Here is a 54225-nt window from a genome sequence, read left to right as displayed (position 1 = left end):
TAAAAGCGATTTCCGCTTTGTCTGCTTTATCATCATCGGGACGATTCCGGCAGGGGCCCTCGGCTTTTTGCTGAGCGACTACATCGCGGAAAACGTCAGCATGACGACCATCGCGATCATGCTGTTCGTCACGGGGATCGCCCTGTGGCTGATCCGCAACATGAAGGGCACCAAAGGCGAAAGCGACCTCACGGCAAAAGACGCCATCCTCGTCGGCCTGGGGCAGGCTGTTGCGCTGACACCGGGCATCAGCCGCTCCGGCGCGACGATCATCTCGGCAATCGCCGTCGGCATGAAACAGGAAACCGCACTCCGGTTCTCGTTCATGCTTTACATTCCGGTTAGCCTCGGCGGCCTGGTGCTGGGCGTGGGGGATTTCATGGATGAACCGAACAAAGCGGACCTGATGATCCCTTATCTCGCCGCATTTGTCGCCACCCTGTTCATGACCTACTTTGCATTGAAATGGTTCATGGGCGTCATGAAAAGCGGGAAGCTCGTCTACTTTACATACTACTGCTTTATCGCCGGGATTCTGCTGCTGATCTTTTTCTAAAGGAAAACCAAAAGGAAGTCTCTTCGAGCGGCCTGTTCTCAGGCGTTTTGGAGGGACTTCCTTTTTTAGAGGTCGCATGTCGACAATCACAATGAAAGTCCATGAAATTGCCGCGAAAGTACACCAAAGTATAACGAAAGTCCATTAAACCTTGGTGAAAGTACACTACTGATTCGAGTGGCCAACCTCATTAGAATCTGTTTATTAATAGAAGGAAATCGATGAATTGGAAAGGGCTTCACCGGCCGGAAGTCGAATTGGTAACCAGGTAAGGACCGGCTTGGACAGGAGGGACAGCGTTGAGTATTGAGTTCGAAGTGGAGCGGGATTTCCGTGTGCCGAAGGAGCGGCTGTATGACGCGCTGCTTGATCTGGAGGCCGCGGAGCATTGGATGCAGGGACTTGTCGGGATCGAGCGGCAGGACACCGGGCAGATGCGGGAAGGCAGCACCTGGATCGAGACGAGGAAGATGTACGGGTCAAAGGCATCCGAGCATTTCGAAGTCGTGGAACTCGTGCCCAATGAGAAGATCGTGATCAGGGTCGACGGGACAAAAGGCACGACCGGGAAGGGAGAGTACCTGTTCACGTATCGGATTGCCGGGGCAGGCGACCAGTCCCACGTCCATCTGCAAGGCGAGATCGGAGGGCTCACCGGCCTGACGAAGCTGTTCGGTAAGATGATGGCCGGCCCATTCAAGAAAGCCACCGCCAAAGACCTGGATGCATTAAAGGATTATCTGGAATCCAACAACGGATAGGAAGGGGAATGAAGATGGGGAAAGTCGTTCACTTTGAGATTCACGTAGAGGATATGGAGCAGGCAAAGAAATTCTACGGGGATGTATTCGGCTGGACATTCGAGGACTGGAGCGAATACGCCGGCATGCCGTACTTCGGGGCCATAACCGGCAGCAAGGAAGAACACGGCATCGACGGCGCCCTCATGCAGCGCCAGAGCCCGCCGCCGTCCGCAGGCCAGCCGCTCAACGGATTCGCCTGCACGATGGGCGTCGAAGACTACGACGCCACAGAGGAGAAGAACCTTGCAAGCGGCGGCACCGTCGCCCTCCCGAAATACGCCCTTCCCGGCATGGCCTGGCAAGGCTACTACAACGATTCGGAAGGGAACCTCTTTGGGATTCATCAGACTGATGAGAATGCAAAGTAAGACAGAGCTAAACCGCCGGAAAGTCCGGCGGTTTTTATGTTGGCACTCTTTTTAGCAGAGGGGACAAGGCCTTTTTTCGGTCTCGGTCACGAAAACCCTCTATAATGGAAGAAAGGCACCAAATGATGTGAGGAGGAACCAAACATGCCCATCCACAACAAACTTGTACGTGACCGGATTCCGGAAATCATTAAATTGGCAGGCAAGGAACCAAAAACACGGATTCTGAACGACGACGAATACATGCAGGAACTCAGAAAGAAAATCGGCGAAGAATACGAAGAATACCTCGCAGCAGAGAACGCAGTCGCGGCCGTCGAGGAGCTCGCAGATATGCTCGAACTTATCTACGCAACCGCCGCCGCACACGGCGCTACCCCTCACCAACTGGACATGATCCGTGAGGAAAAGGCGAAGAAGCGGGGCGTGTTTGATGAGAAGATCTATCTGATCGAGGTAGTTGATGACTAAGCTGCAACTCATCACGTCCGAGCTTATCCGGCATCTAGAAAAACTGTCGGGTGATGCGGAGGAGATCCACTGGATGACCGCCTTCACGATGAAGTCGGGTGTCCGGAAGGTGTTGCCGTTTCTGAAAGCGGCTTCAAATCGTGGTTCTTCAATTAAGCTTCTGACGGGTGATTATCTGTACATCTCCCAGCCGGAAGCATTGGAGCTCTTGCTCAAGGAGCTTCCTGAGGCCGAGATTAGGTTATGGAAGAGCGGCGGAGCCAGCTTTCATCCGAAGGCGTACCTGTTCCGGGGGAGAGAGGATAATCATCACCTCATCGTCGGCTCATCGAATCTGTCGAAGTCGGCACTGACTTCAGGAGTCGAGTGGAATCTGCTGGCCCCTTCAAAAGCGGATAACCAGGTGTTCGAAGAGGCGGAAGATCAGTTTCTGAAGTTGTTTTACCATGAGTCGACAATCTCGCTAAACCCTGAGACTCTCGCGGAGTATAAGGAGAATCATCGGGAAGCCAATCGCCAACGGCCATTCAGTATGGCCTGGTCAGCGGAAGAAGAGACCGAGATGATGCTTGGGCCGGGTGAAGCCCAGGAAATTGCGGAAAGCGGCGTTGACTATGAAACGAAACCTGCCTCCGCCGAACCGCTGCAGCCCCGTCCCGCCCAGCAGATGGCTCTGGATGCGCTAGAAACGACGATGGAAGAGGAGTATGATCGGGCGATGGTCGTACTCGCGACTGGGCTTGGTAAGACGTACCTTGCCGCATTCTTTGCCAGGAAGTTCAAGAGGGTACTTTTCATCGCTCACAGAGAAGAGATTCTCCGGCAGGCACAGCAATCCTTTCTGCATGTTCATCAGGACAAAACTAGCGGTTTCTTTAATGCTGCCGAAAAAGAAACGGAAGCGGACTTTGTCTTCGCTTCCGTCTATACGCTCGGCAGCCGCCATAACATGGAGCGGTTCAAGCCGGATAACTTCGATTTGATTGTCGTCGATGAGTTTCATCATGCCGCGGCGCCTACATATGAGCGTGTAATCGAGTACTTCCAACCGAAGTTCCTGCTTGGCATCACTGCCACACCGGACCGGATGGACAACAAGGACGTTTATGCCATCTGCGACGGGAATGTCGCTATCTCGATTCATTTCCTGGAGGCGATTGAGCGCGGCTGGCTTTCGCCGTTCCGGTATTATGGCGTCTATGACGACACCGACTACTCGCAGATTACCTGGCGGGGAACCCGTTATGACGAAGAGGAATTGCTCGCGCTACAGCTCAGGGAAGACTTTGCGCAAAAGATCTTCCAAGGATATATGGAGCACAGGCAGACCCGTACTATCGTGTTCTGCTCATCTGTCCGCCAGGCCACTTTCATGAACGACTATTTCCGCAGACAGGGAATTCGTTCGATGGTGCTGCACGGTCAGACGCCTGCAGAAGAGCGACGGAAAGCCACCGACCGCCTTGAATTAGGTGAACTGGAAGCCATCTTCACTGTTGACCTGTTTAATGAAGGCGTTGACATTCCAAAAGTCGATACGCTTCTCTTCATCCGCCCTACCGAATCACTTACAGTCTACACACAGCAGATCGGCCGCGGGCTTCGGCTGGCAGACGGGAAGTCCCACTGCGTCATCATCGACTTTATCGGCAACTACCGGAACGCGGATGTGAAGCTCGCGGTCTTTGATGAAACAGGAGAGTACGGAGAAAAGCGTGGCCGCTTTGCAGAACCGGCCGTGCCGGAAGTTTGTGAGTTCAATCTTGACCTTCAGGTTATCAATCTGCTTAAGGAGATGGCACGAAAACGCGTGCCCCGGAGGGATGCGCTCATCGCAGCCTACTTTGATCTGAAACGGGAGCTAGGCAGGCGACCGGAATACCTGGAATTTCACCTGCAGGCAGATGCCGACTCTAAGGCAGTTAAGCAGGAATTCGGAAGCTACTTTGGCATGCTGACGTATGCCGGAGAACTGAGCGAGGAAGAAATGCAGGTCTGGGAGAGGTATAAGGACTGGTTTATCGAAGTCGAGAAGACAGAGATGAATAAAAGCTATAAGATGGTCGTTCTATTATACATGCTTTCAAGAGGTCCAAAGCATTGGACATATCCCGTAGCACCTGAAGAGGTTGCGCCGTTCTTCCATCGGTATCTTACTGAAAAGGAATACCGGAAAAAGGTTGACCTCGACAGCAAAAAAGGTCAGGGTCTAATTGAGTATAATGAGAGTAGAATATCAATACTTATTGCGGAAATGCCGATGACAATGTGGAGCGGGAGTGAGAAGGCAGATATGGTGATTTTCGAAGAGAATCGCTTCTCGATTCAACTCCCTCAGCCTTCCGGAGAACAAGTTGCTCTCCTCTATGACTGGACTGAACAGACAGCGAATTTTCGGTTACATGAGCATTTTGAGCGAAAGATGAAGAAAAGAAAAGCGGGCGTCCAGTAACATGGATGCCCGCTTTTAATCGATTTCCGGCCGTATTCCCCAAGCATCCACAATGCTGGAGTAGAAAAATAGTGGGTTCTTAGAGTTGGGATGATAAGTGGAGTTCTGAAACAACGTTTCCCTGATCTCGTTTGAGGTGTCCTTGCCGGGCACGTAGAGCCTCGGGTAGTCGAGCATCAGGTGCTGCCTGATCTCCTCTACTGTGGCAAGGCCTCCCCGATGCTTGAGGATTTCGATCAAGATGCGGAGCGGCAGTTCGTCGGGCCAGATACTCCAGAGGCCTGAGCCGATTCCTTTGGGTGCATAGAACAGGTCATAGCTATCCCATCTGAACGTGCCCCTGAAGATCTCGCAGTCGCTTGAATGGCGATAGATAATGTTGCGGATGATGGCTTCCTCATCCTGATAGTGCCGGATGGCCGGTTCGTGGTTGCGGACGTATGTATAGATATCGTCCAGATGGCAGATGGGTCCGTGTGCTTTAATGGCATCCTGGATGGCAGTCAGGATGGCTTGCTGGTTGGACTGGATGGACATTGTTATACCTCCTTCCCTTTGAAGAACTTCTTCGCGGTCTTCTTATGTACATCATATCTGAAGTATCGGAATTTTTCCTGGACAGGTTTTGTTGGCGTCTTCGGGCAGAAGATGCTTGGCCGACCCAAAGCGTTCTGGTTAGAAGAGAATAAATGGAACGTTTCTATCGCCGCCCCCGTAAAGATAGAGAGTTATTGAAGGGGGATTTTGTGATGATTCATATTGTCTTCGGCGAATCTGCCGCCGGTGCGCTCCGACATGCATTCAGAAAGACAGACGACGAAGTCATCGGCTTTCCGGGGGATTTGTCGGTGGGACCGATCGACGGCATCGACAGGCCTGCGGGCATTGCCCGGCGGTTTGATTGGGAACGGGAAACGTTCCATGAAATGTTTCGCGGACCGGACGGCAGTGAAGCCGTGTTTCGGAATGCGGTGGAGCGGCTGGCGGGTCTTCCTGACGGGGAGCGGGTGACGGTCTGGACATGCGAGAATGCAACCGAACAGATCGGCCTCAGACTGGCCTGTTATTTGTTGAGAGGCCGGGAGGTGGACGTGCAGACGGTCAATACCCATCGGGCGATGCTCGAGGCTCCCGGTGTGCCCGGCGTGACAGTCGATATCCGTCATTCGGGTGAGCTGTCCACTGAGCAGCTGCGTTCATTCTATAAGACGCATTGCGAAGCTTTGCCGGAGGCGCGACGGCATTTGCTTGCCGAGGAGGGGGAAGCCCTTCTCAAAACACCCGGCCTGGTGCGCTCGTGGCAGGATGGCTCCATCGTCCATGCTCCCGAATCGCGGGATGATGCATTCATCCTTTCCTGTGTGGAACGGGGACTGGACCAGTCAGACGGGGAGTGGGTGCTGGCCATCCGGGTCGTCGGCGAGGCGATGGGGCATGCAATCCAGACGGTCAGCGACGGATGGTTCGAGGCGCGGATCCGGGCCCTTGTCCGGAGCGGCCGGCTGGAAGCTGCAGGGAATCTGAGGTCGATCAGGATGTACAAGGTGCGGCTGGCGGGACGGCAACCGCAATCCGATCAAGCGGTTCTTAGATGAGGGACCGTTTTTCGTATTGCGCGTTCTCTCGTACGGCGGCAGCCGCTCTCTACCGCGGAGTCTCAAGTGCCGGGCATCCCTCAGTTAACACGTCCTCGTCACCGATTAGTTGGTAATAGTAGGTCCGCTCCGGCTTGCCTTCTTCCTTCATCGAACCATTGGCCCCGAACCGGATCTTTTCCTGTGGAAGTTCCTGCATGGTGTTTCCGGCTTGATCCACATAAAATGCCCTGGATCGGTATGAACCTGAGTGTTCTTCGCTCACCCAGCCGAAGTCCATCGGGGAGGACGTATCGATGATTCCGTCTTCGGGGACGTGATAGACGATTTCATTGTCTTCGATTTTCAGGGGTGGGGCGCCTTCGACCTCATAGTTGACCAGGACGCATCCTTCGAAGCCCATCGGCAGAAGATAGGTCTGGTCGGCGCCTTTTTGGCTGGAGACTAGGAATAGGAAGAAAAGCCCGGCAACCAATATGACCGATGCCGAGATGCCTGCCCAGCGTGTGAAGCGTCCGGTTTGATCATGCCAAAGGCCAATGAAAAGAACATAGACGAGGAACGCCAGTCCTGCCGTCGCTACCGAATAAAAACCGAATCTGAAGAAAGACATCATGAAATAACCGAGAAGCAGCGTCACGGCGCTTCCTGATAGAAACGGCAGCACTCCGGTTTGCAGATACTTGCGAACGAACTTACGGGCAGCAAACCCGATTCCGGCGCTGACGAGCACTGAAAAGGCGACGACATACAGAATGGATAAGTACAAGGACACCCACACTCCTGTTCCGCATCAGTTTGTTTGTTGGATGTAACTGTAAACGTCCGGACGCGGCGGCAGGTTCCCTGTAGGCTTTGGGAATCTGTGCGTACAATAAAAAACTGCCTCAGACCAGCTTCCGCCGAAATCTGAGACAGTCCGTTCTTACGTCCGATTCCAAAACCTCATCGTCCCAATTGCCTCCACAAACTCTTCTCCGAAGTTCGGGTTATTCGCCGCGAAGACGACGCCGGCGAGGTTGTTTTGCTGGGTGGCCTGGACGAAGTGGTTCGCGCCCGAGGCGACGCCGATCGGCTTGAAATGGGTGTAGGCAACGCGGACGAATTCGACGATGTCACGGTCGAATTTCTGCTGGTTTTTGGCGGTGCCGCCGACGACGTAGACGGAGTCGACGAGGTACGGGCTGTACGTGATGAAGGTTTCGTCGACCTTGAGTGTCGAGCCGTCGGATGCCTGGACCGGGTTGAGGGTGTCGGAGATGATGGCGACAAAGACGCCGTTTTCCTTCAGAGTCGCCAAGGTCCGGCCGACTTCTTGGCTGTCGTAGCCATCGCCGATCAGGACGCCGACTTTCTGGGTGGCCGCGTATTTCGGCGTGCTGTACTGGCTCAGCGAGTTGTAGCGTTCCTCGGCGGGCACCTGGGAGTTGTTCGAGCGCCGGACGCCGATGTTGTCGGCGACGACGGCGGCCATGCCTTCGTCGACCTTGGCGAGGATGTCGACGTTCTGTTCGCGCACGGAGACGTTCCTGCACCGGCCGAGCTGGTAGCTGAGTCCCTCGATCGTGTGCTGCTTCTCGATCGGGGTGAGGGAGTTCCAGAAGATCCTCGGCTGTGAGAACCAGTCATTGAACGACTCGCTCCGGGCCCGGATCTTGTGGCCCTCGACGTACTGAGGATAGTACTCGTAGCCGCCTTCCTCGACCGGGACGGTGTACGGGGTGTTGTCGGCGAGAGAATTCTGGTGGTAGTTCACCTGATCCGTGTCGATCCGGTAGCGCATGTAGCCGCGCCGGGTGTTGTTCGTGAACGGGCAGAGCGGGCGGTTGATCGGGAGGTCCTGGAAGTTGTTGCTGCCGAGCCGGTGGTACTGGGTGTCCTGGTAGGCCATGAGGCGGCCCTGGAGGACCGGGTCGTTCGAGAAGTCGATGCCCGGTACGACGTTGCCCGGGTTGAAGGCGACCTGCTCGGACTCGGCGTGCTCGTTCGAGATGTTGCGGTTCAGCGTCATCTTGCCGATCAGCTTGACCGGAACAATCTCCTCCGGCCAGAACTTCGCCGGGTCGAGTACGTCGAAGTCGAAGTTGAACTCGTCTTCCATCGAGATCAGCTGGACGCCGAGCTCATATTCCGGATAGTAGCCCTTGTCGATCGCTTCGCGGAGGTCGCGGCGGTGGAAGTCCGGGTCGATCCCGCCGATCTTGATCGCTTCGTCCTGAAGCAGCGAGTGGACGCCGAGCACCGGCTTCCAGACAAAGCGGACGAATGTCGCGACGCCTTCCGCGTTCACGAACAGGTACGTGTTGATCGACCATGACTCCATCATCCGGTAGCTTCGGAGGATGCCGCGGTCCGACATGACCCACAGTGTCATGTGGAGGGCTTCCTGGTTGTTCGCGACATAGTCCCAGAACCGGTCGTGGGCGCCGGTCGCGGTCGGGATGCCGTCATCCGACTTGGCCTGGTAGGCATGGATCACATCCGGGAACTTCATCGCGTCCTGGTTGATGAGGACCGGCATGGCGATCGTCGTCAGGTCGTAGTTGCCTTCCTCGGTGTAGAACTTCACGCCCTTACAGCGGAGGTCACGCGCGGTGTCGTATGAGCCCCGCGGCCCCTGCACGGTGGAGAACCGCACGAATGTCGGCGTCTTTTTGCCGGGCTCCTGGAGGAACCCGGCTTTCGTGAACTCGGCCATCGACTCGTAGCACTCGAACTCGCCGTACGCCCCGTACCCCCGCGCGTGGACGACCCGCTCCGGAATCTCCTCACGCAGGAAGTGGGTCATCTTCTCGAAGTACTGATAATCCTGCCGGAGCGCCGGGCCGCGGACGCCTGCCTTCAGCTGCTCGGAGTCGCCGGCCCGCTTCACCGATGCGTTCGTCGTCATCGGATTGCCGGTGTTCCGGATGCGGTACTCGTCTAGTTGCTCCTGCTTGGGATTGTCGGGACCTTCGAACGCTTCCAGGCCTTTGTAGTCGTCGCTGCCTTCGCCGCCCTGGCCTTCGTTTTCCGGCCCTGGAGGAAACCGATCCATGTCATCACCCGTCCTTTCATTTTCCATTCGCCTGTAAATGTATGCGGAAGGGAAGGGCAACATTCCCTTCGTGGGAAGGGTTTCCAAACCGGTGGCGAACAATTCAGGAAAAGGGGGCGTCCGGAGATGTATAATGAAGTCGGAGAAATTAAACCAGCAACACGTCAGGAGAAATCAGATTGTGAAAAAAACGAAGAAAACAAGGAAGCCGGCGGCATCTACCTGTTCGAGACGAAAAAGCACGCCGAGGACTATCTGATCATGCACACCGCCCGCCTCGAAAGCTTGGGCTTCACCGCTCCGCGGCCGCATCTTTAACGTGAACGGACCGCTGACGGAGATGACTTCGGGACCGGTCAGCTGATTGGAACCGCCTGGCAGGGCAAACGCTCTGCCGGCGGTTCTATTTATAGCAAAGCTTCCCGCCCTCCTCTATAGGAAAATGATTAACTTGGGAGCATTCCGTCCATCCTTCAACCATCAACAGTTCCACTGGGGAGGTACAGAGGATGGGTGATTTCCTGAAGCGATTGTTCGAGGGAGCCGGCGGGGACCAGCAGGCTTCCGCAAACGACGTTCCCAAAGACCCTTTTTCCACCAACCTTGATGACAACGGGAAGCGGCTGGAAGAATTGTTCCTCTTTCCTCTGAACGATGCTCTGAAGTTCCGGGAGTTGACGACTCAATCAGGCCAGCGGGTGAAGGTACTGTTCGTCACGGGCGCTGCGGATACGGATAAAATCAGTGATTACGTGATCAAGCCCCTCCTGAATTCAGAAACGGAGGGGAAGCAGGGCCTAACAGACGAAATCATGAATCATGTCCTGACCATCTCGGGAACCGAGAAAATCAGCGACTTCCAGGCGGCAGTCCTGAAGCTGATCAACGGAAACACTGTCATCCTGATCGATGGCGAAAAAGAGGGCATCGCGGTGGAGACCGCAGGCTTTGAAAGCCGACAAGTGGCCGAACCGACGAGGGAAATCGTCATTAAAGGACCCAAAAACGCATTTGTGGAATCCAATGACATCAATCACTCCCTCATCCGCAGGCAGGTGAAGGACCATCGGCTTGTTTCCGAGACTGCCATGGTAGGCGTGGAATCTCCCCAAAAGATATCGATCCTATACTTGGATCATATTGTAGACCGGGAACTTGTAAAAAAAGTGAAAGACGAGATTGATCAAATTGACAAAGCGGCGATTCTGACGCTTTCCGAGTTGGAGGAACTGCTGGAGGAGAGGCCGTATTCCCTGATTCCTTCGACGCTCTCGACCGAGCGGCCGGACCGTGCGGCTTCTTTCCTGAACGAAGGGCATGTGGTGCTGCTGATGGATAATTCTCCGGACGCGCTCATTGCCCCCGTCACGTTCTGGGCGCTGTTCCACACGGCGGAAGATCAATTTCTCAGATGGGCCTATGGAAACTTCGCAAGAATCATCCGGACGATTGCTCTGTTTCTGGCCTTGCTGATGCCTGCCATCTACGTGGCCGTGGTTACTTTCCATCCGGAATTGATACCGACAGACCTGCTGCTCGCGATTGCTGCATCAAGGGAACGGGTTCCGTTTCCCACTCTGCTGGAGCTGCTTCTGATGGAAATCACCTTTGAAATTCTGCGGGAAGCGGGCATCCGGGTTCCGGCTCCGCTCGGCTCCACCATCGGGATTGTGGGGGCACTCATTCTCGGTCAGGCAGCCGTTCAGGCGAACCTTGTCAGTCCGTTGCTCGTTGTTGTGATCGCCATCACCGGCCTTGCTTCATTCGCCATTCCGGATATCGGGCTCAGTGTCATGACGCGCATCATCCGGTTTATTTTCATCGCGGCGGCCTTTTTTATGGGGTTTGTCGGAATCGCCCTGGCGGCTACCGCCATGCTTGCCTACGCCGCATCACTCAAATCGTTTGGCGTGCCGTTTTTTGCGCCGCTGTCTCCGCATATGCCTTCCTCGCGGGATCTGTTTTTGCGTCCGATTCTCAAAAAGCAATGGCTTCGCCCTTTATCCATGAGGCCCCGCGATGCAATCAGGGCTAAACCAAAGGGGAGGAGCGGCTCGTGATCAAAGTATCCGACGGGGAAATCGGTTCCAGGGAATTCTTTGCGATTCTTTATGTGATGATGGCCATCCGGGTCACCGATTCAACGCCTAACCTGTTGCATGAGTCGGGCCTTACTGCGTCCTGGATGATTCCGCTGATTTCTGGGGTTGCCCTGATCGGCCCCGTACTACTGCTGTTCCGGCTGGTTAAGAAGTACGAGACAGGACTGATTGAAATCACCTTCGAGCTGACAGGGCCATTTTTCGGTCGCCTGATCGCATTTCTAATCTTTCTCTCCGTCTTTTCTTCGCTATCGCTCAACAGCCGGAATTATGCAGATATCGTTATTACAATGTATTATCCTGAATCTTCCGTACTGTGGATCTTGGCGGTATTGATCTTGGGTGCGGCGTTATATATCGCCCACAGGGGGCTGGAGGCGATTGGCCGGACGGCCCTTTTGGTGGTTCCCCTCTTTATTGTGACTTCCGTCTGCCTGGTGTTCAGTACAACCAATGAGATGAATTACCTGTTTCTGTTTCCGATTGCCGGTTCGGGCGTGACGGAAGTCGCAAAGGGCGGCATCGGGTACAGCTCATTATACGCTGACGTTATTATAGCCGGCGTTTTGGCTTCCCAAGTGCGAACCTTCAATGCGTACCGGAAAGCGTCCGTCTGGGGCCTTTGGGTGTCTATCGGCAAGATGGCCATCTTCCTGGCGGTTTACGTCATGGTGTTTGACTTTCATGCTGTGAGAAACATAGCGTTCCCCTATCATCATCTGACCCGGATGAGCATGGTCGGGACGATAGCGAACCGTATGGAAGCCGTTTATCTGGCATTCTGGTATGCCGGTGCCGCCCTTCACTTTGCCGCTTACCTGTATATTTCCGCGTTTCTGCTCGGAAAGGTGATCGGCTACAAACCGTTTAAGCAACTTCTGTTCCCGGTAGCGGGGACAGCGGTCGTGTTGGGCATGGTCCCGGAAAATTATCTCGAGGGAGGACCGCTGAGGATGGCCCTGCTGTACTCCAGTTCGGGTATGTTCCTGTTGCTGCCGGTTGTTTTATGGGGATTGGACCGGATGAGGAAGAGGGAGAAGAAATGAAAAGAGGATTATGGGCAATTGGTGTCCTTTTGTTTGTTCTGTTCTTGTCAGGTTGCGGTGCTCGGTCAGAACTGGAAAAACAGGCGTTTGTCGTTACAATCGGATTGGATAAAGGGGAAGAAGAGCATCAGATAGAGGTGACCTTCCAGGTTGCCAACCCTCAGGTCAATACGACCCAGGGGGCGGAAGCGCAGAATGAAAAGCCTTCCGATACGTTCACCATCACCGCAGACGATCTGCTGTCTGCCAAAGAGCTGGCACAGTCCTCCCTATCCAGGGAAATGACGTTCTCGCACTTGCAGACGATCATCGTTGGGGAAGATCTTGCCCAAGACAATCTGTTTCATCGCATCATCAGTTCGGCCATGATCGACCCTGAGATGAGGCGCGAGGCAATTATGATGGTCTCAAAAGAACCCGCGCAGGAGTTCATCAATGCCAACAGGCCGACGATGGAAACACGTCCTCATAAGTATTATGAGTTCATGGAGGATAGTTGGAGAGAAACCGGGTACGTCCCAATTTCCAATTTGAATATCTTTTTCCAGCGGACGGACGGGGAACTGTTTTTGGCTGCTTACGCGACGGCCCAGAGAGACCCCAAACATGGCGTGGATGAGGACGCGTTTTTGGCCGGTGAGGTGCCGCAAAAAGGGGGAGACCCTGTGCAGATCATCGGCTCCGCGGTTATGCATAGTGGTAAAATGGTGGGAAAGTTAAACGGGGAGGAAACCCGGATTGCTCAGCTGCTGCGGTATCATAACCTGATCAAGACCATGACAGCCTCATTTCCCGATCCCAACAATGAGGAGTATCGGATCACCGTGATCATGAACCAAAAATCACATACACGAATCAAGGTTAATACGGATCAATCACCGCTTAAAATCGAAGTCGAAGTACCGGTCAGGGTTCAAATCAACTCCAATCTGTCACTCGTTGACTATACAACCAGCAAAAAAAAGCGTGATCACTTAAAAAAATCAATTGAAAAAGATATGGAAAAGGCCTCGGATTCACTGATTGACAAACTGCAGGAAGAATTCGTCGGAGAACCGTTTGTCTGGTATGCACACGCGCGGAAAGATTTCTGGACGGCAAAAGACTATGTGGATTATAACTGGGGCCAGAAATTTAAAGATGCCCAAGTGGACATCAGCTATGATGTCACCATCATAAACTACGGCGAACAGCTGCGCCCTCCGACCTTGGAAAAATTGGATAAGGAAGACTAGAGCCAACAGACAAAACAAGAACCGCCGGCAGGGTTGAAGGCCCTCCGGCGGTTCGGCTTACATAGCGGATTCATGTTATGGACAGACTAAGGGCGGATTACTGGCCGCCGTTTTTCATTTGCTGCTGAGCTTGGGCGATCAGGCGCTTCGTGATTTCTCCGCCGACGGAACCGTTGGCACGCGCTGTCGCATTTTCACCCAGCTGAACGCCGAATTCTTGTGCAATCTCTTCCTTCATCTGGTCGAGTGCCTGGCGTACGCCCGGTACAACGAGTTTGTTGGAATTGTTGTTGTTTGGCATGTTTGTCTCGCCTCCTTTGTGCAGTTAGAATAACCGCTGGAGACAAAACGATTCGATGAGATATTTTCCAGTGCTTACTTCAGCAGGAAAATCGTTTCGCCGAGAACTTTTTCGATTTCAAACGAGCCGTCAGGAAGCTCACTCGCGACGAAGCTGTCCACTTCGGCCTGAGAGATATTGTAGAGGACTTCAATCTCTTTGGAGAAGAGCCGCTTTTCTTTCCTCAGGACGGTCTGGAGGCTCGGCGTATCCGCTGCTTTCGGCGCACCTTCGGTGAGAACTTGTTTCAGGGCTTCTTCGTATGCCTCGAGCGGGCGGGCACCGACAATTTTCACGCCTTGCTGCTCCTTGTTCACAAGAACGATTGTCGGGAAGCCACGGGCGCCGAGCGTGGCCGCCGTACGGAAGTCCTCTTGGAGAAGCTGCTGCGCTTCTGGTGTTTCGGATTCCTTCACGATGGCGTCTCCATCAAGGCCGAGTCCGTCTACAATTTCCTTCAGGACGCCGGCGTCGGAAATGTTGCGGTTAAAGGCGAACAGTTCCTCGCGAGCACGGCGCAGGAAAACAGGCGCAAGAGACGGGTCGTATTTTTGGACGGTCTTGAACACGCGGGACGGGATGAACGATGATGTAACAGGATCCGTGTGCCAGAGCGAGCCGTCGATCGGCATCCGGCTGTGCTCGCCGACTTCCCGCCAGTGCGACGCGACGTCTGCCGGCCCGGAAATTCCGTTGGCGCGGTCGGCGAATCCGTCCCATTTTTCAAGCAGGCCGCCCATGACCGTATGGACGTTCAGATGGTCGGCATAGAGCTCTGTGAAAGCGCGGAACTGAGGCTCAAGTGCCCAGCAGTGCGAGCAGATCGGGTCGGTTACGTAGTACAGGTCAACTTTTTCCTTCGGCTTGCTGAAGTCGAGCATCTGGAAGCCGGTCGTGTTTTCCTCTCCCGGCACGCCGCACACGCCGGTCTCCATGTCGCAGATCAGGTTGTTCTTGTTCATCATTGCTCCTCCTTTGTTGGGGTGAGTTGTACGTTGAGATGCTGTTGCGCCCATTCCTGGATGGGCTGGAGGCTTTCGGCGAGCGCCGCGCCTTTGTCGGTCAGTCGGTAGCGGATGCTGACGGACGGCTTCTGGTGGACGGTTTTCTCGATGAGGCCGGCTTCGGCCAGTTCGGTGAGCTTGAGCGAAAGCGCGCGGGGCGTCATGCCCGCGAGGTCCTGCTTCATCTCCGAGAAGTGTGCGGCATGATTGTCTCGTGACCACAGGTAGTGGACCAGCTGGCCGTTCCACTTCTTGCCGAGGATCTGGAACGCGGCCTCCATATAGGGACAGGTCTGCAAGGGCACTCCTCCTTGGTGGGTGTTTTGTATACTTATTATATCTGGTATATAAATTATATCAATGGTGAAAGACCAGGCGGAGGCGATGAATGTCCAGGGGAGGGCAGCGAAAGACCAGGCAGAGACAACGAAAGACCAAGAAGACGGCTCCGGATTGGATTCCGGAGCCGCCTTGTGGGATTGGTTGTTATTCAGTTGTGGCCGCGATGGCTGTTTCGCTTGTGTAGACCGCCTGCCTGTCGATGATCCGCCGGCTGGAGGCGTTCAGGCCCTGGATGGTGACGTCGTTGCCGTTTTCCCTGAGTTTCAGGACGGCCTTGTCGATCGCGCCGACCGCCGAGTCATCCCATACATGGGAGTCAGTGAAGTCGATGCGGATGTCCTGATCTTTCTCCGTCAGGTCGATGCCTGCGAGGAAGTCCTCGACCGAGGCGAAGAACAGCTGGCCCTGTACGCTGTACAGGATGCCGGCGTCCGTCAGCTTTTTCTCGACCTTGATCTTGGAGATTTTGACAACGAAGAAGATCGCGCTCAGGATCACGCCGGCGATGACGCCTTTGGACAGGTCGTGTGTGGCCACGACGATTCCCATTGTGACGACCATGACCGCCGCGTCCGTTTTCGGCGCTTTCCTGAGGTAGGAGAACGAGCCCCAGTCGAACGTGCCGACCGATACCATGATCATGATGCCGACCAGGACCGGCATCGGAATCTGGACGACGAGGTCGCCGAGGACGATGATCAGGAACATGAGCAGAAGTCCCGCTGTCAGCGTGGACAGCCTGCCGCGCCCGCCGCTTTTCACGTTGATGACCGATTGGCCGATCATCGCGCAGCCCGCCATGCCGCCGAAGAATCCGTTGATGACGTTTGCGATGCCCTGGCCGCGCGCTTCTTTGTTTTTGTTGCTTCCCGTGTCCGTCATGTCGTCGACGATCTGTGAGGTCAGGAGTGACTCCAGCAGACCGACGATCGCGAGTGCGAGCGAGTACGGGAAGATGATCGCGAGTGTCTCCAGGTTGAATGGAACATTCGGGATGAGGAATGCCGGAAGAGTCTGCGAAATCGTACCAAGATCGCCGACCGTACGGAGCTCGAGCCCCGAGAAGATCGCCACTGCCGTCAGGATGACGATCGCGATCAGCGGAGCGGGAATCGCGCGGAAGAACCGCGGGACGATATAAACGATCGCGAGCGTAATCGCGACAAATACATAGGTCATATTATTGATGCCAAGGAAATGCGGCACCTGCGCCATGAAGATCAGGATCGCCAGCGAGTTGACGAAGCCGATCATGACGGCACGCGGGATGAACTTCATCAGCTTCGCGATCTTCAGCACACCGAAGAGGATCTGGATGACCCCGGTGAGGATCGTTGCTGCAAGAAGGTAGTCCAGCCCGTGCTCGCGGACAAGCGGCACCATGAGAAGCGCCATCGCGCCAGTCGCCGCGGAGATCATACCAGGCCGGCCGCCGACAAAGGCGATGATGACCGCGATGCAGAAGGAGGCATATAAGCCGACCATCGGATCCACGCCTGCTATGATGGAAAAGGCGATCGCCTCGGGAATCAGGGCAAGGGCGACTACGGTCCCCGCCAGGATGTCCCCGCGGACGTTGCCGAACCATTCTTTCTTTAGAGTATCTATCAATCGGTACACCTCTTTAAAGTAATCTGACTGACACATTCTAACATCGTTTGTTCCAAAAGGGAACCCTTTTGGACCTTTCTCGTTTATAATGGGAACGAAGCTTTTCCGGAAAGGAAGTCTATCATGAACTACGCATATATCCGTTGCCTGCCGTCCGACCGTGATATGGCAGCGCAAAAGGAGACGCTCAGTACCCATCCTGTCGATGAATGGGTGAAGGAAGAGGAGTACCAGATCAATGATGCGCTGGATGCGCTTCTGGAACGGATCGGAGCGGGTGATGTAATTTACGTCCAATCGCTCGTCACGCTCGCCCACTCGCCGGCGCATCTCATGGTGGTGCTTGAGCAGGTGTCGGAGAAAAAGGCCGTGATCCGGTTCCACCGCGAGGAGATCGACTCCGATCAGCCGCTCTCGTTAAATCTGGAGCAGATGGTGCGAATGTTCACGGAGTTCCAGTCTGAAACGGTAAGCCTCGCGACAAAGACCGGAATCGACCGCGCACGGGAAAAGGGCGTCTCCACCGGACGCCCGCGAAAAAAGGACAAAAACGTCCGCGAAGCACTCCGGATGTACCGCTCCAACCTGTATACGTTGGCGGAAATCCGTGAGAAAACGAACATCTCGAAAACGACGCTCTACCGTTATCTCGCATTGGAGAAGGACGGGGACGAATGAGGAAAGCACACGGGGCTGCCGCGTGCTTTTTCGTTTTGGGGCGGGAGTGGCGGCGAAAGTACACAAACGAGCGCTGAAAGTACACAACCTTAATGTATAAGCGTTTGGTTATTTACAGATGAATTCCGCGGGTGTATTCTTAATATAATCAAACGATTATATAAGGAGGCCCATATGGATATTCAGCTTATGGAGAAGCAATTAAAGGCGCTTGCCGACAGCAACCGGCTGAAGGTGCTTTCCTGCCTGAAGAGCGGGGAAGTGTGCGTCTGTGACTTTGTCGATGTGCTCGGCATTTCACAGCCGGCCGTCAGCCAGCATCTGCGCAAGCTGAAGGAAGCCGGCATTGTCACCGAGCGCAAACGGGGGACATGGAAGCATTACCGGCTGGCAGAAGGGTTGACGCCAATCGTCCAAACAGTCATCGATGAGCTTGAGGCAACCATGGCCTGCCAGTGCAGCTCCGTTGAAGCTTCATGCTGAGCCGATATCAGAGGAGGAACCGATCATGACGAAAAAACTTCTTTATTTCCTGTGCACGGGCAACTCGTGCCGCAGCCAGATTGCCGAAGGATTCGGCAAGAAGTACCTCGGGGACGAATGGGAAGTGAAAAGCGCGGGTGTCGAGGCGCACGGGCTGAATCCAAGAGCCGTCGAGACGATGGCCGAAGCGGGGATCGACATCTCCGGGCAGACGTCCGATATTCTCGATATGGAAACAATGAACCGCGCGGACTTTATCGTGACGCTGTGCGGCGACGCTGCGGACCGCTGCCCGATGACACCGCCGTCGATCCGCCGGGAGCACTGGGGCTTTGACGATCCGGCAAAAGCGACCGGTACGGAAGAAGAGATCATGGCGGAATTCCGCCGCGTTCGCGACGAGATCGGCGAGCGTATCCGGAAGTTCGCGGAGGAGGAATCGAAATGAATGTCTCACCAGAAGGAAAAGCGTTTCTGACAGAGGTACAGGCCAAACAGCCTGACAAGTCGATCCGTTTCTACGGCGTCCCCGGATGCTGCGGCGTCAATATGGGCGCTGAGCTTGCGGTGCCTGCAGACGGAGATGAACAGGTGGAACTGGAAGGGATCCGGTTCGCCGTCGATCCGCAGGTGAAGGCAATGCTGGCGGACGTGACGGTCCACGCGGAAGAAAACGAAGGGGAGATGGGGCTGATGCTGGTCGGCTACCAGCCCGGGAGCTGCTGATGGTCGTCAAGAACGCGGGCGCACTGTCGCCGGACTACTTTCTGTCGTATCTCCGGCTCCTCCTGTCGACCCGGGCTGGTTCCTTGGAAGAAGCGAAGAAGCTGACCGAAGAGCAGTTTTTCCGGGGCGACCTGAACCGCTACGGAGCGTACACGAAAGCGGCTTATGAAGAGGCCCTAAAGCGAATCTGCAATGACTCCATCCAAGAAGAGGTGTAGACGTATGGAATTGAAAATCATCCAACCCGCTGCTTGCTGTGATCCGTCCACGGGATGCTGCGAGCCGGATCTGCAAGTTGCAATCATCGGAGCGGGCCCGATTGGCCTCGCGGCTGCCGCCCACCTGAAAGAGCGGGGCGTGCCATTCTTCATTCTCGAAAAAGGGAGCATCGCCGAAAATGTACGTACGTGGGAACATGTCACGCTGTTTTCACCGTGGCGGTACAATGTCGACGAAGCAGCGGGACGTCTGCTTGAACAAACAGGCTGGCAGAAGCCGGAACCGGAAAAGCTGCCGACCGGAGTGGAGCTGATCGGGGAATACCTCACACCGCTCGCCGAGCTGCTCGCGCCAGATATTTGGGAACGCCATGAAGTCGTCGCGATTGCCCGGGACGGGATCGACCGTATGAAGTCGGCCGGACGAGCTTCGAAGCCGTTCCTGATCTATGCGGAAACACCCGACGGCACGAGGGAAATGAAGGCCGGAGCGGTGATCGACGCAACCGGCACCTGGGGCAATCCGAATCCTGCCCTCAGCACCGGCGTCTTGCTGAAGGCCGAGAAGGAGCTTGCGGACCGCATCGATTACGGGATTCCGGACGTTCTTGCGCATGAGGAGCAGTATGCGGACCGCCGCATCGCCGTGGTCGGCGGCGGACATTCGGCCATCAATTCCCTGCTGAGTCTGATGAAGCTCAAGGATCGGCATCCGGAGACGCAGATTACCTGGATACTTCGCAAAAAGCGCGTGGAAGACGCATTCGGCGGCGGACAAGATGACGAGCTCGAAGCCCGCGGGGAACTCGGCAAGCGGATTGCCGGATACGTGCGGGACGGCCGGGTTGAAGTGGTCACTCCGTTCCGGATCACGGGAATCCGGGAATCGGACGGCATCGTGCTTTCATCAGACGGCAAGGACCTGGCGCCGTTTGACCGGTTGATCGTCAACACGGGAAGCCGTCCGGAATTCGGTTTCCACCGAGAGCTCCGGTTTGAAGCGGAAGCGATCACCGAGGCCGTGCCTGCATTGGCACCGCTGATCGACCCGAACCTGCACAGCTGCGGAAGCGTCCCGGCGCATGGCGAGAAAGAGCTGCGCCAGCCGGAGGAAGGCTTCTACATCGTCGGCTCGAAATCGTATGGCCGCGCGCCGACCTTCCTGATGGCGACCGGCTATGAGCAAGTCCGCTCGGTGGCGGCATCTCTTGCCGGAGACCGGGAAGCCGCGGATAATGTACAGTTGGTGCTGCCGGAAACCGGCGTCTGCCATAGTGGCGCCGGCGGCTGCTGCTGAGGGGAGCGCGCCTATGATCCGGAAGGTGAGAAGTGAAGATTTCGAGGACGTGCTGGAGATTTACCGGGAAGGCATGGCTACGGGCATCGCGACATTCGAGACCCGTGTGCCTTCCGAAGATGGCTGGGACCGGAAATTCCATCCTGAGCTCCGGTTTGTCTATGAAGACGGCGGAAAGATCCTCGGCTGGGTGTCGCTCACGCCGTTCTCCGCGCGTAACGCATACCGCGGTGTCGGTGAAGTGAGTGTTTACGTAAAGCATGGGGCGGGGGGATCCGGCATCGGCACAAGCCTGCTGCGCCATCTTGAAGAAGAAGCGCGCCGGGCAGGATATTGGACACTGCAGGCCGCCATCTTCGAAGAGAATACCGCAAGTATCCGTCTGCATGAAAAGTGCGGGTTCCGCATCGTCGGCGTGCGTGAGAAAATCGCGATGCGCGACGGTGTTTGGCACAATAATGTGCTTATGGAGAAAAGGATCGTGGAATGAATGGAAGAAGCATGCGGCCCAGGGGAGGGCTGCATGCTTCTATTTTGAGGGGCGGAATCCGCGAGATTGCACATTCGTGTCTCGAGTTTACACAATCATGGAGCGAGATTACATATTCACGCCGTGAGACTACACATTCATAATGGAGGCAGGGAGGAGGAGCGAAGGTGACCATCAAGGGAATCAATCATTATTTGTTTTCGGTGTCCGACCTGGAGCGGTCGATTAATTTTTACAGCGATGTGTTCGGGGCGAAGCTGCTCGTCAAGGGCAGATCCACTGCCTATTTTGACCTGAACGGGATGTGGCTGGCGCTCAATGAGGAGCCGGACATTCCTCGGAATGAAATCCATGAGTCGTATACACACATTGCGTTTACGGTCGATGAAGCCGACTTTGCCGGCGAGGTTGTCAGGCTCAGGGAGCTCGGCGTGAACATCCTGCCGGGCCGTGAACGGAATGAGCGGGACCGCAAGTCCGTTTACTTTACCGACCCGGACGGCCACAAGTTCGAGTTCCATACCGGGACACTGGAAGATCGGCTGGATTATTACCGGCAGGAAAAGCCACACATGACGTTTTATGAATGAAAATAAGCATGCAGCCCGTGTCGGGCGGCATGCTTATTTCTTGTCTGTGGGAGCGGGATTTTTCATGAAAGTACACTAAGGCAGCGCGAAAGTACACTAAGCGTCTGCGAAAGTACAGTAAGCTTGACCGAAAGTACACCATCACCTGTTGAAAGTACACTATCCCGCCGCCTCTCAAATCAAGACTGTACCGGCACCGCTCGGAATCCGCGCATCTGGCCGAGGATCAGCGCGCCGACGGTCTGGACGGCAGATTTCGCGATCACTTGGCTGAGGATGGCGACCGGGACGGCTTCCCACGGGATGAATCCGGCGCCGATCGAGCTCATGCCGACGATGACGAAGACGGCCGAGTCGAGGATGCCGCCGACGATGCCGCTGTAAAAGACGCGCCAGACGAACGATACTTTCAGGCGGGTGTAGATCTCTGTATCCGCCGATTCGGCGATGATGAATGCGAGCGCCGAAGCGGCGACGATCGCCAGCGTGTCCCCGAGGATAAAGGAGACCGTCGCGGACAGGACGAGCGCGATCACAATAAACATATAGGTCTTCTTGCGCCCGTACTTGTTCTGGACGAGGTCGCGGAAGATAAATGTCGCACCGGCAAACAGGGTGCCTACCGGGATGATGAAAATCCCGAATTCAAGCGGCATGAGCGCTGCTGTGGCGACGTTGGCGATGACGATGGAGATCAGGTAAAGGAAGATCCTCATGGCAGCGCCACCTCCTCAGCCGATCCGCCATCGGGGAGAGTGGATCCGCCCTTCTTCCCAAGAAAGGTTTCAAGGCCCTTCCTGCGCAGGCGGCACGCCGGGCACTCGCCGCAGCCGTCCGCCTGGATGCCGTTGTAGCAGGTGAGGGTCTTGGTGCGGACGTAGTCGAGCTTGCCGAGCCGGTCGGACAGTCCCCAGACCTGGGATTTGTCGAGCCACATGAGTGGCGTGTGAATGACGAACTGGCCGTCCACTGCGAGGTTGAGCGTGACATTCAGCGACTTGACGAACGAATCGCGGCAGTCCGGATAGCCGCTGAAGTCGGTCTCGGAGACGCCTGTGACGATATGTTTCGCGCCGATCTGGCGGGCGAGGATCCCTGCAAATGAGAAGAAAAGCAGGTTCCGCCCGGGTACGAATGTGGACGGGAGCCCTCCGTACTCGCCGTCAGCAACTTCAATCCCGGTATCCGTCAGCGCACTTGGCGCCAGCTGGCCGATCAGCGACATGTCGAGGACGTGGTGCTTGATGCCAAGTTCTTCGGCGATGGCTTTTGCACATTCCACTTCGAGTGCGTGGCGTTGGCCGTAGTCGAATGTCACGGCCTCCACTTCCGCAAATTGCTCCAATGCCCAGAACAGGCAGGTCGTGCTGTCCTGGCCGCCGCTAAACACGACGACCGCTTTTTCTTGTTTCACTATAAATGGTCTCCTTTGAGTGAAAACAGCGGGGCTGTTTCCCTTAGTTTTTTAGAGAAGGTCGCTAAGAACTTCTTCCGTGGCGTCAGCGGTTTGTGATCGTTTCCGGGTTCATGTCATGGTTCATGAGGCGGTAGCTGGCGATTTCTTCATACTTCGTGCCCGGGCGGCCATAGTTGCACCACGGGTCGATCGAGATGCCGCCGCGCGGTGTGAACTTGCCCCACACCTCGATGTAGCGCGGGTCGAGCAGTTTGATGAGGTCGTTCATGATGATGTTCACGCAGTCCTCGTGGAAGTCACCGTGGTTGCGGAAGCTGAACAGGTACAGCTTCAGCGACTTGCTTTCGACAAGCTTTTTGTCAGGGATGAACGAGATGTACATCGTCGCAAAATCCGGCTGTCCGGTGATCGGGCACAGGCTCGTGAATTCAGGGCAGTTGAACTTCACGAAATAATCGCGGTTCGAATGGAGATTATCCACCGCCTCCAGCACTTCCGGCGCGTATTCGGTTGAGTATTGGGTATTCTGATTCCCCAGCAGGGTCAGATCTTTCAATCCTTGTTCTTGGCTTCTGCCAGACATGATAAAAAGCCTCCTAGTCGCGCCCGGCGCGCACAAGAGAGGCTTTAGCGTTCCCATAAAAAACAAAAAGCCGTGTCCGGCATGGACATGGCCTGAATCGTCATGAATCCATAGTTTTTTATAGAGGGTATCCGCTATGAACCTCTCCCGGCGTGTCCGGGCATTTAGTTGTCGTTATTATGATATAGAAAATTATCGCTCCGGGCAAGTTTGTTTTGTCCGCGCGGTTCCTGAGATACACTTCATCTAACAACGTCTGGGGGGAGAACGATGGACATTTACCGGAGCAGCCAGGCATTTTCGGCGGGCGGCAAATTTTTCAGCCTCAAGGTGAACCGCCCCGGCCTGGTCAATCAAGACAGAGACAGCGATGACTATTCATTCGGGCCATTGGCGCGGTTTGACCATGCCACCATCAAGAAAGGCACGAAGATCAAGATGCATGAGCATGTGAACGATGAGATTCTGAGCTACATCGGATCCGGGCGGTTGCTGCACCGGGATTCGGACGGGCAGGAAGAGATGCTGGAGCCGGGCCGGCACATGATGATGAACGCGGGCAGGAGCTTTTTCCACGAGGAGTCGGCACCGCACGAAGACGTCGAGATGCTGCAGATCCTGATCCGGCCGGAAAAGGCGGATCTGGAACCGAGCGTCCGGTTCTGGGAGGCAGGTGAGCATGGAGATGATGGCTGGACGCTCATCGGCGGACCTTCGGATTCAGGTGGGCCACTTGAGATCCGCCAGCGTGTGGCAGTTTATGAAGCGAAAGCGGATGCCGGAGCGGAACTGACCGTACCGGACGTGGACGGATACACGCCGTGGCTGTATGTGTTCGAAGGGAGTATCCGAGTGGGCGGGGAAGTCTTCGGAAAAGGGGACGGGGTGAGCGGCACGGCAAAAGAGCTGTCGGGCCTGACGGTTCTGGAGCCTGCAGTGCTCGTGCTGTTCCTCGTGGATCTGGAAGCGGAAATGACCGATTCCGGCACGATCAGCGGAATCAAGAGAATGTAAAAAAGCAGCCGGTCCACGGGGGACTGGCTGCTTTTTGTTATAAACAGTTGACTATTCAGTTGAACTGAATTAATCTAATAGCTAAGTTGAACTATGTAGTTGGACTGAATAGAGGTTGAAGCGATGAAACATCCATTATTGCCGTTATCCGAAACGATGCATTACATTTTATTGGCTCTGCGGGAGCCGCTCCACGGTTATGCCGTCATGCAGAAGATCGAAGAAATGAGTCATGGTTCCGTGATTTTGGCGGCCGGTACGTTATACGGGGCGATCGAAAACTTGAGTAAACACGGTTGGATCGAGCCTGTGGGGAAGTCGGGCCGGAGAAAGATTTATGGAATCACTGCTGAAGGGCTCGAAGTGTTGAAGGTTGAACAAAAAAGGCTGTTGCACATTTTATCCTTGTATGAAGGAAGTGAGCCGGATGAAGAGGTTTAGGGCATTCTTCAATATCGAAAAAGAGGAGCATTGGCTGAACGGGCAACTGCAAGAAGGCTATCGATGTACAGGAATTAGCGGATTGGGCATCTACACCTTTGAAAAAACGGATAAGAACTTTGTGATGCGGCTTGATTACCAGGAGCATTTAAGCAAGGAGAAGCTTGGAGAATATAAAGGGATGTACGAGGACTTTGGCTGGGATTACATTGACGGGTCTACATTCAGCGGCATCCGGTACTGGCAAAAAGAATCGGCTGATCAAGATGTGATCTTCTCAGATCGTCAATCACAGGGCAGTTATTACAAGCGGCTGATGAACTATTCGCTGTGGCTGGGCATGCTCTCTCTGTTTTATGCGTTGATGCTCTACAAGGATTCAACTCTGTACCACGAGGGTCTTTGGAGCATGGAAGGCTCCTTGTTCTGGAAAGCATTTCTGTTTGAAACCCCGTTTGTCCTGCTGAAGTTGCTGCCGGCGCTGATGGCTGTTCTGTTGGGAATCAGCTACTATCAGGCTTACCGGAAGTACTCCATGTTAAAGGTTTAATGAAAAAGGCAGCCTGTCCAAGGGGGCGGCTGCCTTTCCTATATGGATCAAGAGACCACCTGAATACTGGTCTCTTCTTCGCGTTCCTTCTGCATTTTCTTGAACTTCCGGTCGAGCAAGAAGTTCGCGAACGGTACGAATGCGGCAGCGACGCCAAGCACCGACCAGATGATGTTCCAGCGGACCACAATCTGTGCCAGGAGGAGGGCAAGGACGTACGTGACGAAGATGCCGCCGTGGATCGCTCCGACAATCGAGACGGCCAGCGGCATGCCCGCCATGTATTTCATCGGCATCGCGATAAAGAGCAGCACAATCAGCGACACACCGTCCGCAATCCCCACGGCCCGCACAAATTTCAGTGCAGATATGGACAATGGATACTCCTCCTTTCGTTTTGTTTCTTTCAGTATAGGGGAAACTCAGAAAGGTGTCCCGGTCGGGATGCTCCGTTTTGAGCAGAAGCTTTGACGATTTGGTGAAAAAGAGTTATCTTGAATTCGAGAGATATAATAAAGGAGTGTTGCTCAATGGGTAAACTCGATGGAAAAGTGGCGTTGGTGACAGGCGGCGCGTCCGGTATCGGAAAGGCATCGGCCCTTCTGTTCGCAAAGGAAGGCGCGAAGATCGTCATCGCTGACCTGAACGAAGAAAAAGGCCAGGAAGTTATGGAAGAACTCACAAACTCCGGCACGGAAGCACTGTTCGTGAAGACGAACGTCACGAGCGAAGACGACGTCCAGAACCTGTTCAAGGAAGCGGCAGAGCAGTTCGGCCAAGTCGATGTCGTCTTCAACAACGCGGGCATCGGCGTCAACAAGCCCTCTGATGAACTCACCTACGAAGAATGGCGCCGGACAGTGAGCGTTGACCTCGACGGAGTCTTCCTCGTTGCGCGTGAAGCATTGCGCGGGTTCCTGAAAACCGACGGTGGCGTTATGGTTAATACCGCTTCGATGTACGGCCATGTCGGCGTCGCGCAAAACGCGCCGTATGCGGCAGCGAAGGGCGGCGTCGTCAACCTGACACGCGGCCTGGCGGTCGAATACGCGGACCGCAACATCCGCATCAACGCCATCTGCCCGGGCTTCATCGACACGCCGATCATTCCGGAAGACATGAAGCAAGGCCTGCGTGATGCCACACCAGTGGGCCGTCTTGGTGAAGCGGACGAAATCGCGAAAGCAGTCCTGTTCCTCGCGTCCGACGACTCCAGCTTCATGACAGGCTCAAGCCTGATCGTCGACGGCGGATACACAGCACAGTAATAGAACGGCAACAAGCCCCCGAACCGATTGGTTTGGGGGCTTGTTTCATTTAACCAGCTTGGGAACCCAGCGGATGTAGAGGAGTTCACCGGCAAGCTCTACGATCGTCTGCGTGACGATGACTGCCGCGACCAGAGTGCTTGCGTCACCGGGAAGTGCCAGCGCCAGCGGAAGGACGACGAGGGAATTCCGGGTGGACCCGCTAAAGACCAGTGCGCGGCCTGCCCCGGTATCGAGCCCCATTCGTTTGGCGATAAACCCGGAAATGACCGGCATGATAACCATGAAGGCGATATAGAGCGGAATGACTTTTAAGATTTGGTCCGCAAACGCCGAGACCTTGCCGATCTGGGAAGCGACGACGACAAAAAGAGTGAGTGCCATGAACGGGACGGGCAGCCACGCTGAGAGGTCGATCAGCCTTTCGCCCGCAGCTGATTTCCGAGCTAACAGCTGGACGGCAATGGCGATGCCGAGCGGAATCACGATCAGGCCGAGAAACGCCTCCAGGAACGGCCCGGATTGCACGATGCCTGCAGCGGCGTTACCCATGAACACCCAGAGGTAGACCGGCAGTAAAATCATTTGTGTGATGAAGAGGATCGGTGTCGACATCAGGACAAGCTTTTCATTTCCGCGGCCGAGCGAAGTGAACACGAGGACATAATCAATGCAGGGCGTCAGCAAAACCAGGAAAAACCCGAGCAGCAGCGGAGTGTGGTCCGGCAGGAATTTCGATAGGGTCCATACCACAATCGGGACGGCAATATAATTTGTGAGCAATACCGCGGCAAGATAACGCCTATTATTGAACGCATTTTTCAGCGACATAAATGGAATCTGAGTAAACATGCTGTACATCAGGATCGCGATGATAAGAGTGATGGAACCGCCGATCTTGTCGGCGAGGTCAGGTGCCATAAGCCCAAATCCGAACGCCGCGGCAAGAACAGCGATGTATAGCAGCACCTGGTGATTCTCTAATTTCTTTCTGTTCAGCATTCGTGTTGATCCCCCAGTGGTGATGAACTATAGCCACTTTATCATAGGGAAGAAAACTGGACGTGAAAATGGAGCCCCCGGAATGCGGCAGCTCCCCCTTTTCGTACGCGAACTGTGCAGATTCGTACGTTAACCTGCGGAGCTCTCAACTTTTCATACGCAAACTTTATGGATTCGTACACGAACCGGTGCGGCTCTCCACATTTCGTTTATTCCGGTATGCCGGACGTCCTGCGGTTCATCATTTCCCCTGACTGCACATCGAACCGTTCGACGGTCCAATCCCCGGACAGGCGTTGGTAGACAAGCTTCATGAGGCAATTTTTCTCTTGGCTGAATGAGTGGATTGTCACGTGTTTCAATTCATCATAAATATGCAGTGGAACGTAGCCGGCGATTGCTTCCTGCTCGTCCATCCAGTCCGCCAGCAAGCTGTCGGTCAGCCTGGCCAGGGGCCTTGGGTCTTCCATGGACCGTCTTCCTCTCTATTTAAACTCAAGTAAACGTATTGGTTTTTATAGGAATAAGAAAGGGCCAGTTTCTAGGAAAAAGTAAAGGTCAGATGTGGAATCAATTCGCCTTAATCCCTTCACACTTTACCTGTCTGAAAAGTGCTACACTAAAAGAAAAATTGGTTCATTGGAGGAATGGGTATGAAGACGCTCTGGCACGGGGGAACGTTTGTCACGATGGAACGGGAAGGGCAAGTAGTCGAAGCGGTGCTCGTGGACGACGGCCGGATTGTCGCGACCGGTACATATGAAGAGCTGAAGGATCAGGCAGAACGTGAGGAGAATGTCGGCGGGGCAGTTGTCTATCCGGGGTTTGTCGATACGCACATGCACCTGATCGGCCACGGCCGGCAGCTGCTGAGCAATAATCTGTCAGCGGTGACGTCGTCGGAGGAACTGCTCGAGATTATGCAGAAAGCGGCGGATGCGGTACCGGAAGGATCGTGGGTGCTCGGCGAGGGCTGGGATGAGAACCTGTTCCCGGACCGGCATATCCCGACACTTGCAGAGCTGGATGCTGTGACGGATAAGCCGATGATGCTGAAGCGCACGTGCCGGCATATGATCCTCGCGAACTCGGCGGCGCTGGAGCTTGCGGGCATCACCAAAGAGACACCCGATCCGGAGGGTGGCGTCATCGTGCGTGACGCAGATGGTAATCCGACCGGTTTCCTGAAAGAAGATGCCCAGGATCTTGTCGAGTCCATTGTCCCGCATCCGACAGAGGAAGCAATCCGTGCTGCGCTCGAAGCGGCGGTCGATGACCTTGTATCGATGGGGCTGACAGGGGGCCACACGGATGACCTCGGTTACTTTGGTGGCTATGAGAATCCGATGAAGGCGTTCCATGAAGTGCTGGGAGAGGGCAAGCGCAAGTTCCGCGCGCATCTGCTTCGCCGATCGACTGTGTTCGATGACATGATGAAAGCGGATGTGGCTTACAGCAAGTGGGCGGAGCCAGGCGCAATGAAGTTCTTTATCGACGGTGCGCTCGGCGGCAAGACTGCGGCGCTGTCGGAGGACTACTCGGATGACCCAGGCAACCGCGGCACATTCGTTGTCACCCAGGAAGAGACGGAAGAACTGGTGCGCCTCGCGCGCAGCCACGGCGAGGCGATCGCGGTGCACGTGATCGGTGACGCGGCAGCGGAGATGGCGATAGCAGCGATCGAGAAGTACCCGTGCCCGGCAGGCAAGCGTGACCGGCTGATCCACGTGTGCGTGCTGCGTGAGGACCTGGTGGATCGTATGGAGAAGCTCCCGGTCATCCTCGACATCCAGCCGATCTTCGTCGGCTCGGACTTCCCATGGGCGGAAGATCGGCTTGGGCCGGAGCGGCTCGAGTGGGCGTATGCTTGGAAAAAACTTATGGACCGCGGATTCATCTGCGGAGGTGGTTCAGATACGCCGGTCGACTCCCCGGATCCGCTCCTCGGCATCTATACGGCTGTCGCCCGCAAGCTCCCGAACGATCCGAAAGAGGGCGGCTACTTGCCGGAAGAGAAGCTTTCCCGCTATGAGGCGCTTCGCCTGTATACGACCGAGGCGGCAAAAGTGCTCGGCCAGGAAGACATCCGCGGCAAGATCGCTCCGGGCCACTTTGCCGACTTCACCGTCGTCGATGCCGACCTGGAGCGCGTGGCCGAAGACGATATCGTGAAGGCGAATGTCGTCATGACAGTGGTTGACGGGGATGTGCAGTTCAGGAAGTGAGTGCGGGCAGAGCGAGTAGTATGGCGGCGTAACACTCGGAGAGCGTTGTGTAACACTCGAGCGGCGTTGCGTAACACTCAAAGCCAGTTGCGTAACACTCACGCGGCGTTGTGTAACACTCAAGGTCCGTTCCGTAACACTCGCTCCCTGACGGCTCATGTCTATGCCGTTCCCGCCACTCAGCAGAGTGATCTCGCCACTCGGAAAGGCGTTCCCGCCACTCAAGGGTCCATTCCCGCCACTCAGGGACTCAATCCCGCCACTCGCGGGAATCACGTAATGTTCACATGAATGGCCGCACTTAGCCATACAACGAGAAGGCCGGGCCCACGGATCCCGGCTGCACAACAATAGGAGGGATGGCCATGGCCTCAGCGGCGCGGCCGATCCGCAATTATTTGCCGGGGCTGCTCGTCCTGGCGGGCGGGCTATACACGGTGTATTACTACTATATGTACTGGCTTCGGGTCTACGGGGCACTCTGCATTCCGGGCTACGGGGATCCGATCAAAGTGGAAGTGACACGTGGAATCTGGATTAGGCTGGATGCGATCCTGTTCCCGACGGTGTTCGGGGTGATCCTAACGCTGCTCGGGGTCATGCTCATCTGGAAAAAGAAATTCGGGGTAGCGGTCGTGGCGCTTGTGCTGAGCGCGACGGTCATAAACTGGCCCGCTTTCATCCTTATTGCCAGCGGTGCCCTGCTCGGGCTGCTGTTCTGGCGGAAGACCCTGTTGCCGGTCATCGATCTTCCCGATACGACGATGGAATGGCTAAATGAGGAGACGGGGGCACCTGTCCGGAAATCATTCCGGCGACTGCCGGCGGAACGGCCCGTCTACTCGTTCCGAAACGGGGACGGCGTAAACTTTGCCGTGAAAGAATCATCTTCAGCCCAAGCGGCGGAGCGGGAATTGAAAGCCCTGACTGCCGCGGCTGACCGAGAAATTCCTGCCCCGGTCGTGAAAGCCATCGACGGCCGATTCCTCCTGATGTCGCAACTGGATGGGTTCCCGTTTTTGCAGCCGCTCGATTTTGAGGCTTGGATTGATGAAATTGCGGGTATATTATCCAACACCCACTCGGCCCGCATTCCGGAAATTCCGGCATGCCGGCGGGTGGCTGAGCCGGTCATTCCCGGCTGGGCCTTCGACCGCGCCAACTGGGAGCAGGCTGCCCGGATTTTCCGGGAGGAGGCAGCTGACGCCACATCGGTCTTTATCCACGGCGACTTTGAACCGGCCAACGTGCTGTTCCGTGACGGCCGTGTGACCGGCGTGACCGGATGGACCCAAGCGGGAAGCGGTCCGGCACAGCTGGACGTCGGCCGCATGCGGGTCGCGCTCGAGCTGATCCATGGAGGGAATGTGGCGGACCGGTTCCTGGGGACGTATAAAAAATTGTCGAAAAACCGAGGCTTTGAATACAGCCGCTATTGGGACCTTTTGGCGGTATACGGCTGGCTGGAACAGGATCCGGGGGACATTGCATCCCACTGGAGACGGTTTGGCATCACCACTCTTTCTGAGGATGAAGTGATGCGCCGCCTTGAACGTTTTGTGAAATCCATGACAGATAAGGAGTGAGGCAGTGAAGGATATCGGGATCCTTCTCCTGTTTATCGTCCTCGGTGCCATCATTGCTGTGACGGGAGCCGGTGCTGAATCCATGATGCTCAGAATCGGTTCTATGCTGCTTGCAGGTTTGCTTGGAGTGGTGGCACTGATCGCGGGAATTCAGACTGTGGCCGGAAACAAGGAGAGATACAGCAAAAGGTAAAAAAATTCAGTCTATTTGATTATTTCTCCGGTGAATAGGGAATGCTTCACGATAAGTCGTTCCGCTGGTGCGGGGCGGCTTTGCTGTGCCCTTGAAAAGGCCGCCATCCTGCATGGATGACGGCTGCTTTCATTTTCCCTGCCGGCGGTTGCCCGGTTGATTTTCTTTTTTGCCAGCGGCATCCGCACGCTTGAACTCGTCCTGATACAGCACTTCCTGCGTGTCGCGGAGGCCGTTGTTCGTCTCGGCCATGCGCTCATGCGGTTCCCGGTTTCCTTTCTTCAATCCAACCACTCCCTTCGAATCCATAGGTTCTCCCGTTACAGAACCGCTTAAACGTGGTACAACGTAGTAAGGAAGGAGCGGATTCGGATGAAAGACGGCAAAACCCGCGCGGACGTGAAGCCCGGCCAGCGTGTGAAAATCGTACTCAAGAAAGATCAGCGGACGGGCGCGCTGACTGAAGGTATTGTAAAGGACCTTCTTACAAATTCACCGACCCATCCCCACGGCATCAAGGTGCGCCTGGAGGACGGACAGGTCGGGCGGGTCAAGGAAATCAATGAATAACGGGGATGGCGCATGCGAACAGCCGCATGCGTTTTTATTTTTTACAAACTCCTAAAATGCGCTTCATATGTCCTTCACACGGACGGGTTATGGTGGGGGCAAACAGGGCAGAAGGATTCGCGGACACAGGGAGGATGCGAAATGAGACGGCTGTTCATGATCGGGCTAGCGACATTGTTCTTTTCGGGATGCATGATGGATGTGACCGCGCCTGTGGAACAGGCGTCACCGGACCACCAGGTGGAGGCGGCAGTCCTTCAGACGGAGTCAATGTTGGAGGTGCCGGCCTATTACGGGGACTACCGGCCGAATCCGCGCATCAGTGATGATCGGAGGATAACGAGGCCCGGCGAGGTGGTGCGCGACAGCCGCGGTGGATTGGAAGTGCTGAAGGCATCCGGCGAGCAGAAGCAGGTGAGTGCGGGTCCGGCCGAGTTGACAGTCAGGGAAACGAAGCTCCTCCGCTATGTGCCCGCGACCGGTCGATTCAACGGCGGGCAAACGTTTGAGTTCGTCAAGCTGTTTGTCGAGGTCCGGAACACTGGCGGAGAGCCGATCCAGTTTAATCCGGTCTCGGTGATCGGCACGGACACAGGAGAAGCACTCCGCTGGGAAGATGATCTATATAGGGAAGAGCTTGGCGGCATGATCGCACCGGGTGAGGTGAAGGCCGGGAACATCGGGTTCATTTTACGAGAGTCTGATGTGGACGAGCTGACCATCAGTGCAGACGACATTGAATTCAAGATCCAATTCTAGAGAAGATAGGCCAGTAATGGGCATGTATTGAACAGAGGAGGCGCATTCAATGAGCTTCATACGGCGATTCCTGCTCCGCAGAATGGCGCCGGAAACATGGGAGCCTGCCCGCTTCCGGAAAAAGAAAGTGGGCATCCCGATCAGGCGCAGGGGATGACAGAGGACGGACGCATGCAGGTGCATGCGTTTTTATATTGGGATCAGCACGTTCCACTGCGAATCTGCCTCATGCGGTCACGAAATCGCGAACCGTGGCCGTGAAATCACGAATAGCCGCAGCAAACTGGAGCTGTGCCGACCAGCCGGCTCGGGCACACAAAAACTCGCATGTTCATGACAGGCGGGTATGCGCCGTGCGCTGTTTCTTGATTTTTCGTTCGGTGATCCAGTTGCCGATGACTCCGGTCCAAAGGAGGCCGAGGAACCACCAGCGGTAATTATCGTAAAAACTCCGTCCGATATCGAAAAACGCCAAAACCATCGGAATCCCGCCGATGATCATCAACGCAAAAAAGAAATTGTTCAACCTTTTCATGTAATCACCTTCTTTAGGATACGGTACGCTGTTTCGCATTTTTCCGGTCAATCAGCCAGTTGCCGATCAGGCCTGTCCAGAGTGCGCCGAGGAACCACCAGCGGTAGTCATTGTAAAAGCCCCGTCCGATATCGAGGAACGCGAAGACCACTGCAAGGACGCCGACCAGTGACAGGATTCGGAAAAAGATGCTCAGTTTTTTCATGTAATCACCTTTTCGTGGATGTCTTGGCGGGCTTGCACGCATCCTGCTCGCTTCCATCCAATGCTCTTGTCCTTATTCTACACGAAATAAGGATTGCAGGGCGCCACCCTTTATGCAATAGTTGGAAATATCAATGGGCAATGGGGGCACCTTTTATGAAGCGAGTGGCGCAGGTGTTGGGGTTTATCGGGATTGTGATCTTCATTCTGTTCCTGTCGGCGCCATTGCTGTTTATGGTGCTGTTCGCCGGTGGCCAGGCATGGTTCCCCGTCACGGTTGCGGGTGTGCTGGCGGTGATTTTTTGGTTCGGCTTTATGGTATTTGGAGTCCGGCGGAAAAAGGTCGTGCTCGGCATCCCGCTGGCGCTTCTCGGCATCGGCCTTCTCATCGCATCACCATCGCTTTACAAACTGACCAAGCCGGTCGTGCATGCAGACGGCGTGGACCTGTATGAGTACGCGCCGTTTGTGGAGGGTACCAAGGCGGTGTCGCTGGATGCCCCGGCCTCTTTTAAGATGGAAGGCGACCTGCCCGTAATCGACGGTGCGACGGCGCTTTATCCGCTGTATGCCTCGTTCACTCAGGCGGTGTATCCAGAAAAGGACTATGAACCGTACATGAGTGAAGTCATGTCGAACAGGACCGGTCAGGCCTACGAAAGCCTGATCAACGGTGAAGTGGACCTGATCTTTGTTGCGGGCCCCTCGGATGCCCAACTGGAGCGGGCGAGGCAGGCAGGAAAAGAACTCGAGCTGACGCCGATCGGCAGGGAGGCATTCGTCTTTTTCGTGAACGAAGATAATCCGGTCGAGAGCCTCACTCAGGAGGAGATTCGCGATATCTACTCCGGCAAGGTCACCAACTGGAAGGAAGTCGGCGGCCGGAGCACGGAGATCCGGGCCTACCAGCGGCCTCCGGACAGCGGGAGCCAGACGGCGCTTGAAGCGTTCATGGGAGACACACCGATCATGGCGGCTCCGACCGAACAGACCGCGGACCTCATGAGCGGCATCATCGAAGACGTCGCCGACTACCGCAACTACGGCGGTGCGATCGGTTACACATTCCGGTTTTATTCCCAATCGATGCTTGGAAATGACAAGGTTCGGCTGCTTGCTGTCGACGGCGTGGAGCCGACGGCAGACAACATCCGCTCCGGCGACTATCCGATCGTCAATGAACTGTACGTAGTCACCGCAGGCACCGACAACCCGAACGTCGGGCCGTTCATCGACTGGATCCTGTCAGAGGAAGGGCAGAAGATTGTTGAGAGGACGGGGTATGTGGGAAACGGTAAATAAATATGGTCATTATGCGAAAAGCCCCCTTCTAGGGAGCTTTTTTCGTTGCTTAGGAATTATAAAACGTCACTCTGTGGATTATGGCTATTTACATGGCGTCCCCGGCCAGCTCCAGCGCCCAGCAACTAGCAAACTTCACCCTTCTCCACTGCGATAAGTCAACATCGACTCGTTCCTCGCCGTGTTTTCTTTATCTCATTGCGATGGGCTCCAGTTTGTACGTTGCTTAGCGGGCGCTTGCGCTTTTGTTCTTTCTGCCAGCTTCCACGCCACTCAACCGATCAGCGGACCGAACGTATTCAGGATGACATCATCCGCGTCCGTAGTGCGCACGAGGAAGTATAGAACCGCTTCCACACCCCCGACAGCAGCAGGCCGGCAAGCATTCCCTTCAGAATCAAGTTGCGGCAACGGTCTTTCTTGCTGCGGAAAGGAATCCGAACGGCACGAACAGCAGGATATTAAGCCCGATATTGCGGAGCGGGACGCCCTGACTAACGGCATTGGCAATCATCTCTGCCATGCTTTTAAATAGAATAAGATTAATGTTCTGCTCCCCTGTAGGACCGGAATCCTTCGGGTACAGCGTGATGAGCAGGATCGCCATGATGCTCAGCGCGAACAGGACGTTGACGAAGATTCTCTTTCGGCCATGGCGGCACCTCCCTGTCCGGAATACTTTCTGTCTGCCCGGGACGGGGACGGGGCATGCAGGAAGGAAATCAAAGGCCAGACCGAGAAAGGGAATGGGTGGAGAACGGACGGCTGAAGTGGACAACCAAAGGAGACGATCAAATGAAAACAAACTGGTGGAAAGCACTCGAGATGGACTATCCGATCATCCAGGCGCCGATGGCCGGTTCGACCACGCCGGAGTTTGTCGCGGCGTGCCTGGATGCGGGGATTCTCGGTTCGCTCGGGGCGGGTTATATGTCTGCGGAGGAGACGCGGTCGGCAATCCGGAAAATCCGGAATCTCTCTGATAAGCCGTTCAACGTCAACCTGTTCGTGCCGGAGCGTCCGGAGCGGGACGAGGCGGTGATCGGGGAGGCGCACCGGGCGCTTGCACCTTTTCGGGAGGAGCTCGGGCTGTCCGGGGAACCTCCCGTTCTGAGCGAAAGCGAGTTTTCGCGCCAGGTGGATGTCGTGATCGACGAAGGCGTCGAGGTCGTGTCATTCACGTTCGGGCTGCCCGATGAAGAGACGGTCCGGAAGCTGAAAGACGCCGGCGCCTTGCTGATCGGCACGGCGACATCGCCGGAAGAGGCTGTGGAAGCGGAGCGGAGCGGGATGGACGCGGTCGTGCTGCAGGGCAAGGAAGCAGGGGGTCACCGTGGGACGTTCATAGGAGAAGACCGTTTCCTGACACTTCGCGAACTGCTGGGCCAGGCCAAACTGACGGTGCCGGTCATCGCCGCCGGTGGTATCCATGACGCGGAGACGGTCCGAGCGGCGCTGGATGCCGGCGCTTCCGCCGTCCAGGTCGGGACAGCGCTGCTCGTCACGGAGGAAAGCGGCGCGAATGCCTTACATAAGGAATCGATCCTGAACTCCTCGGAAGGTGAGACAGTCATCACGAAAGCATTCAGCGGCAAGAACGCGCGCGGGCTCAACAACCGCTTTATCGAGGAAATGGCCGAAGCCGCCATCGCCCCGTATCCGATCCAGAACGATTTGACCAAATCGATCCGCTCGGCCGCCGGCAAACAGGGCAAAGCGGGCCTGCTGTCGCTCTGGTCGGGCGAGAGCGGATGGAAAGCCAGGCAAGGCAAGGTTTCCGAGATCGTCAGAAGACTGATCGGAGAAGAGAAATGAAGTTCTTTCGGTTTGATACGGACACTGCGAAGCCTGTCACACACGGCGGATCAGACTTCACCATCCAGCCGTATGTCCGCTCCGGAGGCCGCTTCCAGGCCGCACTGATGACACTCGGGGTAAACGGCGTCATCGCGTATCATCAGGCGGCCGTACCGCAGGTGCTGATCGTGCTGAGTGGCAACGGCACAGTCTGCAATGAAGAAAAGCGGTACGTCCCTGTCCGGGAAGGATTGGCCGTCTTCTGGGATAAGGGCGAGTGGCACGAGACCCGCTCGGAAAAGGGGATGACCGCCCTTGTCATCGAAGGGGAGGGGCTAGAGGAAAGCGACGTCCTCCTGGAAATACATTGAATCCATCCTTCCGCTCACTGCGGAGGGATTTCTTATGGACGGATCTTTAACACTCCCTCAACAACAGCTCAACATTCGATTGATACGCTCTCCATTGAATGTATTTGAGTGGGGGGAACCGGAGTGAAGTTCAGGAATATCGTATGGACGGGTGTGCCCGCCGCCGGGCTGCTGATTGCGGGCGGACAAAGCTATAAGGTGCTCGGGGGGGAGCCGGCATTTTATCAGTATCAGGGCGGCCATCTGACTGCCACGCAGATCGGGCAGTACGACAGCGGTTCGGGTGAAGGCGGGACGGAGATCCTTGCCTACGACGAGAATCTGAATCGGGCGTTCGTGACGAACGGGGAGGAGTCGGCAATCGATGTGGTGTCATTTGAGCGGCTGGACTCGGGCGTATCCAAGAATATGAAGCGGCTTGACCGCATCCATCTCGCCGAGTTTGATATCCGCGATTTGGACGACATCACGAGTGTGGCGGTCCATCCTGAGCGAGACCTGGTCGCACTGTCGGTCGTCAGCGATCCGAAGACCGACCCGGGCTACGTCGTACTGCTGACGAAGGACGGAAAATTCGTCGATACCATCAAGGTTGGCGCGCTGCCGGACATGGTGACGTTCACGCCGGACGGCAAAAAGTTGCTCGCCGCCAACGAGGGCGAGCCGGCCGATGATTATTCGGTCGATCCGGAAGGCAGCATTTCCGTCATCAACCTGGACACACTCACTGCAAAGACGCTGACGTTTGAAGGCGTGCCGCTGGATGACAAGGTCCGCGTCTCTTCAGAAGGAAGCGTCCTGCAGCAGCTAGAGCCGGAGTACATCACGGTGTCCGACGACAGCAAAACAGCTTTCGTGACGCTCCAGGAAAACAACGCGATCGCAACGGTCGACCTGGAGAACGATACGATCATCGATGTTAAAGGGCTTGGCGTGAAGGACCACTCGCTCCCGGGCAATGAACTCGACGGGAAAGAAAATGGCGAGACGAAGCTGGAGCGGCTTCCGCTCCTCGGTCTTTATATGCCGGATGCGATCGATGCGTTCACAGCCGGCGGCGAGACCTACATCGTGACGCCGAACGAAGGCGACGCTAGGGACTACGATGCGTATTCCGAAGAAGCCGATATCGGCGACGTTGCGGACCGGATCAGGCTTAACGCGGATCATTACAAAGGCTTCAACCAGAAGCAGCTGGACCGCCTGACGGACAAGGGGCTGCTGGATGAATTGGCAGATACGAAAATAACGCTTGAAAACGGTTTGAACGGAGATGGCGAATACGAGGCGCTTTATACATACGGAGGCCGCAGCTTCTCCATCTTCGACGCCAAGACGATGGAACTCGTCTATGACAGTGGAAATGAGTTTGAAAAGATTACCTCAAAGGCGCTGCCGGAATTCTTCAATACGACAAACGATGAGATTGAGTATGACGGCCGCAGTTCTTCCAAAGGACCGGAACCGGAAACCGTCGTCACCGGTGACATCAACGGCACGACCTATGCCTTCATCGCCCTGGAGCGCACGAGCGGCATCATGGTGTATGACCTGAGCCGTCCGGCAAAACCGAAGTTCGTGACGTTCATCACGAGCCGCGACTTCAGTGAAGACGTGAAGGGAGACGTTTCTCCGGAAGGCCTGCAATTTATCCCGGCCGATGCCAGTCCGACAGGCAAGCCGCTGCTTGCTGCGACGCATGAAGTATCAGGGACGGTTGCGGTATATGAGTTTGAATCAACCAAAGGGAAAAAGAGATAAATAGTGGAGTTAAATTTATCCCTGCTGCAGTGCAAAAACTGCAGTGGGGTTTTATTTTGCCTTAATAAAACGCTTACATTAATAAAGTGGGAAAATTTCATTGACGATAATGAAATATCACACTATACTAACTGCTATTAAACCTACCAACCTTATCGGATTAATTGTAGTAGGAGGAATCACATGATTAAGGTCACGGATCTGAAAAAAAGCTTTAACCGCACAGAAGTGCTGAAAGGCATAAATTTTGAAGTGAATGATGGGGAAGTGGTGGTCATTATCGGGCCATCGGGATCCGGCAAGTCTACAATGCTCCGCTGCCTGAACTTTCTCGAGCGTCCGGATTCCGGTCTGATCCAGATCGGCGATCAGACGGTTGATGCGTCCACGGCCAAGCGCTCGGATATCAACCGACTCCGGCTGCAGACGTCCATGGTGTTCCAGCACTATAACCTGTTCAAGAATAAGACCGCTCTCCAAAATGTGGCGCATGCGCTGATCGTCTCCAAAAAGATGAAAAAGAGCGATGCATTCGAAAAGAGCCGTGCTTTGCTGAAGGAAGTGGGGCTGTCGGATAAAGAGGACAACTACCCGGTCGCCCTGTCCGGCGGCCAGCAGCAGCGAGTCGGGATTGCCCGTGCACTTGCAGTCAGCCCGTATGCCATCCTGTTCGATGAACCGACCAGCTCACTTGACCCTGAATGGGTTGGAGAAGTGCTACGGGTCATTGCCCGCATTGCAGAAGAACGGAAAACGATGGTGATCGTCACCCACGAAATGGAGTTCGCCCGCGAAATCGCGGACCGCGTCGTGTTCATGGCGGATGGGTTTGTGGTCGAGGAAGGCACGCCCGAAGAAATCTTCGACCATCCGAAAAACGAGCGGACGAAGAAATTCCTGCAAAGCTACAGAAATTCGTCAGCCAGGCGTGAGGCTGCCCTGCAGGCAACTGAACAATTCGTCAGCCCGGAGGCTCCCTGATGGCTCAGCGCATTAATTTAATGGTTGGCGGTGTGTGTATATGAATTTTGACCTCGGTTATATGATTGAAATTATCCCGGAACTGCTTAAGTATTTGCCGATGACGCTTTATCTCGCGATTACATCGATGATCATCGCGGTGATTATCGGCGTGATTCTTGCATTGATCCTGGTAAACAGAACGCCGGGCATTCTGCAGATTGCCAAAGTATATATATCCTTTTTCCGCGGCACGCCTGCTCTTGTCCAACTGCTATTGATTTACTTTGGTCTTCCTCAGCTGTTCCCTGCAATGAATGAAATGTCCGCCGCGACTGCCGCAATCATCGCGTTCAGTCTGAACACCTCTGCCTATCTCGCCGAGATCTTCCGGGCGGGACTCCAATCGGTCGACAAGGGGCAGGCGGAGGCTGCGGTGTCGGTCGGCATGACCTACGCGCAAGCCATGAGAGGAATCGTCATTCCCCAGGCCGTGCGGAACGCCATTCCGGCAACAGGAAACATCTTCATCGGGCTGATCAAAAACTCGTCGCTCGCGTTTACGATCGGCGTCACGGAACTGCTGGCGCAAGGGAAACTAATGGCGACGGCGAACCTGAGATTCTTCGAGGCTTACCTCGCCGTCGGCCTTATATACTGGGCACTGACGATTCTGTACAACTGGCTCCAGCAATGGTATGAATACCGGATCGGCAAGCCGTACCGGGTCTGAAACTAAAGGGGGATTTATCCAATGAAAAAACTTAAATTTACGCTGATCCTGCTTGCAATGGCTGCTCTTCTTGCGGCATGCGGCAGCGGCGAGGCAAGCGAAAGCGGAGACTCCGATCAAAAGGTCGTCAAGGTCGGCGCGACACCTGACGGGTATCCGCAGTACTTCAAGGAAGACGGCGAACTCAAAGGCTTCAGCGTCGATGTCATCGAAGCGATCTATGAGGAACTGGGCTACGAAGTGCAGTGGGAATTGACAGACTGGACCGGCGTGCTCGCGAGCATGGAGACCGGCAAGATCGACACGGTCGCCAACTTCGCGGCCACGCCTGAGCGGGGAGAGAAGTACAACTTCTCCGATCCGTACTACAACTCGAAAGCTGTATTGGCAACAGGCAAAGACCGGGAAGACATCTCGTTTGATGAACTGAAAAAAGGACAGATCGCTGTTCAGATGGGAACCAATTATCCGAACGTCCTGACAGCGGCTTATCCTGATGAAGAGTTTGACTTCGTCACATATGAATCGGCAGAGGTCATCTATACAGATGTCGGCAGCGGAAAACTGGATGCTTTCGTCCACGGCAGGGAGATTCTCCTTGCCCAGATCAATAAAAAAGGCCTTCCGCTCCGTGTCGTAGGCGAACCGTTCGGCGACCAGCCGGTGGCACTGCCGTTCAAGAAAACCGAAGAAGGCGACAAGATGATCGAAGAGGTCAACGGGGCGCTCGAGAAGCTCCGCGCGGACGGAACGATCTCCGAGCTGTCGGAGAAATGGTACGGAATGGACCTGCTTGAAGACAGCAAGAACTAAGGAAGAAGGGAATCAGACATGACGAACAAACAGATCAATCTCGGGCTTTTGCTTTATGGCCCGGGTGCCCATATGAATTCCTGGAAAGCACCGGACGTTCCGGCTGATGGCAGCATCAACCTCGATCATTACGTCAACATCACGAAGAAGGCGGAAGATGCCGGCTTTGCGTTCGCATTCATCGCGGACGGGCTTTATATCGATGAGAAGTCGATCCCGCATTTCCAGAACCGCTTTGAGCCGCTTACGCTTCTATCCGCATTGGCCATGGTCACGTCGAAAATCGGTCTCGTCGGAACGGTCTCGACGACGTACAGCGAACCGTTCAACATCGCCCGCCAGTTCGCATCGCTCGACAAGCTCAGCAGTGGCCGTGCCGGATGGAATGTCGTGACGTCCCCACTCGAGGGCAGCGCGGAAAACTTCAACAGAGGGAACCACCCGGAACACGCCCTCCGTTATGAGATGGCTGCCGAGTATGTCGACGTCGTCCAGGGCCTGTGGGACTCGTGGGAAGACGATGCCTTTGTCCGGGACCGTGAAACCGGCAAGTTCTCCGACTTCTCCAAGATGCACAGGCTCAATCATAAAGGCAAGTTCTTCAAGGCGCAGGGCCCGCTCAACATCGAGCGCTCCGAACAGGGCCAGCCGGTCATCTTCCAGGCAGGTGCCTCGAAGACCGGCATGAAATTCGCCGCCAAGTACGGGGAAGCGATCTTCACGGTCAGCGGACCGATCGAAAAGGCAAAAGCGCAATACCGTGAACTCAAGCAGGCGGCCGTTGAAAAAGGGCGCCGGGCGGAAGACCTCCTGATCTTCCCGTCACTGTCCCCGATCATCGGCCCGACCGAGGCAGCGGCAGAACAGAAGTATGAAGAAATCAAGAACCTGCTGTCAGTCGAAGAGGCCCTGACGTTCCTCAGCCGGTACTTTGACCACTATGACTTCAGCGGGTTCCCGCTGGACGAGCCATTCCCGGAACTCGGCGACGTCGGCAAAAACGCCTTCCGGTCCACGACGGATGAGATCAAGCGGATGGCGAAGGAAGAAAACCTGACGCTCCGGGAAGTGGCGCTGCGCGTCGCGACGCCGAAAGATCCGTTTTTCGGCTCGTACGAACAGGTCGCCGACCGGATGATCCAGTGGGTTGACGAAAAGGCGGCAGACGGGTTCATGCTGAACCTCCAGGTGCTGGGCGGCCAGTACGATGAATTCATCCATCACGTCCTCCCGATCCTCGAAGAAAAGGGATACTATAACCGCACGGCAAGCGTCGGTACCCTCAGGGAAACGCTCGGCCTGCCGTTCAAGGAAAACCGGTATCAGGCGAAGCCGTCAGAGATCTACTGAACAAATGGGAGGCGCCGACCGCCTCCCGCCATACATAACAGGAGAAAAGCTCTTCTCCGAAAATGAAAGGAAGCGTCCAACATGTCCAAAGAGAAACCGTCCATTGTCGTCTGGTCCAAGCAAGGCTGCAGCTACTGCGGCGACGTAAAGGAATACCTCGAGAAAAACGGTTATGAATACCGCACGGTCGACGTCACAGAACACGACGACCGCCGGGAGATCCTTGAAACCAAATACGGCGTGCGCCATGTGCCGGTCATCGAGATCGGCCGCGGCAACCGGTATGAAGCGGTCACAGAAGTCGGCGTCGAGCACCTGGAAAGCGCGCTCGGCAGGCTGTGAAGGAGGAGGGGAACGGAATGAGCGAGATCGTCATCTTGTCGGGAAGCCCTTCAGAGAATTCCCGTTCGGAGAAAGTTCTCCGTTATCTTGGAGAGCGACTGGAACAGCAACAGTTCTCCGTCACCCATATTTCAGTCAAGGATGTGCCGGCTGAAGACCTGATGTTCGGCAACTTCAAGAGCCCGGACGTGATCCGCATCGCCGAACAGGTCGGACAGGCGAAAGGCGTCATTGTCGGCACGCCGGTGTACAAGGCGGCCTATTCGGGTGTGCTGAAGGCGCTGATCGATATCATGCCGCAGGACATCCTGGAAGACACGCCCGTGCTTCCGGTCATGACCGGCGGCAGCATGTCCCACCTTCTCGCGCTGGAATATGCGCTTAAACCGCTGCTGGCCACGCTGAAGGGTGTCAACCTGAAGGGGCTGTACTATATGGACAGCCAGCTGGACAAATCGGCAGAGCAGCCGATCGTCGATGAAGACGCCTTTTTGCGTACGGAAAAACAGCTGGACTACTTTATCCGGAAAGTCGGCCGGGAGCAGGCTACGCGCGTATAACTGAACAACAAAGCATCCCCCTGGGCAGGACCGAATCCTGCTCAGGGGGATTTTTAGTGTTTATTTTACGATGGATACCGTGAGCCCGTCACCGATCGGAATCAGCAGGGACTCCAGCTTCGGATGGTTTGCAACCGTCTTATTGAAGGTTTTCATGATTTCGGTGTTCCGGGTGGGCGCTGCGGATTCATCCGCGACGGTGCCGCGCGCAAGGACATTGTCGCACACAATCAGCGCGCCGCTTTCGGCAATCCGGATGCAGGCCTCGAGATAGTTTTCGTAGTTTTCCTTATCGGCATCGATAAAGAAAAAGTCGAACGTCTCGCCTCCGCCGGCCAGCTGTTCAAGGCTTTCCAGGGCGGGTCCCGTCATGTAGGTGACCCGGTCGCCGAGGCCGGCTTTGGTGAGATTGCTTTTGGCGAGATTGGCATAGTCCTCGATCAGCTCGAGCGAAGTGAGCGTGCCGCCTTCGGCCATCCCCCTTGCCAGGCAGATGCCGCTGTAGCCGCCGAGCGCGCCGATTTCCAGAACACGCCTGGCTCCGGACATCGTGGCAAGCATCGTCAGCAGTTTTCCCGAAGCGGGCGGGACGGAAATCTGCCGCATATCGTTTTCCTCGATGGAGGCAAGAACGTCATCCAGTTGTGAATCAGGATGGGTAAATATGGATTCAATGTAATCGTTGATCGTTTCCATGGCTCTCTCCTTCGGCTATCATCCTTGTGGAAGTATTCCAGTTACGGTATTCAGTTCCCCGGGACTTTTGCTGTAAAACAAAAGATGTTTTTATTGAGCATCTGATTTCCCGGTTCCTGAAATTGATGGATTCACGCGCCGCCCATGTCATATAGATAAAGGTCGGGTCCGTCCAGCATGAGCAACCGGGAGCCGCGTGTTGCGGGCGGGTGAGGAGACAATGGACTGCCATCCTGTTTCAGGAGAGCCGTTACTCCGCGACGGACGTAAGACCGCCCCCTCCTTTCCATGTGGATCAGACAGTTATCTCTGATAAATGACATCCTCTCATCATCAAGCAACATCAGGGAAGTCATGACCTCAGTTGAATAATGGGAGGTTACCTCATTCTCTGTGATTCCAATATCCTCGCCAGTATGATAGGAAATGGCGACTCGGTCGCGATCAACTGTAAAGTCTGAGCAATCAAACAGGAAGAGACCTTCGCCTTCCTGGTGTCCCCAAACCTTACGACCTTCCGCATCCCATTTCACCAGCCCGGCACTACCCAGCGGAATGTCCCACCCATAGTTTCCGAAAATACCTTCATCAAAATAACCGCACCAAATGTGATTGTCTTCGGTGACCGATAATTTCCCGATCCCGTCGCCCAGGCAGAACTCTCGGACAAGGTTGCCATCGTGCCCGAATACCCGTGCATTCTTCTCGATATTTCCGTCTCCGTGGTTATAGGAACGCGCTGAACAGAGCAACAGGTTCTCTCCATCGTCGATTGGTTCAAAAAAATGGTAGTTCCATTTCTCGCCCGGAAAGTCGAAAGCGTGCTTATTGCCGTCTCGGATGATGATTCCCCGATAAGTTCGCGTTTCCTCGGTAATAGTTGGCACAAACTGACCGTCAATGTAGTCTGGAACATCCTCTGCAAGCAGCACGCATAGCTCGCCTTTTGCACCGATTGAGACATTGAGTGGTATATATCCGTCTATCTCTTTTTCCAGATTGAAAACAGGAGAGAGCCGGACGCATTTGTCCGCCATCAGTCCCTATAGGTGACGGCTGTGCCCGTTGCGATGCACATCATCATGCCTTCACGGAGTGTTTCGAAGTCGAGGTCGACACCGATCACGGCATTTGCGCCGAGGCGCTTCGCACGGTCCTGCATTTCCCGGAGCGCGATCTCGCGGCCTTCCGCGAGCTTGTTCTCATACGCCGAGCTGCGGCCGCCGATCACGTCCGTCACCGAAGCGAAAATGTCCCGCACCACGTTCGCCCCCATGATCGCTTCTCCGACCACAATCCCGTGATACGTCTCGATCTTCTTGCCTTCCAGAGAATTCGTTGTCGTCACCAGCATGATGAATCCCTCCATTTTCTTAATACCAGTTGTACGCTTCGGCGGACCGGAACGTTTCATCTTAATAAAATCTTCATGATTTTATGAGGGGAACTTTCACATTTGGAGCGTATGGTGGAAGGAAAGAGCGACTTGAATGGGGAAGTGAGACATCCTGCGTAACATTCACGGGTGGTTGCGTAACTTGCAGGACCGTTTGCATATCATTCAGGAGCATTTGCTTAACATTCAAAGCGGCAACGCCATCATCCGTAAATTTTTTCCTGAATCGGGGCGTAAGCCTGAAACGTCTGGCGCTGCTCGCCCGTATAGTGTAATAACGGGATTGACGGTCCCGGTGCGGAATCGGTCTGGAGGCTGAGATGGATTCACGCCGGAGGCCGTTTTGGAAAAGGAGGGTCCGGTCCACAATGAAGATAACGAATGACAAGGCCGGGCCGGTGTTCCAAAGCGGGCCGGGGCCGGATAACAGGGGGAACACCATCGTGAAGGAGATTTATATCGTACTGACCGATACGGGAACGGTGCTGTCAAAGATCATCCGCCGATATACAGGCTGCCCGCTGAACCACGTCTCGATCGCATTTGATGAGCGGCTGGAAGAGATGTACAGCTTCGGCCGCGTACAGCAGCGCAATCCGTTCTCCGGCGGGTTCGTCAAGGAGCGGGCGGGCGAAGGGCTTTTAAAAGACGCACAATGCGCGGTGTTCCGGTTCCGCGTGACGGAGGACGAGCTCGGGCAGATCAAAGCACGCATCCTGGAGATCGATCGCGAGCGTAACCGCTACACGTATAACTTTATCGGCCTGATAGGCGTCATCCTGAACCGGGAAATCTGCCGAAAGCGCGCGTACTTCTGCTCGCAGTTCGTCGTGGAAATGCTCGCATCGGCCGGCATCAAAATCACCGACGAGCCGGCCTGGCGCGCGCAGGCCCGGCACTTTACCCAGTCGAGCCAGCTGGAGCCGGTGTATAAAGGGCCGCTCCAAGAGTACGTGGCACCAGGGAACCTCATCACCATCAAATCACGCCGCGGCATCCGGGCACGCCTGCCGCGTGTACCGTTCAGGCGGGCGGCTTCGTGATGGCATGAGTCCGCTGTCAGGGGTGTATGGGATGTTCGTCTCAGAGACATCCGCAGAAAAACAAGAAGAGCGCCAGGAGACGGAGTAACCCGTTCTCCGGCGCTATATTCAATTTAAAAGGAGGGGGGAGCTCGGTGAAACTGCTGCTGACGTCAAATGGCTTCTATACAGATGAGATCAAGAGGCGGTTTTTGGATCTGCTTGATCGGATCCCCGAATCCTGGAAGCCGCCATCATCACAACGGCCTCGCCCCAGAAAGAACAGAACCGCTTTGCGAAAAAAGCGGCAAGTGATTTTGAGGAAATGGGTTTCCGGAAGGTGGACTGGGTGGATATCGAATTGGAATCACCGGACGTCCTTCTGCAGAAAGACGTCATTTATATCAATGGCGGCAATCCGTTTCATCTGCTGGAGCAGGTGAAGAAAAGCGGGGCTGATCGGGTATTGGCGAGACTTGCGCAAAAGAACGCAGTCATCGTGGGCGTCAGTGCCGGGGCGGTCCTTCTCGGCCCGGACATCAGGGTCGTCCATCACTTTACGCCGCAGTTGAATGCACAGAATATCGATGACTTTTCGGCATTGGAACTGACGGATAAGCGGATTTTTCCTCACTATGACCGGGAAGACCTGTTCGGGGACGGAACGGGGAAGACGGTCGAGGAGCGGATCCGTGAGTTTGAAACGATTGAATCATGCAGCGTCACGAGATTGAACGACGACGGTTATCTGGTGGTGGAAACATAAAAAAGCTCAGGGACGGAGGCGCATCCTTGAGCTTTTTTACATGATGATCAAAAAGAAGTTGTGGAACGAGTGAAGGATGATGACAGACCAGAGCGAACCGGTTTTCCAACAGGCCACGGAAGACGATTTCCTCGGTGAGTCCGACAAGAAGAAAGATGTTCAGAAAGCGGTCGAATGAAACATCGAAATGGAATCCGCTGCCGTTCAATACATACGCTTGGATGGAGAACCAGAGTCCCCGCAGGGCGGACAGGCCGAGGCCCCAGAGCAGGCCGCTTCGAAGATTTGTGTTCAGCTTCAGAAAGTCGGCCGGATCGCTTTTCAGGCGGAACCGGATCAGCAGCCAGACCGGAACGATCCAGACCATGATCTTGAGGACCGCTTTTATCAATGCTGTCGCTGTTTCCGGAAGTCCGCTCAAATACGGAGGAAGGACGATTTCCCGGAACGACCAGGCGGCAAGGAAGAGAATGAAATAGATGCCGAGGGTTCTGTAGAAGCTGTCTGCTTTTTCTCCATAGCGGATGCTATCCATGGTCGCGGTTGCCTCCCATCAGTGATCGGTCCGTACGCTGCTTCTAAGCCGGAAAGCCGGTTTGACTTCAGCCACGAGCACGGCAACCAGGATCAGCGCCGCGCCGAACACCATCCGGCCGGTCATGACATCGTTGATGAACAGGACGGCTAGCACAGAGCCGAAGAACGATTCCAATGACAGGATGACAGCCGCCTTCGTCGGTGTTGTGTAGCGGAATGCGAGGTTCTGGCAGACGTAGGCGATCGTCGTCGAGAAGACGGCCAGATAGACGACTGACCAGATCGCTTCATTGGACGGACTTGCCGGGAAGCCTCCCTGGATAAGGACAGCCACTGTGCTGAGGAGAGCCGCCGTCGCAAACTGGACGATGGTCAGCGCCAAAGCATCCTCTTTTTTAACAAACATATTCGTATAGAAGATATCGAATGCGAAACCGACCGCGCACAGCAGGGTGAGCAGGTCGCCGATATTGATGGTGAACGAACCCTGCAGCGACAGGAACGCAATGCCGGTGAGCGCTATGACCGAAGCCATCAGTTCATGACGGTCGATCCGCCGCCGGTACACGAGATAGGCGATCACCGGTACGATGACGACGTTGACCGCCGTCAGGAACGCATTTTTCGAAGGCGTCGTGTATTCGAGCCCGACAGTCTGCAGCGCAAAAGCCACAAACAAAATCGTCCCGAGCACCGCGCCTTTCCATAGCACGGACTTCGAGATCAGCCGGAGCTTCTTGTAGAAGAGGACTGTGATGATCAGCGTGCCCAGGAGGAATCGCCCGGCCATCACCTCATAAGCGGTCAAGTGCTCCAGCGCAACCGCCGTCATGACAAACCCGCTTCCCCACACGATTGCGGTGATCAGAAGCAGGATATCCCCGATATACCGTTTCATGGCCGACCCTCCCCGTCATTTCATTCTTCTAATATATCATGAGGGCAAAGGCTGGGGAGGGCAAAATTGGCTTAATATCCGATGTCAGGACTTATCCACGGTCGAAAGGGAGCAGAAGCCTCCCTTATCCCCGGACTTATCCCGACATTCCACAGCCAAAATCCGATTTTGACAACGAAACCGGGGATAACCCGGATATCCACAACCGATTTATAGGAGTGGGAAGAAGTTCTCCACAGCGCCACAAATAAAAGATTGGCCTTGGTTTTATGGGAGTCGTTTCTGAGAAGGATCGTGGGCACTAAGAGCTAGTAAGGCGTAACAGCTTTCCTATTTACTCAAGATTGAATACAGACTTTTGTCCGATTAGAGAAACAGGGAATTTCTGAGAGAATTAATGACAATAGAGATTTCCGTTTCCGGGAGTGTGAATCAGTGAAGGTATTGGATGTACAGCAATTTCATGAGGGGTTACATCGGAACATAGAGAAGCTGAACCGCCTGGAAGAAGAGATACAGGGAATTAAACAGGCGGTGGAAGAACTTGTCTTGCTAGAAGATGCTTTAAAGGGAGAAGGCGGTAATGCCATTCGAGCGTTTTACCAGGAATGTCATTTGCCGCTGTTGGATTTCTTCATAAGTTTTAAAAGCCATTTCGCTGATACTCTCCGGCGTATCGGAGAAGCACTGGATTCACTCGAGCCCGACAGGATGGGATACATCAGGCAGGAATTTCTCGAAGGCGAAGTCCAGGCAGGGTTAGAGGAGATTCGAAGGATTACAGGAACTCTGACAGACGAGACGAACAGCATCATGGACAGTGTTGCGGATATTGTATCTCTTCCTCATCTTGATGACAGTGAAGTACAGGAAGGTGTCAGATCCTCGGAGAGACAGCGCGACGCTACACTCGAGGGTTTGATGGAATTCGACCACAGTCAGACTGCGGCTTTATCTCCTGTTGCCATGGATTTGAAGAAGATGGAGCAGTGGATCATTGATGTCGAGAGTATGATGACCGGGGGATTGACAGGCGTTGATTTTCCGGCAGAATCATGGAAAACGGTCACGGCCCGGCATCCGCTGCGACTTACCTTGACCGCGCACGACGGATCTGTTGATGGTCTTTCTAATATGTCAGGATTGAATCGTCCCAACATGGTATCCGGAGCAAACTCCTATCAGGTAGGAGGAATGGCAACTTATGGTCAGCCGCTATACCCGATGGGAATTGCAGGTGTCAATGCCTCTACCGTCCAGTCCCCAACTGCCGGCGAGAGGATAAGATACAATCTCGTTAACCCAGGAACAGCTGTAGACATAGATGAAGGGAATGGGGTTAAAGAGTTATTTAAAGATGCTGGGGAAAGTGCCTTGAACATCGGGAAAAGCGTTGTTGATTTTCTGTTCTTGGAAGATTTGAAAACTCTTATAGATTCCGAATCATCATTGGGGGAAAGAGGCTTAGCGATAGCAGGATTTTTGCCAGTTGGGAAAGGATTTAAAGCTGTAAAATTGGCGGATAAGACATTAGGTACAAAGAATACAGGCTATATTACTAAGGGAAAAGAGGAAAAAATTAATAGAGATATAAGAACGATTCCTGAAGAAGAAACAATTGTTTATAGACGTGTACAGGGGGGAGAGGGAACAAGAAAAAGTCAAGAAAGATTAAGTATTGATGACGAGGGAAATGTTTATATCCGAAATAAAAATAAAAATCTCAATATTAGTATTGATAATGGAGAACATGCAGCGCACTTTTTGGAGAATAGAAATAATGCATATATTGTGGAGTTCGAGGTACCTAAGTGGTTTGATGATTTTGTTACAGATAATACAATTCCACAGGCGGGGTATAAAAAGAATCCACTAAACCAGGGAGGATCAGCACCAAAATTAACAGATCCAACAACGCCCGGAAAAAGCGTAGAGTTTCCCGAGCCTTGGGTGGAATGGATTGAAGAGTATTCTAAAAAGGGAAAGATTAATAAAGGAGGCAGTTGATAATCGTGTTGATACCAGACTCAACGGAAAATCTAATTGTTGCCGTTATCTACGAAAATCAATTCAATTGGTATGTTGCGGATAAAGAAGTATGGTATTTAGATTACAATAAACGAATAAAGCTTTTTCGAGAACAAGGTTACGAAATTAAAGAAGAGTATATTGACGATGAACGGCAAGAACTATTATTACTAGATACTTCAAATGCTGATGATTTTTTATCGCGTATGTCAAAGTACAAAGTAACAACTCAAAAATTAAAAAGTTTACTTGAAAGTTCAATATCACAGGAAGATGATTCTTGGAGGTATGATTATAATCCAAGCCTATTTATTGATTTTGACAGAAAAGTATTATATTCGTCTTATACAGAAGCAGCATCATACGAGGATTATGCTCCAAAAGAATGGAAGTCGGAATATAAAAACTTTAAATCTATCATACCCAACAATAAAAGGTATTGGTTGAATCAATACATCTAAAGACAAAGGGGATAAGAATTTTGAAAAAAACGATATCAATTATTAGCGAACAGTTTCAAAATGAAAAGACTGGAGAATATGTGGAAGGTATAACTATTATGATTGATGGTATTTTGAAAGAGTTCACAGAAATCATTAAAGAGAAAGAGCCGATGTATAAAAACAATATGCAATTGATTCAAGAAGCGCTTATGATTGGTTTAGAACAAATAAAAGATAAATATGATAACTAATAATTATTTAATGAATATTACTGCAAAGAGATAGAAAAACCGCCTTATCATTTGAGGTAGAGGGGCCGGCCATATGAAGTAGGAATTCGATAGATATCTTGCAGAGTTACAGACCAAGATGGTTGCTGTATGCATGGAGTACGTTGAAAATCATGCGGATGACATCTGCATATACGCTTCTTATGAGCCTGAAATGAACGCATTCAACGTCTTCTATAGGATTAATGATAGGGTAGTACGTAAAAATCAATTAAACGAGGCAGTAGAATCAAGAAAACTGAGTGAAAAGAAACCCGCGGGAGCGTCCCTGCGGGTTTCTCGCCTACTATTGGACACGACCAGAAGAAAAGGCGCAATGAAAGCCTAAGGTGAAGGTAATACCGTTTTGGTAATGAGGATGTGGTCAGTATGAAAAATTTCGAAGATCATCTGGCAGATATGCAAACAGATATGGTCGCTGTATGTATGGAGTATGTTAATGACCGGGCGGATGATATATATATCTATTGTTCTTATGAGCCGGAAATGTATGCTTTTGATGTTTTCTTTAGAATCAATGGCAAGACAGTTCGGAAAAACAAATTGAACGATGCTGTTTCAAATGAACAGTATAATGTATCACTCGATCGGCAGAGAGCGTTATTACGCATCGGAAATGAGAACTTAAAACAAATTCATGTTAAGTGTAAGGAATTTGGTAAAGAAATGCCAACGGAAATCAAGTTGCACTATGAAGTTAAGAAAAACAAACTGGAAGGCAGTTATAAATATGAGCTGGTTTATTCAAATAATAAAGAGCTACTGCCTGATCATATCTTCGATGCCTGGTTCAATGAAGTGAAAAGTTGAATGAGTATTGGGGGACAGTTGGAATGAATAAAGAGGAATTAACCGACTTTATAAAGAAAAACATAGAAGATGATGACTTTACCGGCGGAGCAAATGATAAGCAGATTGAATATATTCAAGAGACTTTGGATATCCGATTGCCTAAAAGTTATAGGTGGTTTTTAGCTAATCATGGATCAGGCGGCTTGTTCGGTGTTGTTATATTAGGGGTGGCTAAGTCAAATATAGCTACCGTTGTTCATACAACAAAGAGTTACAGGGAGATAGGAATGAATCATGACTTGGTTGTGATCGATGACATTGGTGAATACGCGTTTTGTTTGGATACAAGCAGAATGAAGAACAATGAGTGTCCGGTAATTGCATGGAATCGACAAGGAGGACAAGACGACTACGATACTGCGGCGAACTTCTATGATTTCTTGTTACAAAGGTTATTGGATGCAAAGGAAGCTTGGGAAGAAGATTTTTGATTCCAGTGGAGGGTTAAGTCGTGAGTAACACATTTGAAGATCATCTTTCCAAATTACAAACAGACATGGTCGACGTTTGTCTGGAGTATGCGGATAATAAGGCAGAACGACTATTTGTTTATGCCTCGTACGAACCAAACATGTATGCTTTTGATGTCTTCTATAAAATTAACGGGCAGTTTGTTCACAGGGATCAATTAAATCATGCTGTTCAAGAATCTGGTCTGCAAAAACACTAATACGATGTTTCCGATGCAAGGCAGTTGGCCATGCTGAAAATCGGCCGTGAGATTTTAAAAAAGATACGTAATAAATGTGAAGAATATAATAGAGAAATGCCAACGGAAATTAAACTAGAATATGATGTGAAGGAGAATCAACTTAAAGGGCAATATAAATATGATTTAATCTATTCCCATGATGATGAGCTATTCCCTGGCGATATTTTCGGTGCGTGGTTTGAAGAAGTGAAGAACAAAGAACTAAGCGAAAGAAACCCGCAGGAACGCATCTCTGCGGGTTTCTTGCCTATTATTCAGCACGACCGGATGTAATGGCGCAATGAAGAGCGAAATCTCCTCTTAAAAGTGAAGAAAATGCAATTTTGATGATGAGGGTGTGTTCTGGGTGAAGAAATTCGAAGATCATCTTGCTGAAATACAAACAAGCATGGTCGATGTATGTATGGAGTATGTCGAAGGCTGTGCAGATGATATTTACATATATGGATCATCTGAAGCCAATACATATTCATGGAATGTATTTTTTCGGATTTCCGGGAAGACTGTACGAAAGCATCAATTAAATGAAGTCTTACAAAATCAGAGTGAAGTAATCCATTATGACCTCTCAGATGAACGCCAAAGATTACTTTTGAAGATCGGAAAAGAGGATCTAAAGAAGATTCATGAATTGTGCCGGGAATATAATATGGACTGTCCAACAGAAATCAAACTGCATTATGATGTTAAGGAAAACAAACTCGCAGCAATGAACCGAACCCTTTAAAGCGGACAGTTTAATAAAAGACCCTTCTTATGCGGCGATGAGATGACTCCGGTATTGTGCCGGAGTCATCTTTTTTAG

General features: G+C 53.9%; 69 protein-coding genes (1 of these 69 only partly in view). 46 read left to right on the top strand and 23 right to left on the bottom strand.

The genetic code is table 11. The annotated features are described in order from the left end of the window. From BMX91_RS08870 to BMX91_RS08850, 5 genes are all read left to right on the top strand, one after another. Nucleotides 1–556, top strand: the 3' portion of a protein-coding gene (locus BMX91_RS08870) for an undecaprenyl-diphosphate phosphatase (protein ID WP_092052495.1). 257 nt of this gene lie to the left of the window's left edge; 556 of the gene's 813 nt are visible here — the last part of the coding sequence; its start codon lies off the left edge, out of view; it ends in the stop codon at nucleotides 554–556. Between the two features lie 299 nt (nucleotides 557–855). Next, nucleotides 856–1317, top strand: coding sequence for an SRPBCC family protein (locus BMX91_RS08865; RefSeq protein ID WP_092052490.1), 462 nt, complete (start codon nucleotides 856–858; stop codon nucleotides 1315–1317). A 14-nt stretch (nucleotides 1318–1331) separates the two neighbouring features. Next, nucleotides 1332–1727 carry a VOC family protein gene (locus tag BMX91_RS08860; RefSeq protein ID WP_092052485.1) on the top strand — a complete coding sequence of 132 codons (396 nt, stop codon included), beginning with the start codon at nucleotides 1332–1334 and terminating at the stop codon, nucleotides 1725–1727. Nucleotides 1728–1871: 144 nt separating this feature from the next. After that, nucleotides 1872–2198 carry a nucleoside triphosphate pyrophosphohydrolase gene (locus tag BMX91_RS08855; protein ID WP_092052481.1) on the top strand — a complete coding sequence of 109 codons (327 nt, stop codon included), beginning with the start codon at nucleotides 1872–1874 and terminating at the stop codon, nucleotides 2196–2198. Beyond that, nucleotides 2191–4650 carry a DEAD/DEAH box helicase family protein gene (locus BMX91_RS08850; protein ID WP_092052477.1) on the top strand — a complete coding sequence of 820 codons (2460 nt, stop codon included), beginning with the start codon at nucleotides 2191–2193 and terminating at the stop codon, nucleotides 4648–4650. The genes BMX91_RS08855 and BMX91_RS08850 overlap by 8 nt, the downstream gene beginning before the upstream one ends. A 15-nt stretch (nucleotides 4651–4665) precedes the next feature. On the opposite strand, the gene BMX91_RS08845 is transcribed toward BMX91_RS08850, so the two are convergent. Beyond that, nucleotides 4666–5187, bottom strand: coding sequence for a hypothetical protein (locus BMX91_RS08845; RefSeq protein WP_092052472.1), 522 nt, complete (start codon nucleotides 5185–5187; stop codon nucleotides 4666–4668). A gap of 212 nt (nucleotides 5188–5399) precedes the next feature. Between BMX91_RS08845 and BMX91_RS08840 the strand changes: the two genes are divergently transcribed. Beyond that, entirely contained in the window at nucleotides 5400–6245 is an 846-nt protein-coding gene (locus BMX91_RS08840; RefSeq protein WP_177168334.1) for a DUF1835 domain-containing protein, read from the top strand. A gap of 49 nt (nucleotides 6246–6294) precedes the next feature. Here the strand turns inward: BMX91_RS08840 and BMX91_RS08835 are convergent, their stop codons facing one another. Together BMX91_RS08835 and BMX91_RS08830 are read right to left on the bottom strand one after the other, a co-directional pair. Next, nucleotides 6295–7014: a DUF6843 domain-containing protein gene (locus BMX91_RS08835; RefSeq protein WP_092052464.1), complete on the bottom strand. Its 720-nt coding sequence runs from the start codon at nucleotides 7012–7014 to the stop codon at nucleotides 6295–6297. 156 nt (nucleotides 7015–7170) lie between these two features. Next, nucleotides 7171–9282 (bottom strand): catalase, encoded by a 2112-nt coding sequence (locus tag BMX91_RS08830; RefSeq protein ID WP_092053942.1) that lies wholly within the window; start codon nucleotides 9280–9282, stop codon nucleotides 7171–7173. Nucleotides 9283–9408: 126 nt separating this feature from the next. Between BMX91_RS08830 and BMX91_RS08825 the strand changes: the two genes are divergently transcribed. The 4 genes from BMX91_RS08825 (at nucleotide 9409) to BMX91_RS08810 (ending at nucleotide 13665) form a co-directional block, all read left to right on the top strand. Continuing rightward, nucleotides 9409–9600: a YdhR family protein gene (locus BMX91_RS08825; protein WP_245744367.1), complete on the top strand. Its 192-nt coding sequence runs from the start codon at nucleotides 9409–9411 to the stop codon at nucleotides 9598–9600. Nucleotides 9601–9791: 191 nt separating this feature from the next. Further along, nucleotides 9792–11342 (top strand): spore germination protein, encoded by a 1551-nt coding sequence (locus BMX91_RS08820; protein WP_092052460.1) that lies wholly within the window; start codon nucleotides 9792–9794, stop codon nucleotides 11340–11342. After that, nucleotides 11339–12430, top strand: a complete 1092-nt coding sequence (locus BMX91_RS08815; protein WP_092052457.1) for a GerAB/ArcD/ProY family transporter — start codon at nucleotides 11339–11341, stop codon at nucleotides 12428–12430. The genes BMX91_RS08820 and BMX91_RS08815 overlap by 4 nt, the downstream gene beginning before the upstream one ends. Further along, nucleotides 12427–13665: a Ger(x)C family spore germination protein gene (locus BMX91_RS08810; RefSeq protein WP_092052453.1), complete on the top strand. Its 1239-nt coding sequence runs from the start codon at nucleotides 12427–12429 to the stop codon at nucleotides 13663–13665. Before BMX91_RS08815 ends, BMX91_RS08810 begins: the two co-directional genes overlap by 4 nt. Before the next feature lie 97 nt (nucleotides 13666–13762). On the opposite strand, the gene BMX91_RS08805 is transcribed toward BMX91_RS08810, so the two are convergent. The 4 genes from BMX91_RS08805 to BMX91_RS08790 form a co-directional block, all read right to left on the bottom strand. Continuing rightward, on the bottom strand, nucleotides 13763–13966 hold the full coding sequence (locus BMX91_RS08805) for an alpha/beta-type small acid-soluble spore protein (protein WP_092052450.1): 204 nt from the start codon (nucleotides 13964–13966) through the stop codon (nucleotides 13763–13765). A gap of 74 nt (nucleotides 13967–14040) precedes the next feature. Then, on the bottom strand, nucleotides 14041–14967 hold the full coding sequence (locus BMX91_RS08800) for a DsbA family protein (protein ID WP_092052446.1): 927 nt from the start codon (nucleotides 14965–14967) through the stop codon (nucleotides 14041–14043). Then, nucleotides 14967–15308 carry a winged helix-turn-helix transcriptional regulator gene (locus BMX91_RS08795; RefSeq protein WP_092052442.1) on the bottom strand — a complete coding sequence of 114 codons (342 nt, stop codon included), beginning with the start codon at nucleotides 15306–15308 and terminating at the stop codon, nucleotides 14967–14969. The genes BMX91_RS08800 and BMX91_RS08795 overlap by 1 nt, the downstream gene beginning before the upstream one ends. 187 nt (nucleotides 15309–15495) lie before the next feature. Next, the gene (locus tag BMX91_RS08790; RefSeq protein ID WP_407640876.1) at nucleotides 15496–16998 is read right to left on the bottom strand and encodes a SulP family inorganic anion transporter; all 1503 of its coding nucleotides are present in this window, start codon (nucleotides 16996–16998) and stop codon (nucleotides 15496–15498) included. 87 nt (nucleotides 16999–17085) lie between these two features. Between BMX91_RS08790 and BMX91_RS08785 the strand changes: the two genes are divergently transcribed. The 8 genes from BMX91_RS08785 to fosB all read left to right on the top strand — a co-directional run bounded on the left by BMX91_RS08785 (nucleotide 17086) and on the right by fosB (nucleotide 21444). Then, nucleotides 17086–17640, top strand: coding sequence for a recombinase family protein (locus BMX91_RS08785; RefSeq protein WP_092052435.1), 555 nt, complete (start codon nucleotides 17086–17088; stop codon nucleotides 17638–17640). A 174-nt stretch (nucleotides 17641–17814) separates the two neighbouring features. Further along, nucleotides 17815–18123, top strand: a complete 309-nt coding sequence (locus BMX91_RS08780; RefSeq protein WP_092052431.1) for an ArsR/SmtB family transcription factor — start codon at nucleotides 17815–17817, stop codon at nucleotides 18121–18123. Between the two features lie 25 nt (nucleotides 18124–18148). Beyond that, complete coding sequence (gene arsC / locus BMX91_RS08775) at nucleotides 18149–18571, top strand: arsenate reductase (thioredoxin) (protein ID WP_092052428.1); 423 nt, start codon at nucleotides 18149–18151, stop codon at nucleotides 18569–18571. Continuing rightward, nucleotides 18568–18849 (top strand): Fe-S cluster assembly protein HesB, encoded by a 282-nt coding sequence (locus BMX91_RS08770; protein WP_092052424.1) that lies wholly within the window; start codon nucleotides 18568–18570, stop codon nucleotides 18847–18849. Before arsC ends, BMX91_RS08770 begins: the two co-directional genes overlap by 4 nt. Next, nucleotides 18849–19067 carry a hypothetical protein gene (locus BMX91_RS08765; RefSeq protein WP_092052421.1) on the top strand — a complete coding sequence of 73 codons (219 nt, stop codon included), beginning with the start codon at nucleotides 18849–18851 and terminating at the stop codon, nucleotides 19065–19067. Before BMX91_RS08770 ends, BMX91_RS08765 begins: the two co-directional genes overlap by 1 nt. Before the next feature lie 4 nt (nucleotides 19068–19071). Next, nucleotides 19072–20364: an FAD-dependent oxidoreductase gene (locus BMX91_RS08760; RefSeq protein ID WP_092052417.1), complete on the top strand. Its 1293-nt coding sequence runs from the start codon at nucleotides 19072–19074 to the stop codon at nucleotides 20362–20364. Nucleotides 20365–20377: 13 nt separating this feature from the next. Next, a complete protein-coding gene (locus tag BMX91_RS08755; protein WP_092052413.1) occupies nucleotides 20378–20854 on the top strand; it encodes a GNAT family N-acetyltransferase in 477 nt (158 codons plus the stop codon). Between the two features lie 167 nt (nucleotides 20855–21021). Further along, entirely contained in the window at nucleotides 21022–21444 is a 423-nt protein-coding gene (fosB, locus tag BMX91_RS08750) for a metallothiol transferase FosB (protein WP_092052410.1), read from the top strand. A 179-nt stretch (nucleotides 21445–21623) separates the two neighbouring features. Here the strand turns inward: fosB and BMX91_RS08745 are convergent, their stop codons facing one another. From BMX91_RS08745 to queF, 3 genes are all read right to left on the bottom strand, one after another. Next, entirely contained in the window at nucleotides 21624–22160 is a 537-nt protein-coding gene (locus BMX91_RS08745; protein ID WP_092052406.1) for a VUT family protein, read from the bottom strand. Then, nucleotides 22157–22858: a 7-cyano-7-deazaguanine synthase QueC gene (gene queC / locus BMX91_RS08740; protein ID WP_092052403.1), complete on the bottom strand. Its 702-nt coding sequence runs from the start codon at nucleotides 22856–22858 to the stop codon at nucleotides 22157–22159. Before queC ends, BMX91_RS08745 begins: the two co-directional genes overlap by 4 nt. 85 nt (nucleotides 22859–22943) lie before the next feature. Next, nucleotides 22944–23444: a preQ(1) synthase gene (gene queF / locus BMX91_RS08735; RefSeq protein ID WP_092052400.1), complete on the bottom strand. Its 501-nt coding sequence runs from the start codon at nucleotides 23442–23444 to the stop codon at nucleotides 22944–22946. Between the two features lie 270 nt (nucleotides 23445–23714). Between queF and BMX91_RS08730 the strand changes: the two genes are divergently transcribed. From BMX91_RS08730 to BMX91_RS08720, 3 genes are all read left to right on the top strand, one after another. Next, entirely contained in the window at nucleotides 23715–24458 is a 744-nt protein-coding gene (locus tag BMX91_RS08730) for a pirin family protein (protein ID WP_092052396.1), read from the top strand. 123 nt (nucleotides 24459–24581) lie between these two features. After that, nucleotides 24582–24899, top strand: a complete 318-nt coding sequence (locus tag BMX91_RS08725; protein ID WP_092052394.1) for a PadR family transcriptional regulator — start codon at nucleotides 24582–24584, stop codon at nucleotides 24897–24899. Then, nucleotides 24886–25449 carry a DUF2812 domain-containing protein gene (locus tag BMX91_RS08720; protein WP_092052390.1) on the top strand — a complete coding sequence of 188 codons (564 nt, stop codon included), beginning with the start codon at nucleotides 24886–24888 and terminating at the stop codon, nucleotides 25447–25449. The genes BMX91_RS08725 and BMX91_RS08720 overlap by 14 nt, the downstream gene beginning before the upstream one ends. A gap of 47 nt (nucleotides 25450–25496) precedes the next feature. Here the strand turns inward: BMX91_RS08720 and BMX91_RS08715 are convergent, their stop codons facing one another. Further along, complete coding sequence (locus tag BMX91_RS08715) at nucleotides 25497–25826, bottom strand: DUF3817 domain-containing protein (protein WP_092052387.1); 330 nt, start codon at nucleotides 25824–25826, stop codon at nucleotides 25497–25499. A gap of 153 nt (nucleotides 25827–25979) precedes the next feature. Here BMX91_RS08715 and BMX91_RS08710 point away from each other — a divergent pair, with 153 nt between their 5' ends. Continuing rightward, nucleotides 25980–26717 (top strand): SDR family NAD(P)-dependent oxidoreductase, encoded by a 738-nt coding sequence (locus tag BMX91_RS08710; protein WP_092052384.1) that lies wholly within the window; start codon nucleotides 25980–25982, stop codon nucleotides 26715–26717. 45 nt (nucleotides 26718–26762) lie between these two features. Here the strand turns inward: BMX91_RS08710 and BMX91_RS08705 are convergent, their stop codons facing one another. Continuing rightward, nucleotides 26763–27719 carry an arsenic resistance protein gene (locus BMX91_RS08705; RefSeq protein WP_092052382.1) on the bottom strand — a complete coding sequence of 319 codons (957 nt, stop codon included), beginning with the start codon at nucleotides 27717–27719 and terminating at the stop codon, nucleotides 26763–26765. A gap of 209 nt (nucleotides 27720–27928) precedes the next feature. Further along, complete coding sequence (locus BMX91_RS08700; RefSeq protein ID WP_092052378.1) at nucleotides 27929–28189, bottom strand: hypothetical protein; 261 nt, start codon at nucleotides 28187–28189, stop codon at nucleotides 27929–27931. A gap of 183 nt (nucleotides 28190–28372) precedes the next feature. Between BMX91_RS08700 and BMX91_RS08695 the strand changes: the two genes are divergently transcribed. The 3 genes from BMX91_RS08695 to BMX91_RS08685 all read left to right on the top strand — a co-directional run bounded on the left by BMX91_RS08695 (nucleotide 28373) and on the right by BMX91_RS08685 (nucleotide 31723). Next, nucleotides 28373–29944, top strand: coding sequence for an amidohydrolase (locus BMX91_RS08695; protein ID WP_092052374.1), 1572 nt, complete (start codon nucleotides 28373–28375; stop codon nucleotides 29942–29944). Between the two features lie 365 nt (nucleotides 29945–30309). After that, the gene (locus BMX91_RS08690) at nucleotides 30310–31530 is read left to right on the top strand and encodes a phosphotransferase family protein (protein ID WP_177168333.1); all 1221 of its coding nucleotides are present in this window, start codon (nucleotides 30310–30312) and stop codon (nucleotides 31528–31530) included. Nucleotides 31531–31534: 4 nt separating this feature from the next. Further along, nucleotides 31535–31723 (top strand): hypothetical protein, encoded by a 189-nt coding sequence (locus BMX91_RS08685; RefSeq protein WP_092052367.1) that lies wholly within the window; start codon nucleotides 31535–31537, stop codon nucleotides 31721–31723. A gap of 129 nt (nucleotides 31724–31852) precedes the next feature. Here the strand turns inward: BMX91_RS08685 and BMX91_RS08680 are convergent, their stop codons facing one another. Continuing rightward, complete coding sequence (locus tag BMX91_RS08680; protein ID WP_245744365.1) at nucleotides 31853–32008, bottom strand: YfhE family protein; 156 nt, start codon at nucleotides 32006–32008, stop codon at nucleotides 31853–31855. An 87-nt stretch (nucleotides 32009–32095) separates the two neighbouring features. On the opposite strand from BMX91_RS08680, the gene BMX91_RS08675 reads away from it, so the two are divergent. Next, a complete protein-coding gene (locus BMX91_RS08675) occupies nucleotides 32096–32293 on the top strand; it encodes a YwbE family protein (protein ID WP_092052360.1) in 198 nt (65 codons plus the stop codon). A 141-nt stretch (nucleotides 32294–32434) separates the two neighbouring features. Then, nucleotides 32435–33052 (top strand): DUF4352 domain-containing protein, encoded by a 618-nt coding sequence (locus BMX91_RS08670; RefSeq protein WP_092052355.1) that lies wholly within the window; start codon nucleotides 32435–32437, stop codon nucleotides 33050–33052. 331 nt (nucleotides 33053–33383) lie between these two features. On the opposite strand, the gene BMX91_RS08665 is transcribed toward BMX91_RS08670, so the two are convergent. Next, on the bottom strand, nucleotides 33384–33587 hold the full coding sequence (locus tag BMX91_RS08665) for a hypothetical protein (protein WP_092052351.1): 204 nt from the start codon (nucleotides 33585–33587) through the stop codon (nucleotides 33384–33386). A gap of 13 nt (nucleotides 33588–33600) precedes the next feature. Next, on the bottom strand, nucleotides 33601–33792 hold the full coding sequence (locus BMX91_RS08660; protein ID WP_092052348.1) for a hypothetical protein: 192 nt from the start codon (nucleotides 33790–33792) through the stop codon (nucleotides 33601–33603). Between the two features lie 155 nt (nucleotides 33793–33947). Here BMX91_RS08660 and BMX91_RS08655 point away from each other — a divergent pair, with 155 nt between their 5' ends. Continuing rightward, nucleotides 33948–35093, top strand: coding sequence for a PstS family phosphate ABC transporter substrate-binding protein (locus BMX91_RS08655; RefSeq protein WP_092052345.1), 1146 nt, complete (start codon nucleotides 33948–33950; stop codon nucleotides 35091–35093). 273 nt (nucleotides 35094–35366) lie between these two features. Here BMX91_RS08655 and BMX91_RS15740 read toward each other — a convergent pair whose 3' ends face one another. Next, complete coding sequence (locus tag BMX91_RS15740) at nucleotides 35367–35504, bottom strand: VanZ family protein (protein ID WP_177168332.1); 138 nt, start codon at nucleotides 35502–35504, stop codon at nucleotides 35367–35369. Beyond that, entirely contained in the window at nucleotides 35491–35700 is a 210-nt protein-coding gene (locus BMX91_RS08650) for a VanZ family protein (protein ID WP_092052343.1), read from the bottom strand. The genes BMX91_RS15740 and BMX91_RS08650 overlap by 14 nt, the downstream gene beginning before the upstream one ends. Nucleotides 35701–35888: 188 nt before the next feature. Between BMX91_RS08650 and BMX91_RS08645 the strand changes: the two genes are divergently transcribed. The 9 genes from BMX91_RS08645 (at nucleotide 35889) to ssuE (ending at nucleotide 43780) form a co-directional block, all read left to right on the top strand. After that, nucleotides 35889–36908, top strand: a complete 1020-nt coding sequence (locus BMX91_RS08645; RefSeq protein WP_092052340.1) for an NAD(P)H-dependent flavin oxidoreductase — start codon at nucleotides 35889–35891, stop codon at nucleotides 36906–36908. Continuing rightward, nucleotides 36905–37261 carry a cupin domain-containing protein gene (locus BMX91_RS08640; RefSeq protein ID WP_092052336.1) on the top strand — a complete coding sequence of 119 codons (357 nt, stop codon included), beginning with the start codon at nucleotides 36905–36907 and terminating at the stop codon, nucleotides 37259–37261. The genes BMX91_RS08645 and BMX91_RS08640 overlap by 4 nt, the downstream gene beginning before the upstream one ends. 123 nt (nucleotides 37262–37384) lie before the next feature. Beyond that, entirely contained in the window at nucleotides 37385–39022 is a 1638-nt protein-coding gene (locus BMX91_RS08635) for a choice-of-anchor I family protein (RefSeq protein ID WP_092052334.1), read from the top strand. Nucleotides 39023–39205: 183 nt separating this feature from the next. Continuing rightward, on the top strand, nucleotides 39206–40003 hold the full coding sequence (locus BMX91_RS08630) for an amino acid ABC transporter ATP-binding protein (RefSeq protein ID WP_092052330.1): 798 nt from the start codon (nucleotides 39206–39208) through the stop codon (nucleotides 40001–40003). A 40-nt stretch (nucleotides 40004–40043) separates the two neighbouring features. Then, nucleotides 40044–40715 carry an amino acid ABC transporter permease gene (locus BMX91_RS08625; RefSeq protein ID WP_092052326.1) on the top strand — a complete coding sequence of 224 codons (672 nt, stop codon included), beginning with the start codon at nucleotides 40044–40046 and terminating at the stop codon, nucleotides 40713–40715. Nucleotides 40716–40736: 21 nt separating this feature from the next. Beyond that, complete coding sequence (locus BMX91_RS08620) at nucleotides 40737–41528, top strand: transporter substrate-binding domain-containing protein (RefSeq protein ID WP_092052322.1); 792 nt, start codon at nucleotides 40737–40739, stop codon at nucleotides 41526–41528. Nucleotides 41529–41546: 18 nt separating this feature from the next. After that, nucleotides 41547–42878 (top strand): LLM class flavin-dependent oxidoreductase, encoded by a 1332-nt coding sequence (locus BMX91_RS08615; RefSeq protein ID WP_092052318.1) that lies wholly within the window; start codon nucleotides 41547–41549, stop codon nucleotides 42876–42878. 81 nt (nucleotides 42879–42959) lie between these two features. After that, nucleotides 42960–43220 carry a glutaredoxin family protein gene (locus tag BMX91_RS08610; RefSeq protein WP_092052315.1) on the top strand — a complete coding sequence of 87 codons (261 nt, stop codon included), beginning with the start codon at nucleotides 42960–42962 and terminating at the stop codon, nucleotides 43218–43220. A gap of 17 nt (nucleotides 43221–43237) precedes the next feature. Further along, nucleotides 43238–43780 (top strand): NADPH-dependent FMN reductase, encoded by a 543-nt coding sequence (ssuE, locus tag BMX91_RS08605; protein ID WP_092052312.1) that lies wholly within the window; start codon nucleotides 43238–43240, stop codon nucleotides 43778–43780. A 60-nt stretch (nucleotides 43781–43840) separates the two neighbouring features. Here the strand turns inward: ssuE and BMX91_RS08600 are convergent, their stop codons facing one another. From BMX91_RS08600 to BMX91_RS08590, 3 genes are all read right to left on the bottom strand, one after another. Further along, nucleotides 43841–44476, bottom strand: coding sequence for an O-methyltransferase (locus BMX91_RS08600; RefSeq protein ID WP_092052308.1), 636 nt, complete (start codon nucleotides 44474–44476; stop codon nucleotides 43841–43843). Nucleotides 44477–44607: 131 nt separating this feature from the next. Next, complete coding sequence (locus BMX91_RS08595) at nucleotides 44608–45408, bottom strand: hypothetical protein (RefSeq protein ID WP_143059366.1); 801 nt, start codon at nucleotides 45406–45408, stop codon at nucleotides 44608–44610. A 104-nt stretch (nucleotides 45409–45512) separates the two neighbouring features. Next, a complete protein-coding gene (locus BMX91_RS08590; RefSeq protein ID WP_092052301.1) occupies nucleotides 45513–45830 on the bottom strand; it encodes a YbjQ family protein in 318 nt (105 codons plus the stop codon). A gap of 410 nt (nucleotides 45831–46240) precedes the next feature. On the opposite strand from BMX91_RS08590, the gene BMX91_RS08585 reads away from it, so the two are divergent. Continuing rightward, nucleotides 46241–46915, top strand: coding sequence for a C40 family peptidase (locus tag BMX91_RS08585; RefSeq protein WP_092052297.1), 675 nt, complete (start codon nucleotides 46241–46243; stop codon nucleotides 46913–46915). A gap of 217 nt (nucleotides 46916–47132) precedes the next feature. Next, the gene (locus BMX91_RS08580) at nucleotides 47133–47660 is read left to right on the top strand and encodes a Type 1 glutamine amidotransferase-like domain-containing protein (protein WP_322787465.1); all 528 of its coding nucleotides are present in this window, start codon (nucleotides 47133–47135) and stop codon (nucleotides 47658–47660) included. On the opposite strand, the gene BMX91_RS15735 is transcribed toward BMX91_RS08580, so the two are convergent. Together BMX91_RS15735 and BMX91_RS08570 are read right to left on the bottom strand one after the other, a co-directional pair. Beyond that, a complete protein-coding gene (locus BMX91_RS15735) occupies nucleotides 47617–48195 on the bottom strand; it encodes a hypothetical protein (RefSeq protein WP_092052293.1) in 579 nt (192 codons plus the stop codon). The two genes, BMX91_RS08580 and BMX91_RS15735, sit on opposite strands and share 44 nt — an antisense overlap. 18 nt (nucleotides 48196–48213) lie before the next feature. Next, nucleotides 48214–49095 (bottom strand): DMT family transporter, encoded by an 882-nt coding sequence (locus BMX91_RS08570; protein WP_092052289.1) that lies wholly within the window; start codon nucleotides 49093–49095, stop codon nucleotides 48214–48216. A gap of 435 nt (nucleotides 49096–49530) precedes the next feature. Between BMX91_RS08570 and BMX91_RS08565 the strand changes: the two genes are divergently transcribed. The 7 genes from BMX91_RS08565 (at nucleotide 49531) to BMX91_RS08530 (ending at nucleotide 54147) form a co-directional block, all read left to right on the top strand. Continuing rightward, nucleotides 49531–51102, top strand: coding sequence for a ribonuclease YeeF family protein (locus tag BMX91_RS08565; protein WP_177168331.1), 1572 nt, complete (start codon nucleotides 49531–49533; stop codon nucleotides 51100–51102). A gap of 5 nt (nucleotides 51103–51107) precedes the next feature. Further along, the gene (locus BMX91_RS08560; RefSeq protein ID WP_143059363.1) at nucleotides 51108–51584 is read left to right on the top strand and encodes a hypothetical protein; all 477 of its coding nucleotides are present in this window, start codon (nucleotides 51108–51110) and stop codon (nucleotides 51582–51584) included. Between the two features lie 20 nt (nucleotides 51585–51604). Beyond that, the gene (locus BMX91_RS08555; RefSeq protein WP_092052278.1) at nucleotides 51605–51817 is read left to right on the top strand and encodes a hypothetical protein; all 213 of its coding nucleotides are present in this window, start codon (nucleotides 51605–51607) and stop codon (nucleotides 51815–51817) included. Nucleotides 51818–52225: 408 nt separating this feature from the next. Continuing rightward, nucleotides 52226–52666 (top strand): DUF600 domain-containing protein, encoded by a 441-nt coding sequence (locus tag BMX91_RS08545; protein ID WP_177168330.1) that lies wholly within the window; start codon nucleotides 52226–52228, stop codon nucleotides 52664–52666. 23 nt (nucleotides 52667–52689) lie between these two features. Continuing rightward, entirely contained in the window at nucleotides 52690–53139 is a 450-nt protein-coding gene (locus BMX91_RS08540; protein WP_092052274.1) for an SMI1/KNR4 family protein, read from the top strand. Between the two features lie 269 nt (nucleotides 53140–53408). Further along, complete coding sequence (locus tag BMX91_RS16000) at nucleotides 53409–53693, top strand: hypothetical protein (RefSeq protein WP_322787454.1); 285 nt, start codon at nucleotides 53409–53411, stop codon at nucleotides 53691–53693. A gap of 73 nt (nucleotides 53694–53766) precedes the next feature. Then, nucleotides 53767–54147 (top strand): hypothetical protein, encoded by a 381-nt coding sequence (locus BMX91_RS08530; RefSeq protein ID WP_092052269.1) that lies wholly within the window; start codon nucleotides 53767–53769, stop codon nucleotides 54145–54147. Nucleotides 54148–54225: the final 78 nt, after the last annotated feature.

It is taken from the genome of Bhargavaea ginsengi, assembly GCF_900109165.1.
GTDB lineage: Bacteria > Bacillota > Bacilli > Bacillales_A > Planococcaceae > Bhargavaea > Bhargavaea ginsengi.
Note: the sequence above shows the minus strand (reverse complement) of the source record. Positions and strands in the feature narration are given on the sequence as shown.

Bases quoted from the DNA above. Each gene is read 5' to 3' on its own strand.
- BMX91_RS08860 (WP_092052485.1), top strand. From the start codon at position 1,332: ATGGGGAAAGTCGTTCACTTTGAGATTCACGTAGAGGATATGGAGCAG.
- BMX91_RS08855 (WP_092052481.1), top strand. From the start codon at position 1,872: ATGCCCATCCACAACAAACTTGTACGTGACCGGATTCCGGAAATCATT.
- BMX91_RS08850 (WP_092052477.1), top strand. From the start codon at position 2,191: ATGACTAAGCTGCAACTCATCACGTCCGAGCTTATCCGGCATCTAGAA.
- BMX91_RS08845 (WP_092052472.1), bottom strand. From the start codon at position 5,187: ATGTCCATCCAGTCCAACCAGCAAGCCATCCTGACTGCCATCCAGGAT.
- BMX91_RS08840 (WP_177168334.1), top strand. From the start codon at position 5,400: ATGATTCATATTGTCTTCGGCGAATCTGCCGCCGGTGCGCTCCGACAT.
- BMX91_RS08830 (WP_092053942.1), bottom strand. From the start codon at position 9,282: ATGGATCGGTTTCCTCCAGGGCCGGAAAACGAAGGCCAGGGCGGCGAA.
- BMX91_RS08825 (WP_245744367.1), top strand. From the start codon at position 9,409: ATGTATAATGAAGTCGGAGAAATTAAACCAGCAACACGTCAGGAGAAA.
- BMX91_RS08820 (WP_092052460.1), top strand. From the start codon at position 9,792: ATGGGTGATTTCCTGAAGCGATTGTTCGAGGGAGCCGGCGGGGACCAG.
- BMX91_RS08810 (WP_092052453.1), top strand. From the start codon at position 12,427: ATGAAAAGAGGATTATGGGCAATTGGTGTCCTTTTGTTTGTTCTGTTC.
- BMX91_RS08805 (WP_092052450.1), bottom strand. From the start codon at position 13,966: ATGCCAAACAACAACAATTCCAACAAACTCGTTGTACCGGGCGTACGC.
- BMX91_RS08800 (WP_092052446.1), bottom strand. From the start codon at position 14,967: ATGAACAAGAACAACCTGATCTGCGACATGGAGACCGGCGTGTGCGGC.
- BMX91_RS08790 (WP_407640876.1), bottom strand. From the start codon at position 16,998: ATGTGTCAGTCAGATTACTTTAAAGAGGTGTACCGATTGATAGATACT.
- BMX91_RS08785 (WP_092052435.1), top strand. From the start codon at position 17,086: ATGAACTACGCATATATCCGTTGCCTGCCGTCCGACCGTGATATGGCA.
- BMX91_RS08780 (WP_092052431.1), top strand. From the start codon at position 17,815: ATGGATATTCAGCTTATGGAGAAGCAATTAAAGGCGCTTGCCGACAGC.
- arsC (WP_092052428.1), top strand. From the start codon at position 18,149: ATGACGAAAAAACTTCTTTATTTCCTGTGCACGGGCAACTCGTGCCGC.
- BMX91_RS08770 (WP_092052424.1), top strand. From the start codon at position 18,568: ATGAATGTCTCACCAGAAGGAAAAGCGTTTCTGACAGAGGTACAGGCC.
- BMX91_RS08765 (WP_092052421.1), top strand. From the start codon at position 18,849: ATGGTCGTCAAGAACGCGGGCGCACTGTCGCCGGACTACTTTCTGTCG.
- BMX91_RS08760 (WP_092052417.1), top strand. From the start codon at position 19,072: ATGGAATTGAAAATCATCCAACCCGCTGCTTGCTGTGATCCGTCCACG.
- BMX91_RS08755 (WP_092052413.1), top strand. From the start codon at position 20,378: ATGATCCGGAAGGTGAGAAGTGAAGATTTCGAGGACGTGCTGGAGATT.
- BMX91_RS08745 (WP_092052406.1), bottom strand. From the start codon at position 22,160: ATGAGGATCTTCCTTTACCTGATCTCCATCGTCATCGCCAACGTCGCC.
- queF (WP_092052400.1), bottom strand. From the start codon at position 23,444: ATGTCTGGCAGAAGCCAAGAACAAGGATTGAAAGATCTGACCCTGCTG.
- BMX91_RS08730 (WP_092052396.1), top strand. From the start codon at position 23,715: ATGGACATTTACCGGAGCAGCCAGGCATTTTCGGCGGGCGGCAAATTT.
- BMX91_RS08725 (WP_092052394.1), top strand. From the start codon at position 24,582: ATGAAACATCCATTATTGCCGTTATCCGAAACGATGCATTACATTTTA.
- BMX91_RS08720 (WP_092052390.1), top strand. From the start codon at position 24,886: ATGAAGAGGTTTAGGGCATTCTTCAATATCGAAAAAGAGGAGCATTGG.
- BMX91_RS08710 (WP_092052384.1), top strand. From the start codon at position 25,980: ATGGGTAAACTCGATGGAAAAGTGGCGTTGGTGACAGGCGGCGCGTCC.
- BMX91_RS08705 (WP_092052382.1), bottom strand. From the start codon at position 27,719: ATGCTGAACAGAAAGAAATTAGAGAATCACCAGGTGCTGCTATACATC.
- BMX91_RS08700 (WP_092052378.1), bottom strand. From the start codon at position 28,189: ATGGAAGACCCAAGGCCCCTGGCCAGGCTGACCGACAGCTTGCTGGCG.
- BMX91_RS08695 (WP_092052374.1), top strand. From the start codon at position 28,373: ATGAAGACGCTCTGGCACGGGGGAACGTTTGTCACGATGGAACGGGAA.
- BMX91_RS08690 (WP_177168333.1), top strand. From the start codon at position 30,310: ATGGCCTCAGCGGCGCGGCCGATCCGCAATTATTTGCCGGGGCTGCTC.
- BMX91_RS08675 (WP_092052360.1), top strand. From the start codon at position 32,096: ATGAAAGACGGCAAAACCCGCGCGGACGTGAAGCCCGGCCAGCGTGTG.
- BMX91_RS08670 (WP_092052355.1), top strand. From the start codon at position 32,435: ATGAGACGGCTGTTCATGATCGGGCTAGCGACATTGTTCTTTTCGGGA.
- BMX91_RS08665 (WP_092052351.1), bottom strand. From the start codon at position 33,587: ATGAAAAGGTTGAACAATTTCTTTTTTGCGTTGATGATCATCGGCGGG.
- BMX91_RS08660 (WP_092052348.1), bottom strand. From the start codon at position 33,792: ATGAAAAAACTGAGCATCTTTTTCCGAATCCTGTCACTGGTCGGCGTC.
- BMX91_RS08655 (WP_092052345.1), top strand. From the start codon at position 33,948: ATGAAGCGAGTGGCGCAGGTGTTGGGGTTTATCGGGATTGTGATCTTC.
- BMX91_RS08650 (WP_092052343.1), bottom strand. From the start codon at position 35,700: ATGGCGATCCTGCTCATCACGCTGTACCCGAAGGATTCCGGTCCTACA.
- BMX91_RS08645 (WP_092052340.1), top strand. From the start codon at position 35,889: ATGAAAACAAACTGGTGGAAAGCACTCGAGATGGACTATCCGATCATC.
- BMX91_RS08640 (WP_092052336.1), top strand. From the start codon at position 36,905: ATGAAGTTCTTTCGGTTTGATACGGACACTGCGAAGCCTGTCACACAC.
- BMX91_RS08630 (WP_092052330.1), top strand. From the start codon at position 39,206: ATGATTAAGGTCACGGATCTGAAAAAAAGCTTTAACCGCACAGAAGTG.
- BMX91_RS08625 (WP_092052326.1), top strand. From the start codon at position 40,044: ATGAATTTTGACCTCGGTTATATGATTGAAATTATCCCGGAACTGCTT.
- BMX91_RS08620 (WP_092052322.1), top strand. From the start codon at position 40,737: ATGAAAAAACTTAAATTTACGCTGATCCTGCTTGCAATGGCTGCTCTT.
- BMX91_RS08615 (WP_092052318.1), top strand. From the start codon at position 41,547: ATGACGAACAAACAGATCAATCTCGGGCTTTTGCTTTATGGCCCGGGT.
- BMX91_RS08610 (WP_092052315.1), top strand. From the start codon at position 42,960: ATGTCCAAAGAGAAACCGTCCATTGTCGTCTGGTCCAAGCAAGGCTGC.
- ssuE (WP_092052312.1), top strand. From the start codon at position 43,238: ATGAGCGAGATCGTCATCTTGTCGGGAAGCCCTTCAGAGAATTCCCGT.
- BMX91_RS08600 (WP_092052308.1), bottom strand. From the start codon at position 44,476: ATGGAAACGATCAACGATTACATTGAATCCATATTTACCCATCCTGAT.
- BMX91_RS08590 (WP_092052301.1), bottom strand. From the start codon at position 45,830: ATGCTGGTGACGACAACGAATTCTCTGGAAGGCAAGAAGATCGAGACG.
- BMX91_RS08585 (WP_092052297.1), top strand. From the start codon at position 46,241: ATGAAGATAACGAATGACAAGGCCGGGCCGGTGTTCCAAAGCGGGCCG.
- BMX91_RS15735 (WP_092052293.1), bottom strand. From the start codon at position 48,195: ATGGATAGCATCCGCTATGGAGAAAAAGCAGACAGCTTCTACAGAACC.
- BMX91_RS08570 (WP_092052289.1), bottom strand. From the start codon at position 49,095: ATGAAACGGTATATCGGGGATATCCTGCTTCTGATCACCGCAATCGTG.
- BMX91_RS08545 (WP_177168330.1), top strand. From the start codon at position 52,226: ATGAAAAATTTCGAAGATCATCTGGCAGATATGCAAACAGATATGGTC.
- BMX91_RS08540 (WP_092052274.1), top strand. From the start codon at position 52,690: ATGAATAAAGAGGAATTAACCGACTTTATAAAGAAAAACATAGAAGAT.
- BMX91_RS16000 (WP_322787454.1), top strand. From the start codon at position 53,409: ATGCTGAAAATCGGCCGTGAGATTTTAAAAAAGATACGTAATAAATGT.